Genomic DNA, 57,389 nt, shown 5'->3' with positions numbered 1-57,389 from the left:
TCGTTGTCTTTTTGCAGAATCACTTTGTTCTAATTCAGCAGCTTTTTGGGCTGCATTTTTTTCCTGTAACGTCTGGAACGCTCCATAAGCCCCACCAATTGCTGCGCAAATCAATGTTGAGTATAAAATGCAGTTTCGTACAATTGGGTCACTCGTAAATTCTTGACATCCACTTGCACAGGTGGCGTTACCGCAACCAAAGAATGCTTCGATCCATTCTCCGGTACAGCTACAAGCAGCTTCGTATCCGACAAAAAAACTCAGAACTAAGCCGATACATAGTCCGATTAAAGCTCCATACGCTGTGTATTTAACAATTTTCATTTTTGAACCTCCTCACATTCCTTGTATTGTGAATTATTGTTAACAACAATAATATGGTTAGTATTAAGAGCGATATATATTGGCTAAAAGAAAGTTGTCCGAAAAGACCTCTTATGGTATCGCCCCTCATGAATTCTAAGGCGAAACGAAAAACTGCGTAAGTTGCTAGATATATCTTTAGAAGATTTTTTTCCTTATTCTTTTTGTGCACTATAAATAATGTAATAAAAATAGCAAACTCGAAAATAGATTCTACTAGTTGTGTTGGAAAGCATGATCTAATTTCCTGGGTACTGTGTATGTAAGTAACTGATAAAAAATCAGTGTATTCTGCTCCGAAGCAACATCCAGCGAATAGGCAACCGATTCTTCCAAAGCCGTGAAATAAAGGTATCGTAATGACTATGAGATTTATAAGCGCCATGTCGAATCTTCGATACATCCCAAATATTGCAATGGAGGTGCACAGTAAAAATCCCAATAAACCACCATAGAATACAAGGCCTGCACTACCTAATATTTCTACAGTAAGTGGCTCTTGATTATAAAGCGTAAGCAGAAAATTTTTAATGACTCCAAATAGTTTGGCACCCACTATAACACCGACAATACCGCAAACATAGATCAAAGGCTGTTTGTCAATTTTGATTTCATTGTCATATAGCAAATAGAAAAACAAAATTACTGAACATGACAGACCGATGCCAATCCAAAAAGCATAGGGTGGAATTCCCCATATATAATTATTTTGTAGGTCAATGGTCATTTTTCAGGCCTACTTTCATGTTCCATATAGGAATTAGGGAAAATACCTAAAACTTTTAGCAACTCTTTTGTATCCGCTCTGGACGAAAACAGAAAAACAATCGACAGATATAAGCTCCAAGCCATAGGCGTTTTTTGGCACTCTATCATGCTATAGGTTTGCCGGGAAATACCGATAGCATTTGCAATGTCTTCTTGCGTTAAGTTTCCTTTTGCTCGTAAAGTTTTTAGATTGGATGTTAAGTGAGCAATCAACTCTTTCTTTTCTGTATCGGAAATATTGCTCCATTTCAAAGTGGGTTCCTCCATATACTCGGTCCCCTTTCTTGGCATATTGTTTTATTGAAGTATCTTACTCCACTAATGTGTTTTTCCTATATTACAACATAATTCTTGTTAATTTTACAGAATGTCAGCTTACTTGTCAATCCGTCAAGGTCAACTTATGCCGATTTTTTGTGCTTTTTTTAATATATGATGTAAAAATCTATCATAACACACAAGGCGATGGATGATGTAGTTTATCATCATTGTGAGAAAAAAGTATCCCACAAAATGCAATACTTCTCTTGCTATGTACGAAATTCAGAGTTAATATCATCACTACAAACCTCAAAAGTATTATGCACCCACAGTGGTGGAGTGTGAGTACGAGAAAAGATGTAATCCAGAATATAATGTACCCACAGCAGTGGATACATAGAAAAAGCAAGAAGGAGTGGTGGCAATGGAAAGAGTATGGGGAATCCGAACCGGACGGGCAGCAGAAATCCTCAATAAGTTGAAGCAGCATATGCAGGAACACCCGGATAATTTTTACGGAGACGTGGATACACTTCTGGAGTTGATTTATTTCCACTATATAATGGCCTCATAAATTAAGACACTTTGTGGGACAGATTTTAATGAATCTGATATACTAAAATAGAACGAAAGAGAGGATCCATTATTATGTCCAGACAAAGAAGAAATTTTAGCGCCAAATTTAAATCAGAGCTTGTAATAGAACTGCTGAAGGGAGAGAAGGATCTCAATGCCCTGGCAGCTGAGAATAGCATCCAACCAAATTTGCTGCGTAATTGGAAAAAGGAATTCCTGAATAATGCGTCTGTTGTATTCGACGATAAGCGTGATGAAAATCTCAAAGCAAAGCTTGCCGAAGAACGCAAAGAAAAAGCGGAGTATGCCAAAAAGGTTGGTCAGTTTATAATGGCCTCATAAATTAAGACACTTTGTGGGACAGATTTTAATGAATCTGATATACTAAAATAGAACGAAAGAGAGGATCCATTATTATGTCCAGACAAAGAAGAAATTTTAGCGCCAAATTTAAATCAGAGCTTGTAATAGAACTGCTGAAGGGAGAGAAGGATCTCAATGCCCTGGCAGCTGAGAATAGCATCCAACCAAATTTGCTGCGTAATTGGAAAAAGGAATTCCTGAATAATGCGTCTGTTGTATTCGACGATAAGCGTGATGAAAATCTCAAAGCAAAGCTTGCCGAAGAACGCAAAGAAAAAGCGGAGTATGCCAAAAAGGTTGGTCAGTTAACTATGCAGGTTGACTGGCTCAAAAAAAAATCTGAAGAAATTTGCGGATCTGACTACGAGAGTAAGTTTAGTCCAAAGCCTTTTGACGACTAAGGAATTATCAGTTTCTGTAGGGGCACGACTTCTTGATATCAACCGTACAAGCATTTATTACAAGAGCAATCCGGCATCGGAGGAAGAACTGGCTTGCAAGGAGATCATTGACCATCTTCATACAGATAATCCAAGCTGGGGAGCCAGACAGATGTCTGCACAGTTGAAATCTCGTGGTTATCGTATTGGCAGACGCAAAGCACGCCGTTACATGAATGAAATGGATATTTATCCGATTTATCCCAAGATGAATCTTTCTAAGCGGATGCAGCAGGCTAAGGTATGTCCGTATCTTCTGCGTAATGCAGTGATAGATGCTCCAAATCAGGCTTGGTCTATTGATATTACCTACATTCCAATCAAGCACGGATTTCTGTATCTGACCGCTGTGATCGACTGGTATAGTCGCTGTATTGTCGGCTGGGAAGTCGATGATACACTTGATACAAGAATGGTGATCAACGCTTTGAAAAGGGCTTTCAAAATAGCGAAACCGCAAATTCTGAATTCTGATCAGGGCTGTCAGTTTACAAGTCAGCAGTATATTGACTTTGTAAAGAAAAACGGCATCCGCCAAAGTATGGATGGAAAAAGCCGATGGGCTGATAATATCATGATTGAGCGCTGGTTCCGCAGCTTCAAATATGAAGAAGCCTATCTGACGCAATACAACAACATCAAGGAAGCACGAGCTGCGATCGGAAAATATATTCACACTTACAACTTTCAGCGGCTCCATTCTGCACTTGGTTATCAAACACCGGCTGAATGCTACTATCCGGCATTGTTGTTGCCATATGTAGCTTAAGGCATATATTGCGCTCTGGGGAAGATTCCATTATCTTCCTCATGCTCCCTGGCATTTATTAACCATATCAGTTCATTATAAAAATCTTAGATTTTTGTCTTGACAACTGAGCCACTATAAACGCTCCATCGGTGCATTATCATACGGACAACCGGCATGACTCATACTCTGAGTGATGCCATGATCCTGACAGAATAAAATAAATTCCAGAGATGTAAACTGACTCCCCTGGTCAAAATGCAATATTAAATTCTGAGCGATACAACCGGTTGCTTTTAAAGCGAGCCTGTGAAAAAATCTCTGTAAAAGTCGCCAAAGATAGTCTTTTATGATAAGATCAATTCACAGGAGGTCGATTTTATGCCTAGAGGAAAGAAGAAACCAGCACATCGTGTCGAGATGACCGATGGTAAGCGTGCTATCATCCAGGGACTACTTCGGGAATACGATATTCAGACCGCTGAAGATATTCAGGACGCACTCAAGGATCTGCTTGGTGGCACAATCAAAGAAATGATGGAATCAGAAATGGATGCGCATCTCGGCTACTCGAAATCTGAACGCACGCATGATGAAGAGAGTGATCGAAACTATCACAACGGATACAAGTCCAAAGAAGTAAATTCCAGGTACGGCAGCTTTGATATTGATGTGCCGCAGGATCGTAAATCAACTTTCCAGCCTAAGGTAGTCAAAAACGTCAGAAGGATATTTCTTCGATTGATCAGAAGATTATCTCCATGTATGCAAAGGAAATGACTACGCGCCAGATATCTGAAACTTTGGAAGAAATCTACGGCTTTGGAGCCTCTGAGGGATTTATTTCAGACGTTACGGATAAGATCCTGCCGCAGATTGAAGATTGGCAGAATCGCCCTCTCGACGAGGTTTATCCGATACTGTTCATTGATGCAATCTATTACTCCGTCCGTGACAATGGTATCATCAGGAAACTTGCCGCATATGTCATTCTTGGTATCAACTCTGAAGGTAAGAAAGAAGTGTTGACGATTGAAGTCGGTGACAACGAAAGCGCCAAGTACTGCCTTTCTGTCATGAATGGCTTTAAAAGCCGCGGTGTGAAGGACGTCCTTATTATCTGTCGTGACGGTCTGACCGGCATCAAGGAAGCCATTGGAACGGCCTTTCCCGAGACAGATTACCAGTGTTGCATCGTCCACCAGGTCCGAAATACACTTAAGTATGTGGCAGACAAGGATAGAAAAGCCGTTCGCGGCTGATCTGAAGAAGATTTATTCTGCACAGACTGAGGCCAAAGCTCAGGAAATTCGCGATCATGTCGCAGAAAATGGGATAAGAATATCCTCGTGCTATGAAATCCTGGTTCACGAATCCGGATGCCCTGACGCTGATTTTTAAGTTCTTTGCGGATGTCTGAACCGTCATTTACACAATGAATACCATTGAGGGCCTGAATGCTACTTACCGCAAGTTGAATCGTCAGCGGAGCGCATTTCCGAGTGATCAGGCGCTGTTAAAAGCTCTTTATCTGGCGACATTCAAAGCCACTAAAAAGTGGACGATGCCGATCCGAAACTGGAGCAAAGTCTATGGCGAATCGGCCATCATGTGCGAAGGTCGTTTGCCCGAATGACAAAAGCCTTTATATCAACGGAAATATATGCCTGCTATCGCAGTCACCGAGACCTGCGTACACCCTTTTGTTAATAATTAAGCATGAGCTGACAGCAGTTTCTGCTGTCAACCACAACTAATATTTAGCATAGAAGGTTATTTACAGAAAATTTTGGACCTGTTGACAAATGCATATTTTGAAAAATCAGCTAACTATTACTTGTAGAATATCATTGGCAGAAAAGCATATTCAAGTATTTTCTGAACATTTCAAGAGGATATATATTAAGAAATCCACTTTGTCAACAGATCCAAATTTTCACACTCCCCGGTATTCCCCTGTCGGGTCTCGCTGCGTTCGTAGAGGGCAGCTTAAGCCAGCCTTTCTGCCTCGGCCTCCAGCAGCTCGTTGAGCGTTTCTTCAACGATGCCTCGAACCAATTCTTTGATTTGTCTCTTGATTACTTCCTCATTCAGTTGTGCAATTTTCTCGGACATGGTTTGCTGTCTCTTTTCAGAATGGTGCGTGGTAACTTCATTCTACCAGAGTTCTGCAAACCGTGTCTCTTTTTATCTCTTTTTCTTTTTGCGCAATTTATTGTACCCTATCCAAAAACAGTATGGTATAATTTAAAAAGAAATAAAAATTTGTTGTTTTATGTCCAAAAAAGGGGGACGATGCATATATTATAGAAGAGGATGTAGTTCGGATTGTCACGAACAACATCAATAAACAAATCTAATGGGATGCTTGAAATAGGGGAATAGAAATGTACAAAGTGGATGAAGAATGCAAAGCAATGATCGACCGACTGAAAGGAATCTGCGAGATCAAAGGGATTAAGCCTAATGCATTAGCGAAAAAGGCTGGAATCGCCAGTTCTACTCTCAGTTATATACTGAATGGCAAAACCCAGCCACAAGTTTATACATTGCTTCAACTCTGTAATGCGCTTGAAATAACAATTGAAGAATTGTTTAGAGAAACAAAGAGCAATACATTTGAAGTAACACAAGGAGTCGTGATTACGAAGAGATCCGATAGTCATGTATCTGAAGCCTTGATAGAAGTACTACCAAAAGTAGAATTGTCTTATGATGAACTTGAGCTATTGGCTCATTATCGATATTTTTCTAAGAAAAAGAAAGGGCTATTAAGGATGTATGTAGACATGCTTCTACAGTATAGAAAGTTCGAAAATACTTCACTGGATTGAAATGCGAATTCAATACATCGAATAAAACGGATAGCACGAATATGGTAAAATATTGTAGAAATATATCGAAATTTTCAATGTGGAATGATTAAAAACTATTTATTTGTTGAATATAATGGTTACAAAAAAAATACTTTTTTTGTGAATCCCCCATTAAGAAAAAGTTGAATATAGCTTGCGTTATCTTCCAAATGATTGATTACTGATTTAGCACGTCAAGGGCATTCTGCGTATCACGCAATTCGTGTTTTAACGGGCTATTGCTTTTGCTTTTCCTAAAGCGTAATTATCAGGAATCTTGGCATTTTATATTTTCACATTCGCAATGCAATAAGGAGAAAAATTATGGTTAAATATATGGGTGATTTATTGGCTCAAATGCAAATTATCATCACAACTGTTCTTGAACATCTTGCGGGGCATCCTTTGAGTACGTTTTTTTTGATTTTTATCGTTATTACTATTATTTCCAATGTAATTAAAAGAATTTTTATAAGTCAGGAAAAGAAATATAGATCTCCATATCAAACATGTGAGTACCTCATTACAGGAAGCAATGGACAAGACTGTGATCATCTGTCGCACAGAAAGACATTTAAAATGAATCAAAACAGTTGCACAGGTTGTCGGGGAAAATCCTTAAAAATGACAGATGCCGAAGCAGAAAATCGAATTATTAAAGGAGTTGCTTGGAAGTGTGCGATAGTCTTATTTGCTAATTCTGCTAGAAATATCTTACCATATCTTTCTTTTATCTATACCTTGACGGTTACTATATTTAACAAAAGATGAGGAGTGACGGGTTGTGCGAAGAAAAAGAAACAAGAAAAATAAACCAGTTGAAACAGACGGGTATATTAAAAAATATTTTGGTGTAGATATCGGAAGAATATTAATGCCGAGTAATCGTAGTTTGCAAAATTGTGAGATACCATATGTATCTCATCAAGAAGCAGAGGAGACTTTAAGCGACTGTCTACAAGGGGATGGTTTGATGGACAAATCTCTCGTATTTACTGGATTGACAGGCTCAGGAAAATCTACAATTTTACGTCATGTATTTGGACTTGAATTAAATGCAAATAAAACCTACATTAGTGAAGATACTGTAATTATTTCGGTTGATTTTAATCGATCTCAAAAATCAGCACAAGATGCAATTCTTAGCAGTTTAAGAGCTGCTGTTCAAACTATAGTTGATACGTATGATATTACTTACCCTGATATTGATAATGAAGAGTTTTATCAATATATATTTAGTCGGAGAAACGATTTTTTATTGTTAAATTCAAAACATAGTCCGTCAACTCCTCATAGAGAGAAAATGATTCAATTACTTGAGGATCTGCCGACGGCGTATGCATCTTGTCAATTACAATATGTAATGGATCATGAGTCGTGCAGTCTTGAGTTGGTTGTTTTTGTGGTTGACAATATAGAAGCATTTAGAGATCCAAATGCTAAAAACGCTAAGAAAAAGTATTTAGACCCTGTTATAGAAGCCTTTAAATTGGCTGAATGTATTGATCAAAGAGGTGGTTCTACAAAATGGTGTTTTAATATGGTTATCGCTTGCAGACATCATATTTGGCGCATTATGAAGGGTGAATTCACAGATAACAGTCAAGAAAATGTACTATTACAAAGCTATGTAACAACGGAAAAGCCATATGATTTAAGTGATCCAGTCAGGGTAAACGCTATAATCCAAAAGCGGGAAGAGATTTTTGCTCGGAAGAATCGCGATTTAAATAAATGGAATGAAGCTGTTGGGGTTGTCAATACTGTTCTCCAAACGATGGAAAACAGCATTGGTGATTTTGTCATGCAACTGGAGTTAAAGGATCTCCGGAAAAGCATGTCGAGAATGCAAGAAATAATTTTGAATAAAAGACTACAGAAGAAGACTGATGAAGAGATTGCAGCAGGTGCATTTCAAATAGACTCTGTTGATCAATTTGACTTGACGAGAGTTAATCTAATTAGAACGATTGGGTTGGGAAACTGGAAATATTATTCGGACTCAAATAGTGTAATTCCTAATTTGTTGGTTAATGATCACAGGGAGGGTTTTGAACTTTACACATTGCTTACACTAAATTATTTTTTAATTCAATGTGGATATTCGGAACCTGCTTGGGATAACCCAATTTCTATTCCTAACTTCTATGATGAATTAAAAGATATTTTTGGTTATTCTGAAAATGAGTTAACGAATTTGTTTGGACGATCTATCCATTTCTTAATTCAACATCGTCTTCTTTTGAGAAGCGCAGACCAACCACAGGATGAAGTTCCTGGCTTATCTTTGAGAGACGTAGACAAGATTGAACATGTGTATGTTTCTGGCGCAGCAGTTAAACTGTGGGAAGAATTGGGGAAATCAAGCGCTTTATTTCAATTATATATAGATGATATTTGGTTAGATGAAGAGTGGGATTATTTTGACGATGATGGAAATGATATCGAACACTGTGTTAATTATTTAATTGAATTACAGATAAAAGAGAAAAAAATATTCAACATAGCACACAACAAATCTATTAGGGCGGCGGAAGAGTATATTAACGCCTTTGGTGTAGTCCCTGTTTGTGTACAATTAGCAGAGGGCTTGATTAACAGTTTAAAAACAATAAGTACGTCAGATGATTCACGAGCACAGAGTAGGATAGTTACGGCAAAAAAAACATTACTTAAGGCAAAGCGATTGCATGACGAACTATTTGAATGGGAGAGAAGTCGACAGAAAATAAAGGATGGGAGAATCCCAAATCTGTGAAAACGCTGTATAGCAGTGTAGAAAAGAATGATATTTTATGATGAGTATAGTGGCTCAGTTGTCAAGACAAAAATCTAAGATTTTTATAATGAACTGATATGGTTAATAAATGCCAGGGAGCATGAGGAAGATAATGGAATCTTCCCCAGAGCGCAATATATGCCTTAAGCTACATATGGCAACAACAATGCCGGATAGTAGCATTCAGCCGGTGTTTGATAACCAAGTGCAGAATGGAGCCGCTGAAAGTTGTAAGTGTGAATATATTTTCCGATCGCAGCTCGTGCTTCCTTGATGTTGTTGTATTGCGTCAGATAGGCTTCTTCATATTTGAAGCTGCGGAACCAGCGCTCAATCATGATATTATCAGCCCATCGGCTTTTTCCATCCATACTTTGGCGGATGCCGTTTTTCTTTACAAAGTCAATATACTGCTGACTTGTAAACTGACAGCCCTGATCAGAATTCAGAATTTGCGGTTTCGCTATTTTGAAAGCCCTTTTCAAAGCGTTGATCACCATTCTTGTATCAAGTGTATCATCGACTTCCCAGCCGACAATACAGCGACTATACCAGTCGATCACAGCGGTCAGATACAGAAATCCGTGCTTGATTGGAATGTAGGTAATATCAATAGACCAAGCCTGATTTGGAGCATCTATCACTGCATTACGCAGAAGATACGGACATACCTTAGCCTGCTGCATCCGCTTAGAAAGATTCATCTTGGGATAAATCGGATAAATATCCATTTCATTCATGTAACGGCGTGCTTTGCGTCTGCCAATACGATAACCACGAGATTTCAACTGTGCAGACATCTGTCTGGCTCCCCAGCTTGGATTATCTGTATGAAGATGGTCAATGATCTCCTTGCAAGCCAGTTCTTCCTCCGATGCCGGATTGCTCTTGTAATAAATGCTTGTACGGTTGATATCAAGAAGTCGTGCCCCTACAGAAACTGATAATTCCTTAGTCGTCAAAAGGCTTTGGACTAAACTTACTCTCGTAGTCAGATCCGCAAATTTCTTCAGATTTTTTTTTGAGCCAGTCAACCTGCATAGTTAACTGACCAACCTTTTTGGCATACTCCGCTTTTTCTTTGCGTTCTTCGGCAAGCTTTGCTTTGAGATTTTCATCACGCTTATCGTCGAATACAACAGACGCATTATTCAGGAATTCCTTTTTCCAATTACGCAGCAAATTTGGTTGGATGCTATTCTCAGCTGCCAGGGCATTGAGATCCTTCTCTCCCTTCAGCAGTTCTATTACAAGCTCTGATTTAAATTTGGCGCTAAAATTTCTTCTTTGTCTGGACATAATAATGGATCCTCTCTTTCGTTCTATTTTAGTATATCAGATTCATTAAAATCTGTCCCACAAAGTGTCTTAATTTATGAGGCCATTATAGAGGGAACGGCATATCCGCCGTTCCCTTGCTCACACTATAACGGCAATACCGTTCTGGTGTTAAGGGCAGCGGCGAAAGCCGCTGTTTATTTATCTTTGACGCCGGGGCGGTTTGCTGTTAGTCGGGCATTCTATCCTCAAAAGATGCTTGTCAAGGGAGTGTGAAAACTTTTCTGTAAATAGCCTTCTATGCTAAAGATTGGTTGTGGCTGACAGCAGAAACTGCTGTCAGCTCATACTTAATGATTAACAAAAGGGTGTACGTAGATCTCGGTGCCTGCGATAGCAGGAAAATATTTCCGTTGGCATAAAGGCTTTTGTTATTCGGGCAGACGACCTTCGTACATGATGGCCAGTTCTCCATAGACTTTTCCCCAGTTTCGAATCGGCATCTTCCACTTTTTAGTGGCTTCGAATGTTGCCAGATAAAGGGCTTTCAGCAGCGCCTGATCGCTCGGAAATACACTTCTCTGGCGATTCAGCTTGCGGTAAGTAGAATTCAGGCTCTCAATAGCATTCGTTGTGTAAATGATGGTTCTGACGTCCGCAGAGAACTTGAAAATTGGCGTCAGGGCATCCGGATTCGTGAACCAGGATTTCATAGCACGAGGATATTCTTATCCCATTTTCTGCGACATGATCGCGAATTTCCTGAGCTTTGGCCTCAGTCTGTGCAGAATAAATCTTCTTCAGATCAGCCGCGAACGGCTTTTCTATCCTTGTCTGCCACATACTTAAGTGTATTTCGGACCTGGTGGACGATGCAACACTGGTAATCTGTCTCGGGAAAGGCCGTTCCAATGGTGGAGTGGTATCATTTAAGTAGAGTCGGAAAACTCACCAAACTATGATAGAATAAGAACAAAGTGATGTTGTATAATTTTAGTTGACAACTGATTCTCAAGGATTAAAAATATAATCAAGAGAAAAAGGAGACAACAACGATGCCACAAAACAGAACCTATGATATGGAATATAAAGTACAAGCAGTTAAACTGGCGTTGGAAATTGGTACAACGAAGGCAGCCAAAGAACTTGGTATTCCAGCGAACACCCTGCATACATGGATGCGTCAGTACCGTCTGGGCAACTTGAGCCTGGGAGCCGGCACACAGACACCGCAAAGAGCCATGACTCTGAGTGAAGAAATTCAGCTGCTTCGCAAACAGGTTAAAGAGCAGAACAAGGAAATCAAACGGCTCAGAGAAGAAAATGAATTTCTGGAGGAAGCCAGCGCTTTTTTCGCCGCGAGCCGTCGGAGGTCTGCAAGAACGAAAGAATGAAATTCATTGCCTTGAAAACCAACGATGGCCAGAACACGAGGAAAATCGCATTCTACTGTAAGTTGCTCCATGTCAGCAGGCAGGGGTTCTACAAATATCTGAAGGCCCAGACTCGCCCATGGAAGTATCAGGATTTGGCTGATGCCATGCTGGAGATCCTTGCAGAAGACGAATGCAACGATACTTACGGTCGAATCCGCATGTATCAGGCTTTACGTCTGAAACAGCCACAGGGCGTGCAAATTCCAAGTGAACGGACGGTATACCGGATCATGGAGGAACTGGGTATCAGCCACACACCAAGGCGCAAGCCCAATGGCATTACCAGAGCAGATAAGGAAACTCGTAAATCCGATGATCTGCTAAGACGCAATTTTGACGCAGACAAACCACTAACGAAGTGCGTTACGGATATTACTGAAGTCAAAGGAAAAGATGGAAAGCTATATGTATCCGCTGTCTTTGACTGCTACGATTCCTGTGTTCTGGGGCTTGCAATGGATACCAACATGAGAGCATCCCTGTGTGTTCAGACGCTGAAGAATGCCCATGATGCCTGCCACGATCTGCGTGGCGTTATCATTCACAGTGACAGAGGAGCACAATATACCAGTCAGGAGTATCGGGCAGCCATCGGCCGATATGGAATCCTTCAGAGTATGAACAGTGCTGGTGGAAGATGCCATGATAATGCACGCTGCGAAAGCATGTGGGCCAGAATGAAGGTTGAACTACTTTATGGACGTTACAACACCGAAAAGATGACCATTGATGAACTCAAGACGCTGATTTGGAGATTCTTTATCGGGTATTGGAATAACCGCCGTATCTGTTCCAGAAATGGCGGGCTGCCTCCGATGGTAAAACGCCAGAGATACTATCATTCCCTAAAGAAAGCTGCTTAGCAAATCCTTGAGCAAAATGTGTCAACTGATCTTGACAACTTCATTTTGCCAAACAAAATCAGAAACAAAATAGCTGTATGGCAAATAATCTATGTGGCAATAAAATACAAATTCGATATCGGATTGAAAAAATTTCTGACTTCAGTCGAGAAAATCGAAAAACTGTACTGCGTGGTGCATGTATCATTCTTATGATTTCTCTTTTATCTGTCTTGCAGTTACCAGTGTTAGCTTTTTTTGCAAATAACACAAATATTTATATGCCTGATGCATCTATAAATATAGATGCAGTGGATTACAGTGATATATTCGGTGATAATAACGGAAGCGTTGTAATTTATGATCAAAAAGCAGATTCTTACATGGTTTATCATCTGAATAAAGCAGAAGAACAAATTGCACCCTGTTCTACTTTTAAAATATTCAGTGCGTTGAATGCTTTGGAACAGGGCATTATAACCCCAGAGGACAGCGTGCTCTCTTGGAATGGCAGTGATTATGAATTCCAGGCATGGAATCAAGATCATAATCTTAATTCCGCAATGCAGAATTCCGTAAACTGGTATTTTCAATATTTGGATACGACTGTAGGAGCAAGAGAACTGTCCGCATTTTATAAGAAAATTGGTTATGGGAATGGCTGTATTGGAAGAGATACAGAACAATACTGGAATGGTTCATCGTTAAAGATTTCGCCGTTGGAACAGGTTGAGCTGTTACAAAAATTTTATAACAACTCTTTTGATTTTGATGAAGCCAATATTAAAACGGTAAAACAAGCAATGCTTTGTTCTGAAAATTCTGATAATAAATTATATGGGAAAACAGGAACTGGAAAAGTAAATGAGGTGGAGGTGATAGGCTGGTTTATAGGTTTTGTTGAAACCTCTGATAATACTTATTTCTTTGCTGTTAATCTACAAAATGCTTCCGGCACAAATGGAAAGGAAGCAACGCAAATAACATATTCCATTTTTCATGCGATGGGAATCAGGATGGGTTAAAAAAACAAGATAAGCTGTTAGAAGCTGACACCCGGCTGCTGACAGCTTACCTTTAAAAAAGAAATCTTACATTTGTAAGAAATGATATACAAGGAGATAAACATGAATAACAATGATGTCATCTTTCCGATCATAAATAATAAAAGTTTACAGAGAGAAGATTTTGTTGAATGGGCAAACGAAATTTTTTATACACGGATAAAAATCCCATTTATTATTGTGATAAGCTTTTCGATCTTATTTTATGCAATCGTTTTGGTGTCATTGGTTCTGGGTATGAGGATCGTATCATTTTTTTATATTGCCGAAGTGTCTGTTTGTTTGATTATTGCCTTGTGCTTTCGATTTCTTATACCGAAAGCATTCGGGCAATGGCGCTATAGCCAATCCTGTTTAGCGAATCAAGACAGCAGCAGTCATCGAGAGGTTTTCTTTTATGAAGATCATCTGGAGCTTAGGGCAGGAGCGGAAACGCTTACGAGACTTTCCTATGCACTCATCAAAAAAATCTCTTTGTCAGAACATCTTTTTATTATCGTTTTTCCTAAACGGGTAAACTGTATTGTTCGTCTTGATGGGTTTTCTGAAACTGATTTTAAAATAATACAAGCGCAGATTCACAGAGAAATAGAAAAATAGAGGGAAACCGGGATGCCAATACCGGTCACGCAAAACGATTTAAAAGAATTTACCTCGAAAGGGAGAAGTTTATGAGATTTCGCAGTTATACAAATAAAAGAGGAACAATAATAAAATGTTTCATGAATGGAACGCTGTTGTTGTTGATGCTTGCAGGGTGCGGCACAGTTTCTGAATTAGAGACAGAAACAGAGACAGGGAGTTCGGATGTAAATGCTGCTGCAGAGCAACAGATTGTGGAAAAGGAAGATGCAGACATTGAACAATTGAAGGGAAGATGTCAGGAGATTGCTTTAACCTGTCAGGGATTATTTTTTGATGCAGAGACAGAAGAAGCAGATAATTTTTCAAATAGTACATTGCTTACGCAAGCTGCTGTTGACAGCATTGAAGATAAGCTTGCAAATGCGGGTTATCCAATTATGAACTCTGATAGTAAATATCCAAGTTATCTGGAAAATGCAGAGGGCTTATCAGAATTTTGGAATTTTGTCAATCATGATGAAAATGCACAGCAGGAAATTATTACAGTATCATCCTATGGGCGTCTTTACTACTATATTTTTCAATACATAAATGGAGAAAAGAAGTATATTAGTGCAACAATATCATGGAATGAGAACGATGAGCTTGTTATAGATGAAATTACAAAACAATCTGTTCTGGATTGGGGAATTACAAATGAAGGAGATTTCTATTATCAGATTATAGAACTGGACAGACATTGGGATGCATATAATTTAATACGGCTGAAACCGGTTGATCATACGTTATATGATCTCAATGCCGAATATATAATCCCTATTGGGTATATCAACAAAAATTTGTTTTTGGTTAATTGGAGTGATACAGATTTTAGTAATCTTTGCTTCAATGACTTGTTTGAATATCTATATAAGAAAAAGACAGGCGACTATTTTTATCCTGAAGGATTTGAATTTCATGAGGATGCTTACTGGATTTCAGCAGATTTGTTTGAAGATACCATTTTATCCTATTTTAATATTTCACTTAATGAATTTAGAGCAAAGACGTTATATGATGATGAAAGTGAAACTTATCCATGGCAGGAAGTAAATGTTGACAATGTCTCATATTTTCCAACTCTTACGCCAGAAGTAACAGAATGCAGAGAAAATGAAGATGGCACATTTACATTGGTTGTAAATGTCATGTGCTTGGATATGAAAGCAGATCCATTATTTACGCATGAAGTAACGATCCGTACTGATGGAAATAAAGATTTTCAGTATATTGCAAATGAAATCACATATACAGGTGATTATGAATTGCCAGACAGCAAACCCAGAATGTCTGTACAGTGGGAGAGATGAATGAAAGACTAGACTTTAACAGCATAATATCACTTGAAGTCAGATACAAGTGCAACGACTGTTTCCAACGGCAAGATAACCGCGGTAGAAACAGACATAGCAACGATTACCGCAAAAATTAGCAATATGACCTTCTCCACGGCGCACCTTATCTTTTCTGATCTCACTAAGGAGCTTTTGCAACTCGGGCCTGTCGGTATTCTTTCCAGAATAGCCCTTGTTCTTGAAAATCCGGCAACTGATATCTGATGATTTTCTTAAATACGATTTTAAAGCTGACAATTCTTTGGAAAATGCGTTACAGACATGTTTTTTTCTCTCTAAAATACTTGAATTATAAAGTCTGTGATACAATACTCCTGCAGAATAAAAAAACAGGAGGCGTACATATGAAATGCAAAATTTGTGGAAAAAACGCAGAGAAAAGAATACAAATTCGAAGAGGATATCTTTGTCAGAGCTGTTTTGATAAACTACCAGACAGTGTAAAGGCGAATGCAAAGAATGTTACAACGAAACAACTCAAGAAATTGCTTAGGATTGTTCATGAACCTTCTGAACCAGCAAAATTGCAGATCGGTTTTATGTACCTTGGCATGTCATCATTGTGGCTGCACGGCAGAGCAATCAGAATAGAGGATATCAGGAATATCTCATGGCATTTTCATCCGATCAGGGCGGAGGAAAAAGGAAATATATGCTATGGAGTTGTTGGTATTGTGATAGAAACAAGACAGCCCTATTTTGTACTGGAGGAGCCGTTATATGATCATGAGATCAGGGCTGAATATCATATCAGCGGACATACGATTACATATTCGCTGCCATTGATGCTTGAAATCATAATAATGGATATCCGGAAGGCGATTGAAACAAAACAAAATGATTTTTCAGCAGTCATTCATAAATGCAGCAAAAGAGAATATTCATATCATCATCACAAGAATCAAAGCAGATCGAATTCACATTCAGACAGATCAAGACATAATCAGACTGGCTCTGGAAAACCGGATGTATTACGAAACGCAAGAAATCTATATGGATTGCAAGATGTGTTTACCAGAGAGCAATTAAATCGAGAAAAACGAAAATTAACGAAGAAGTATCATCCGGATATCTGTCATGATGAGAACGCAAAAGAAATGATGCAGATGGTGCTGACATACTACAAATTATTGCTGCCATAAGCTGTACCAACGAAGGTTGATTCTGATGCATTGCCGCCTCGCGAAGCTTTCTCAACCAGTAATAATAACTCTTTATCGATACTCCGTTTTGCTCACAAAATTCCTTATTGCTTAAACCGCTCGCTTCACATTCCTGAATAATCTTTGCCCATTCCCGCATTCGATACTGACTGCGTACCTGTATCACTTCTGACATGTTGATCCCTCCATACTTTAATTACTCGAAAAACTCACCTGGAGTTTTTCGACTTTTTAAAGTATTATCCCACGATTTAGAGTCTGGGAATAGGCGTACGATTATTTTGCACTTACGTTTTGTCTGTGTATTCTGTTTACGCTTCAACTTCTATCTGAAGACCGGATTTCATCTCCACCACGATCTTTTCATCGAAAATCGTAATCTTCTCAACCAGTCTCCTTGTAATGGTGTCGCTGTACTCTGTTAACATTGTCGGCATCTCATCCAGAAAGGAGATCATGTCGTTCATTCGCTCCTGCAGGTCGCTGCGTTCTGCTGCCTCGGTAAGGATGTTCTGGCGTTCTGCCCTTAATCCATCAATCTGGTCTCCCAGTGCTTCTATTGCCGCCTCATCACCGGACACCGCAATCATCTGTGCCTGCAGCTCGGCAAGTTCCTTATCTGTCATTGTCAATCGATCTTCCAGGTCTCCGAACACCGTGGACTCAATGTTCTGCTTCAGAAGTGCCGTTACAATGTTCCTTCTTGCGTAGGCATCATTGACCGCCGTGACGATTGCACCTTGCAGAACGTCCTCTTTTATTGTTCTTGCGGGGCAGTCAAAGTCCACATCTTTCTTGAGAACTCTGCTGACGCATCGCCAGACCGTAAATTTGCAGCCTCGGTTGTTCCATTTCACCCGGCGGTAGATGTCTCCGCAGTGTCCGCAGAACACCATGCCGGAAAGTGCGTACTTGCTGCTGTAAACTCTCCGTTTGCCGTCAGGATTGAGATTGGCGCGGCGGGCAATCTCCGACTGCACCCTCATGAACACATCCTTATCGATGATGGCTTCATGGCTGCCTTCCACATAGTACTTCGGTCGCTGTCCATTGTTGATACTGCGCTTCTTGTCCAGAACACTGACCGTGTATGTCTTTTGCAGAAGGGCATCGCCTGTGTGTTAACCGCCAAAAATTATGTGGTTATTTGTACGGAGCGGTTAGTCACTCTGTTATCGAAAATTGTGAACCGATTACTATTGAAAAACAGAGTTTAAGTGCCGAATATATGTTAATTACCTATTCTGAAGCAAAAGTTACTCTTTAACTAAAAAATATATTGACAAGCGAAGTGGGCGGTGATATAGTATTATCGAAAGGAGGGGGATCGTGGTGAATTCTACCGAAAAGCGCCTTGGCGATGTGGCGGAGATTATGGCTGGCTTGACCGGCTTTGCGGATAAGGGTAAGTACAGGTACCGCGTAGTTCAGCCTAACAGCTTCACGGATACAGGGCTGATGAATGAAGTGGACATGCAGAGGCGAAGCGATGAAATTGCGGACAAACAGTTGCTGTCCGTAGGCGATATTCTGGTCAAGCGTCTGAATCCCTCGTTTGTGCATGTGGTTACGCTGGAATCCGTGGGCATGGTTGCATCGCAGAACATTCTTGTTGTTCGACCCAGTTACGAGATCGATCCCGACTATCTGGGTTGCCTGCTGGAACAGAAAGACATCCTTGGCCAGGTAGAACACGTGACCGGTAGTGCGGCGGCGATCAAAGCGGTGTCCGTCAAAAAGTTGGCAGGTATCACAATCCCGGTTATCCCTTTGCCGGAGCAGCGCAAGGTTGGTGCTATCTGGAAACTCAGCCGAAAGCGTAAGCAGCTTCTGAATGAATATATGACCGAAAACGACAGACTGGTGTCGTTGCTGGCTTCCCAAATTATTAATGGTGGAGGAAATGGAAGATGAGCAAGACTACTTCTCAGGATATTAAGGCGACGCTGTGGAAAGCGGCGGGAACCTTCCGTGGCACGATTGATGCCGCAAACTATAAGGATTTTGTCCTGTCCATGTTGTTTCTGAAATATCTGGATGACACCTATAAGGAATTCCTCAGAGATCTGGAAGAGCGGTACAAGGGCAACCAGATCCGCATTGAGCGTGCCAAAAAGAATCTGCCCTTCGTCCTAGGCGAGAAGGAACGGTTTGATTACCTCTATGAGAATCGCTTTGATCCCAAGATTGGCGAGATGATCAACACCGCACTGCAGGGCATCCAGGACAGCAATACTGAACTGCGCGGTGTGTTCCGCAGCATCAATTTCAACAGCGAATCCATGCTGGGCAATCCGCAGCAGAAGGTTACCAAGCTTCGCACCCTTCTGGAAGATTTCAAGCCTCTGTGCCTGGAGCCTTCTCAAATTGAAGTTGGCCCTGGCGAAGACCCTGCGTATGTGATCGGCGATGCCTATGAATATATGGTCGGCGAATTCGCTGCTGAAGCAGGCAAGAAAGCGGGCAGCTTCTTTACTCCGAGCATGGTCTCTGAACTTATGGGCATGATTACTGCTCCCCGGGCCGGTGACTCTATTTACGACCCCACTTGTGGTTCTGCTTCTCTGCTGATCCGTACCGCCCGTCAGGCTGGCAATCTGGATCAGGTAGCGATCTACGGTCAGGAAATGAATGGTTCTTCCTGGTCTATGGCCAGAATGAACCTGTTTATCCACGGTATCCATGTCAACCCCAACGATATTGCCTGGGGTGACACTCTGGCAAACCCTCAGCATCTGGATTCCGATGGCAATCTGAAGCAGTTTGATGTGATCGTGGCAAACATGCCATTCTCGCTGAATAAGTGGGCAGAAGGCTTCAATCCCGGTGGTCAGGAGGATGGCGGCAGCAATAAGGAAAAGAAGTTCAAGATGACTGCCAACCTGGATCGCTTCCACCGTTTTGACTGGGGTGTGCCTCCTGCAAGTAAGGGCGACTGGGCATTCTTGCTGCACATGCTCCATTCTCTGCGGAGCAATGGCCGCATGGCTGCGGTTGTACCTCACGGCGTTCTGTTCAGAGGATCTGCCGAAGGCCGTATCCGCCAGACTGTCATTGAGAAGAATCTGCTGGATGCTGTTATTGGCCTGCCTGCCAATCTGTTCTATGGTACTTCAATTCCTGCCTGCATCCTGGTATTTAAGAAAAATCGTGCCACAAGCGACGTGCTGTTCATCGATGCTTCAGGCAAGGATGCAGAAGGCAAGCTGAGATACCGCAAGGATAAGAACCAGAACAAGTTGGATCAGTGTCATATTGATGAAATCTTCCGTGCATATACCGACCGTGTGGATGTGGAGCGATTCGCCCATGTGGCTTCTTTTGAAGAAATCAAGGCCAATGAGTTCAACCTGAACATCCCCCGCTATGTGGACACCTTCGAGGAAGAAGAACTGATCGACATCGAAGAAGTACAGGGTAACATCGAGCGTATCAAGGCTGAGATCGCTGTGGTAGAAGCCCAGATGGCGCAATACCTGAAGGAACTCGGTTTATAAGCATTCACAAAACTACTACTTATTTGTGGAGACGGTAGGGGCTTGCATCCCACTCGCATTAACTTATATTAGAGCAAAGGAGATGATGCCAATGGCACAGTTTATGAATACCCATCTTATCCCCGCAATTACCAAGGCGGCATCATTTGCCGCATACTCTGTCGCGCTATTTACCACCGGCGATGCAAGCTTCGCTACCGCGCTACACAATTTACAGATAGAGGATTGAGTTATGGAAGAATCAATCAAAAAACGAATAGAGGCGGTTCGCCGTGGCGAGGTGCCGAAGGGATATGTCAAAACCGAGGCAGGAACGCTTCCCTCCGATTGGAGCAGCGCATTCTTATCGGCAATTTCGGATGTCTTGTCTGAACAAGCGGGGGATCGAGAATTTGAAACGCTGAGCATCTCGGCAGGTGTTGGATTTGTAAACCAAGCTGAAAAGTTTGGCAAGGAACTGTCTGGCAAGCAATATACAAAATACACAGTGCTTCGTAGAGGAGATTTTGCCTATAATAAGGGCAATTCGAAGCGATATCCGCAAGGCTGCACATATATGCTCAGAGAACGAGAGGAAGCGGCAGTTCCAAATGTCTTTGAATGCTTCAGAATTACTCAGGGACGCCCTGAATATTATGAGCAGCTTTTCATCAATGGTTTTATGAATAAGCAACTAACAAGGAAGATCAACCACGGTGTTCGGGATGACGGTCTACTGAATTTGACGGACGATGATTTTTACAGCACAGTACTTCCTGTTCCCTCTCTTGTCGAGCAGCAGAAGATTGCTGAGATTCTGGCAACCTGCGACCGAGTGATTGAATTGAAGCAGCAGTTGCTGGAGGAAAAACGCCGACAGAAAAAATGGCTGATGCAGACCTTGCTAGATCCCGATAGCACAGCTGTTGTTGAGAAACGTTTAGGCGATGTGTGTTCTATTAACGATTGCGGTATAGACGGGATCTCGGACGATAGCGAGATTTTCTACATTGATATCGCATCTGTAGATAATGGAAAGGTTCTGTTTCCCGAATTTACAGTTAAGCTACAGGATGCGCCGGTTCGGGCAAGACGTACGTTTAAACGCGGCGATATTTTAATGAGCACAGTTCGTCCATATCTTCACGCATTTGCGTTCGTCAATTTCGATGCAGATAATTACATTGCTTCTACTGGTTTTTCAATTCTGCGGGCAAAGAATGGCTTTTCATCGCGTTTGGTTTATCAGCTCCTCTTTACCAACGAAATGGACAAACAGTATAGTTCTGTATTAGTAGGCAGCAATTATCCAGCACTAAACACCAGTGATGTCGAGAACTTGATGGTGTGTATCCCTGCAAACTACGAAAAGCAAGAGGCTGTAGCTAATGCTTTGGAGGCTGCAGACCGACAAATAAGTCTGCTAAATTCCGAGATAGAAGCATGGCAACAAAAGAAAAAAGCCCTGATGCAGCTTCTGCTGACTGGACTTGTGAGGGTGTGAATATGACAGAGGAAGAGAAGAAGATATTCTTAGAGTGGGAGTTGTTTTTGAGAGATATTTCTCAATTTGTACAACTCGCCAAGACAAACGGTATTAAATATGAAGTCCGGACAGATGAGCAGAGCGGCCATCATAGGCCCCATCTGCACGTCTCCACATCAAGTGCATCCATGTCCGTGGCTATCGACAATGGAGATATTTTGGCCTGCAGTGGAAAGATTTCCCCTGCACAAAAGAAAATGGCACGAGAATGGATGGCGAAGAACAAGGACTTGGTCATAGAAAAGTGGAATACCTTTTCAAATGGACTCAAGATACCTGTTTCCTGATCTGGACTGCGTGTGAACACTTAATGGATCGCCGGTGTGGCGGCAACCGCACCGCTACCCATGAAATATAGCGAATCTAATGAAAGGTGGTGAGGCCTATGAGGGCGCAAAAAAGAACACTTAGATTGCGGCAACAATCCAAGTGTTCAGTATGGAATATAAGCAGACGACAATCAACTTATATGTGCTATTATAGCGCGCGGGCTTGACGAAAGTCAAGAGAAAGGCATTCAATGGCAAGAAAAGAACATCATATTGTCCCTAATTCCAACGGAGGTTGGGATGTGAAGCGTGAAAACGCAAAGCGCAGCAGTGGTCATTACGACACGAAGAAAGAGGCTATGGAAGCTGGCAGGAGGATGAGTATCAACCAAGGTACGGAACTGATTCCTCACCGCAAGGATGGTACCATCCAGAATCCCAACAGCCACGGAAATGACCCCTGTCCGCCGAGGGACAAGAAATAATCGGTACCAGGCCGGCAGGGCCTTAGCGCCCTGCTGTGCCTCTTTATCATATAGGTCGGAGGTATTCACTATGCCGAGTCATCATATTTTTAACGAGCGCCCAGAATCCCAGGACAGAGCATTGCGGGAACTGCAAGCCATGGGCTATCAATATATTCCCAGAGCGGAGGCCGAGCAGAAGCGCGGCCATTTGTCGCATGTACTGTTCCCGGATGTAATGCGGGAATTTTTGGCATCTCAGTCCTTTGTTTATCGGGGTAAGCAGACTCCGTTTCCGGATGATGCTATCGGTGAAGCGATCCGTGAATTGGATGCTCCCCTGGAGCGCGGTCTGATGTTCTCCAGCAAGGCAATCTATGACCGGCTAATTTACGGCAAGAGCTGCGATGTGCATCTGTATGACGGCAATACCCAGTCCTTCGACATTTCCTACATTGATTGGGAACACCCTGAGAATAATATCTGGCAGGTTACGGACGAATTTTCTGTGGAGCGTACCAACGGTAAATACGCTCGACCTGACATTGTTCTGCTGGTAAACGGTATTCCTCTGGTTGTGATCGAATGCAAGAAATCCAGTGTGGACGTGGAAGAAGGCGTAAAGCAAAACGTCCGCAACTGGCAACCTGACTATATCCCCCAGCTGTTCAAATTTACGCAGTTAGCAATCGCCATGAATCCGGAGTCCGTGAAATACGGTACAGCCGGAACGAAGCAGGAGTTTTACTGCAAGTGGCACGAAGAAGATGTGCAGTGGCAGGAAGAAGCAGCGAAACGCTATGTGGATGATGGCCACATCACTGAGCAGGACAAGGTGATCGTATCCATGCTGTCAAAAAAGCGGCTGCTGAATATTATTCGTTTCTTCATTCTGTATGATAGCGGCATTAAGAAGGTTGCCCGTTATCAGCAGTTCTTTGGTGTTGAAAATACGATGCGCCGTATCCACGGTGAGGATGGATGCAACAGCCGTGGCGGTGTCATTTGGCATACACAGGGTAGTGGCAAGTCCCTGACAATGGTCATGCTCGTGAAACGTATTATTGCAGACAGAACCATTGTAAACCCGAGATTTGTTCTGGTCTGTGATCGACTGAATCTGATCAAACAGTTACGGGATAACTTTGTCCACACTGGCATGGACCCCGTGGAAGCTACCACCGGACGTGGCCTGGTTTCTCTGCTGAAAGATAGCGGTAACACGCTGATCGCCACAACAATCAACAAGTTTGAAGCGGCTGCAAAATCCAGAACCAAGATCAAAGACGAGAATATTTTCCTTTTGATTGACGAAAGCCACCGTTCCCACACCGGTGAATTCCATAACATGATGAATGAGGTACTTCCAAATGCCTTCAAGATCGGTTTTACCGGTACACCTCTGCTCAGGAAGAATAAGAGCAACACATATCTGAAGTTTGGTAAGCAGATCGGACATTCCTATCGGTTTGAAGACGGTATTCGTGATGGTGTTATTGTTCCTCTGGTTTATGACGGACGTGTTATTCCTCAGGAGGTAACCAGTGATAGAATCGATGATTATCTGAAGAGCATTCTGGCACCGCTGACAGAACCTCAGAAGGAAGATATGCGCAGAAAGTGGAGTTCCTTCATGCATTTGGCGCAGACAGAACAGCGTCTTTCTATGATTGCCTTTGACATCCATGAGCATTTCCTCAACTACTGCAAACCCCGGGGATTCAAAGCAATGGCGGCAGTTTCAACTCGTGCGCTGGCTGTTCAGCTGGAGCATGCCATTAACGGTCTGGGTGGAGTGAAAGCGGCGGCGCTGATCTGTGATGATTCAGTTTCCACCGAGGGTGATGAGGGTGTCATCGGTAAAAATGACAAAGCGATTATCCGGGATTTCTTCAAAAAGGAAGTCGAACCCCGGTTCGGAACCAAGTATGATGATTACGAAGAATACGTAAAGAATAACATCATCGGCGGCGAAGATGTTGACATTGTGATCGTTCAGAGCATGCTGCTAACCGGCTTTGACGCACCGTCCCTGGGCGTGCTGTATGTAGATAAGCCGATGAAGGAGCATTCTCTGTTGCAGGCCATTGCCCGCGTTAACCGTATTGCGGCAGGAAAAGATTTCGGCCTGATTGTTGACTATTGGGGTCTGTTTGGCAATCTAAATAATGCGATGGAAATGTATAGTGACGATCAGTCTGGTTTGTCCGGATATGATCTCGCTGACATTGCAGAGTCCATTGCAACAGCAGCAGAGAGCCAGGAAAAACTGAAGCAAGCACACAAGGCGCTGTGGGACTTCTTTGGTAATGTATCCTTTGATCAGGATAATCCCAGAGCTTGGGTGGCATTCTTTGAGAGAGAAGAAACAGCAGATAGCGAGGCACTCAGAAAAGAGTTCTATGAGAAGCTGGCAGCATTCTCCAAGATGATGACTATGGCTGTAGGCAACTACTCCCTGTACCAGAGCATCGGTTTTGATCAGATGCAAAAATACAAGACAGATTTGCTGTTTTTCCAGAAGCTGCGTTCTGCGCTGATGATGGTATATGCAGAAAAAGTGGATTTCAGTAAATATGAGGATGGAATCAGAAGCCTGCTGAATACATTTGTTACATCTGAACCCGTTGAAATTGTTGTGGAGCCAGTCGCTATCCATGACAAAGCTGCTATGGACAAGCAGTTGGAAGAAGTGGAGGGCCAAAAAGCGAAGGCTGCATACATCCATACCCGTATTGTTTCGGAGTTGGAATCCAGGAGATACGAAGATCCTATGATGTTCAAGAAATTCTCTGAAAGAATCCGGGACACGATTGCAGAATACAGAAAGTCCAGAGATGAAAATGTGTATCTGGTCAGCATGAAGAAAATGGCCGATGATCTGCGGCAGGGTTTTACCGGACATTCTTACCCGTCTGCAATTGTGAATGATAGTGATGCAAAGGCTTTTTATGGTGTTGTGGCAGATACGCTGAAGCAGCATGGTAGAGAGGAACTGGAATTCGATGATGCTGTTGGCAAATTGGCTTTGGGCATGAAGCAGGCAGTGCAGGCTCTGGCTCGTGTCGATTGGAGAACCAGTACGCCAATCCACAAGAAGATGAACCAGGCTGTCGAGGATTTGCTGTGGGACTTCTGTGACGAGTTCGGCATTGATTTGCCAATCGATAAGATGGACCTTCTGATTGAGAATGCTATTAAGACAGCAATGAGCAGGTATTGATATGGAGTACTCAGTAACAGTAAAGGGAATAGAACTTCCTGTGGCGGTTTCCTTAAAGAAAATGAAACAGGTGCGGTTGAAAGTTTTTCCTTCCGGAGAAATAAAACTATCTGCACCGGATGGAACGCCAGAGTCCTGGATTAAGGAGTATCTTATAAGTAAAACACCCTGGATTGAAGAAAAACTGGACCTTTTTGTTCAAACAAAAGCAGTTGAAAAAGAGGAACACTTTGTTTCTGGAGCGTCCACTCGTATCTTGGGTAGACAACTGACAGTCCAGGTGCATGAGGCTAAGCGCAAACAAATTATTCGTGAAGATGGTGTGCTTCATATTTTTACCACCGAAACAGAGCAACACAAAATCGATAAACAGGTAAATAACTGGTGGCAGCAGGCATCCAAACGGTATTATCAGGATATCGTAGATCAGCTGTACCCAATCATCGAAAAGCATGGTGTTGAAAGACCTACGGTATGCGTGAAAAAGATGAGTACCTTGTGGGGTAGCTGTAGCAGAAAGAATCAGAAAGTGAATCTGAATTATTACCTGTATAAAGCAAGTGTTCCTTGTGTGGAATATGTGATTTTGCATGAACTGGCACATTTCCTGTATCCGTACCATAATAAGGATTTCTACGATTTCATTACGATCCACATGCCGGACTGGCAGGAGCGAAAAAAACAGCTTGATTACGAATTTGTATTAGGTATTTAGTATTCATCAGCTTGTATTATAGCAATCCAAATAAATAGTGCACTCTCTTGACAAAGGTATTATGATTAAATCAAGAGGTGATTATTATGTTGCACAACGAAGCCAGAAAATTGCTGATTGAGGCATGGAATAAAACACACAATGCAAAAGAAGTAGCCGAATGTTTTGGTGTAAATACAAGCACGGTCTACCGTTTGGTAAAGCGGATGAGAGAGACCGGTTCTGTTGAAACGAGGACTTCCCCTGCGTGGACGCAAACCTTCTCTGAGCCAGAAAGATATTCAGAATATTGACTGTTCGATCCAGCAACAGCCGGATATTACAATTAATAAGATTATTGATACACTCCAACTCCATGTAAGTGATGAAACGGTACGTAAAACAATTTTGAAGCTTGGATATGTCTATAAAAAGAAGTCTCTGCATGCTTCGGAACAGGAGCGTCCCCGATGTACAGCAAACCGGAAATTTGGGAGCAGCTTATACCGGAGAACGCCGCAAACAGCCTGATATTTCTTGATGAAAGCGGAGTCAACACAAATATGACAAGGCATTATGCCCGTGCCCGGAAAGAAAAACGAGCAATTGACAGCACTCCTGTCAATACGCCGTCCAATACTACCATTTTGTCTTCTGTCCGCATTACCGGAGAGACTGCATATACAATCTATCAAGGTGGAACGACAGCAGAACGTTTTGCGGAATATCTGAGTTCTACGCTTCTGCCAACGCTGTCTGAAACAGATATCATTGTAATGGATAATATGCGTTCTCATCATGCAAAGATTGTAAAAGAGCTATTGGATAAGGCCGGCATCCGGTATCTGTATCTGCCGCCATACAGTCCCGATCTGAATCCAATTGAGAATATATGGTCAAAACTCAAGGCCAATCTCAGAAAGCAAAAGATACGCCACATGAACGAAACCAACCAAAGCAATCGGATTGGCGAATGGTAGAAAATGCCCGCTTAATAGCTTCAGGAAGTTGTGCTGCAATACGTAGTGCAGTAATTTGTTGGATTGCTATAATTTGTTCTAAATCTTGACATAGGATCAAATTATTTTATTGCTGCGTTAGAGCCACCGCGTTTCATACCCTTTGGTGCCTTGGAGCGCAGTGGAAAGCAATGGTCATACATTATGGGCAGACCAAAGAAGCAAAAAGTTGAGATTTATGAGGGTTATATGCAAAAGGCCCGTCATCTGGCTGACGTTTATCCTGATTTGCTGCAACAGCGGGAAGAATACCGGCAGGCATTTCTGGACAGGCCAGTTTGTACATGGGACGATGCATTCACGATTTTGACCAGTACTGAAAACAATGATGCCGGACGGGTTCAGACCAGCGGTATATCTGACCATACGGCGCGCATTGCCCTGAACATTGATTCGGTCATGGAGCGGGAGAACCGAAACATCGTTCAGGCATATATGACGCCCTATCAGAAGGTGTCAGATGAAATTGAGATGTTCGAGCTGGGCATGAATCGGCTGAACGGGCGAACGCTGTGTGTCGCCCGTCAGCTTTTTGTGGAACGAAAACGCTGGAATGATATTACAGATGAGGAAGGCTATCCGCTGGGGCGTTCCTCTGTGCAGTTCGAACGAAATCGGGCGCTGGAGACCATCGCCGCTGCGATTGCCGACTGGACGGAACGCAGGCTGTATGCCATATACGGGTAAAAACAACTATACTATAAGGCATTTTACTGTACTAAAACTGTGGTGGAAGTGTACGGAAATGTGTGCTATGATTATCATGCGAAAAACAGATAAAAACAGCTGTGAGAAACGGAGCAGGAGCAATCCTGACTCCGTTTTTTCATGCAAGAAAATATCCGAAGGGAGGAAACAGCTCGTGGGCAGAAAGAACAGGGCAAGGAGAAAGCCCAATGGAAAGAGACATAAGCGGATACATCACATTCCGTATCTGGAAGGTGCGGCGTGTGGGCGCTGGCTCGACCGGAGACAGCACAAAGCAAACAGCTATGAAGAGGAACAGATTGTTTTTCGCGGCGAAGTATGGTATGCGGATTTGGGCGCGCATCCGGATACCAGCATTCAGGAGGGCTGCCGCCCGGTACTGGTCGTCAGCAACAACGCGAACAACAGCAACGCGCGCACGCTGACGATGATTCCGCTCACTGCCAGACTGAAAAAATTGTCTCTGGTAACGCATGTCATGGTGAAACCGACAAAAGCGTGCCCGCTGGAGTATGATTCGATGGCGCTGACAGAACAGATTACGATTATTGACAAATCCATGCTCCGCGAAAAAATCGGTCGGCTGGATCGCAGGATCATGCAGCAGGTTGACCGCGCCCTCTGTGTGCAGTTGGCTCTGAGGATGCCGGATTCTCCGAGGGGAGGCGGTACAGCGTGAAGTACGCCAATCTTGCTTCATTGGAGCATATCCCTTCGGAACTGCGGGAAACCGGGCAGTTTTGCGTGTGGAAATACGAGCAGCGTGACGGGAAAATGACGAAAGTCCCGTACAATCCCAAAACCGGAACCTATGCGATGGTCAATCGTCCGCGCACCTTTTCTTCCTATGAGCAGGCAGTGCAGGCGCTGAAGACCGAAGCGGACGGCGCTCCCATGTATAACGGCCTGGGCTTTCGCGTGTCCGGCATGGTCGGTGCGCTCGATCTGGATCACTGTTTTGCAGAAATAGAACAGAGCGGCATGGATACGGAATTTCGGGAGCTGTTCGGCGATGATGCGCTTTTTGATGCGTGCCGGCAGGAAGCTGAGCTCAAGCCTTGGGCAGCGCAGATTGTCCAAACACTGGATGGCTGCTATATGGAGAAATCTCCGTCGGGTACAGGGCTGCGCATTCTGCTGTCGGTACCCGGATTTTCCTTTGATAAGGAACGGTATTATATCAATAATCGCAGGCTCGGACTGGAGGTTTATGTTCCGGGCGCGACCAAACGGTTTGTGACGCTGACCGGCGATGTGTTCCGGGAAGGCGGTCTGCCGGACAAAAGCCGCGAACTGCAAACAATTCTGGATCAATATATGAAGCGTCCCACGGTGGAAACCGAACACGAACCAATCGAACCGCATTCCTATTTGCAGGATGATGAGGTGATTGCGAAAGCATCGGCATGCGCCAGTGGCGCGAAGTTCCGCGCGTTATACGCCGGAGATTTGACGGGTTACGATTCGCCCAGCAATGCGGATATGGCGCTATGTGCCTACCTTGCATTCTGGTGCGGCTGCGATGAGGAACAGATGGACCGTCTGTTTCGTTCCTCCGGTTTGTACCGGGAAAAGTGGGACAGGCCGCAGTCCGGCTCGACATATGGCGCACTGACGATTCAAAAGGTCATCCGGCATTGCCATGACTGCTACAATCCGGTCGGGCATCTGGTGCCGCCGGAGGATGAATTTGAAAAACTGTTGGATGACGGTCATCCGGCGCACGACGAGGATGCTTCCCTGACGGAGGAGGAAAAGCGCTCACTGGCACAGATGATCCGCCTTGTTGACATGGATTTGCAGCAGATGAAGCCGCATTCCAATCCCAGATATTCGTGGAGTGAGATGGGCATGGGCAGGCTGTTCGCGGATTACTACCGCAGAGTGATACGGTTTGTCCCGGAACGCAGGCACTGGTATGTATTCAACGGAAAGGTCTGGAAGCACGATCAGGGCGGCCTGTTGGTCATGCAGCTCGCCAAGCATCTGGTCGATGAACTGCTCCGGTATTCGCTCACAATTGAGCGCGATGTGGAGCGCGCGGATTATATCGCGTTCATCAGCAAGATGCAGACCCGCCGGAAGCGGCAAATCATGGTGGATGATGCGCAGGATGAGAATTTTGCTTCGATGCAGGTGTTTGACCGGAATCGCTATCTGTTCAACTGCCAGAATGGGACACTGGATCTCGGCACGATGGAATTTCATGCGCACAGACCGGAGGACATGCTGACCATGCTGGCGGGTGTTACCTATTCGCCGGATGCGGTCTGTGAGCGGTGGAACACCTTCATCACAGAAGTCATGGTAGGAGATGCCGAGCTGGCAGACTTTCTCCAGCGCGCGCTCGGCTATACCCTGACCGGAGATACCAGTCTGGAATGTCTGTTTATCCTGTACGGCGCGACCTCCAGAAACGGGAAGGGCACGACGATGGAGACCTTTTTGAAGATCATGGGCGATTACGGAAAGACCTCGAACCCGGAAATGCTGTCCACAAAGTTCGGTTCCAGCAACAATGGTGGGCCATCGGAGGAGGTGGCACGGCTGGCAGGCGCACGCTTTGTCAACATTTCCGAGCCGGAGAAGCGGATTTCCTTTCATGCCGCGCTGGTCAAGCGGCTTACGGGCAATGACACGATCAATGCGCGGTATCTGCATGAAAACAGCTTTGATTTCAGCCCGATGTTCAAGATTTTCATCAATACCAATTATCTGCCGAATGTGAGCGACATGACGCTGTTTGATTCCGGGCGCTTAAAAATTATCCCGTTCAAACGGCATTTCTCCGAAGAAGAACAGGACAAGGGCTTAAAGCAACTGTTTGCTGAGCCGGAATCACTGTCCGGCATCCTGAACTGGTGTTTGGAAGGCTATGGGAAATTCAAAAAACAGGGTCTGGAAGCCCCGCCTGCCGTGCTGGAAGCGACAGGCGCTTACCGCAGGGAATCCGACCGCATTGGGCAGTTCATAGAAGCATGGCTGGAACCGGGTGAAGGCTATGAAGTGCGTTCTGCTGCGGCATACCGGGTGTACTGCCGCTGGTGTGCGGAAAATGGCTTCAACCCGGAGAATGCAAAGAACTTCAACCGCGCTATGGCAACACATTTCGAACTGATGAAGAAGCGCCCGAAGGATGGCGGCGGCGCTACCACAATGCTTGTCGGATGCAGGCTCCGCGCGGAAGAGGACGGCATCATTCTCGAGGACTGACAGAGTATGGGGAGAACTGCCTGTTGTAGCGGCTGGTTGCCGGTGCAAACCGTAATTTTCTTATATTCTTCTTACGTGAGAAAGAATAGAAAAAACCTGCTACGTATTGCTACACTTAGCGGAAGAGGACGGTATCATTCCGGAGGACTGACAGAGCATAGGGGAGAACTGCCGTTGTAGCGGCTGGTTGCCGGTGCAAACCGTAATTTTCTTATGTTCTTCTCACGTGAGCAAGAATAGAAAAAACCTGCTACGTATTGCTACACTTAGCGGAAGAGGACGGTATCATTCCGGAGGACTGACAGAGCATAGGGGAGAACTGCCGTTGTAGCGGCTGGTTGCCGGTGCAAACCGTAATTTTCTTATGTTCTTCTCACGTGAGCAAGAATAGAAAAAACCTGCTACGTGTTGCTACGCATGGCGGAAGAAGACGGCATCATTCCGGAGGATTGACAGGGCATAGGGGGAGAAACCGCCGTTGTAGCGGCTGGTTGCCGGTGCAAACCGTAATTTTCTTATATTCTTCTCACGTGAGAAAGAATAGAAAAAACCTGCTACGTATTGCTACACTTAGTGGAAGAGGAGAAAACAGATGCCATACAGACCAGATATACCCTGCAAACATCCCGGCTGTCCGGCCTTGGTTCCGTACGGACAGAAATACTGTGCAAAACACCGGGCACTGCATCCGGAAGAGGTGCGGTCAGCATCCAAACGCGGCTATGGCAGCCGGTGGCAGAAGGCGAGCAGGGCATATTTGCAGGCGCATCCACTGTGTGTTATCTGCATGAAACAGGGGAGATACACCAGAGCCACTGTGGTTGACCACATCGTGCCACACCGCGGTGATCCAAAGCTGTTTTGGGATCGGACGAACTGGCAAAGCCTCTGCAAGCAATGTCACGACAGAAAAACGATGACAGAGGACAGATATCCGGTTTACCACTATTGAATTTTTGTATCCCGGGGGAGGTCTGAATCTCTGTGGCATGCAAACAGCAAGACCGGCGCCCCCTCAAACGTGCAAAACCGCGAATTTGACAGCCCGGGGGTCTGACAATCCCAGCGCAGAAGGAAAGCAGCAAATCGGGAGCATGCGGGAAGCATTTGTATTTCGACTGAAACAGGACGAAACAGGAAATAAAATCAGGCATTCCTTCTGAAATTGCAGACATTCCATGTGATTTTGTTTGGAATGAAAGAAGAAAACAACAAACGGAGGATTCTTTTCCCAACAGATACGCCCGATGAAAGTGATGCGTGAAAATCCCGTCATTTTCAGGACGTTTTTTCCAGATTTTCGCAAAAAGCACAGGGGTTTCGCTGCAAGATGAAGCATCAAGGGGAAACACGATGGAACAAAACAAACAGAAATTTCTGGATGGCGTGGTGCATCAGTTCTGCCCGCAGTGTGGCAGAGCCATTGTGCAGAACCGGACAGGCAGGCACAGAAAATTCTGCTCCGACACATGCCGGAGGCTGTGGTGGAATCACCACCCGATGCCGGAGCATTGGAAGTCCGTGCGAAAAGCCGTGTGCCCGGTCTGCGGGAAGGAATTTCTCGCCAGCCGGGAATACGGCAAATTGCGAATCTATTGCAGCCATGCCTGCGCAAACTGTGGCCGGTCTGCACGCCGCCCAACAGAAAACAAGAAGGAGAACATCAATGCGCAAAACAGCTGAACTGAAAATCCTGCCGGTTCATGTACTCAAACCGGCGGCATACAATCCCCGGAAAAAGCTGAAGCCGGGGGATAAAGAGTACGAAAAAATCAGGCAGTCCATCGAAGAATTTGGGTTTGCCGACCCGCTTGTGGTCAATGCGGATATGACAATTATCGGCGGGCATCAGCGGCTGACGGTTGCCGTTGACCTGGGCTATACCGAAGTGCCCTGCGCGGTAGTGGATGTTGACAAGGTGAGGGAAAAGGCGCTGAACATCGCGCTCAACAAAATCACCGGCGCATGGGATGACAATCTGCTGGCAGAGTTGTTGCAGGACATTGAAAACAGTGACTTTGATGTCGGCAAGACAGGCTTTGACCCACCGGAGATTGAGACGCTGTTCAACAGGGTGCACAGCCGGGAGGTTGAAGAGGACAACTTCGATGTGGAATCCGAGCTGAAACAGCCGGTGTTCTCCAAACCGGGCGACCTGTGGACACTCGGGCGGCATCGCGTGCTCTGCGGCGATGCCATGCTTCCGGAGAGCTATGCTGTCCTGATGGATGGAGTGAAGGCAAATCTCGTACTTTCCGACCCGCCGTACAACGTGGATGTGGAGGAAACTGCCGGGAAGATTCTGAATGACAACATGGGAGACACGGAGTTTTATGAATTCCTGTTTGCCGCCTTTCGGCAAATGCATGAATACCTCGCCAATGACGGCTCGATTTATCTGTTCCATGCAGATACTGAGGGGCTGAACTTCCGCAGGGCGTTCAAAGATGCGGGCTTTTATCTGTCCGGGTGTTGTATCTGGAAGAAAAACTCGCTGGTGCTCGGGCGGTCACCGTATCAGTGGCAGCATGAGCCCTGTCTCTATGGCTGGAAGCAGGGCGGAAAACATCAGTGGTATTCCGACCGGAAGCAGACAACCATCTGGGAGTACGACCGGCCGAAGTCCAATAAAGATCATCCCACCATGAAGCCTGTGGGACTGATGAGCTATCCCATCCGCAACAGCACCATGACCAATGGCATTGTGCTTGACCCGTTCCTTGGCTCCGGCTCTACACTGATCGCCTGTGAGGAAACCGACCGTGTGTGCAGGGGCATGGAGCTTGACCCGAAATTTATGGATGTCATCGTCAAACGATATTATCAGTATTTTCAAGAATACCGAAAAAACGAAACACCAGATGAGAATATTTTTGTCATTCGAGATGGGCAGAAGCTGCGGTTTGATGAGCTTGCAACCGTGGAAGCCGGAACAGAGTGAGAAAAGCTGTCCGGTATGGCACAACTGTGTAGAGTACACAACACAAAACGCACATATTTGGCGGAAATTCGGACAGAAACAGCTGGCAGACTGTCCGAAAACTAGAGGAAAGAATGGTATAGAACTACAAGATATGGTATAATAATTGCAATAAAACCACAACGGAGGGCGCGGTTATGGGATATATTCAGGGAGCTGATCGCAATCAGATAGTGCTTCTGCCTGACACCCTCGATGACTATGTCAGCGCGGATAATGAAGTGCGTGCAATAGACGTATTTATTGATTCTCTTGATATAGGAACTATGGGATTCAAGGCAGAACCGGCCAAGGAAGGTCGGCCTGGATATGATCCCCGCGATATGCTGAAGCTGTATATGTATGGCTATCTGAATCACATTCGTTCATCCCGTCGGCTGCAGAAGGAAGCCGGAAGAAATGTGGAACTTATGTGGCTGTTGAAGAAGATTGTTCCGGATTTTCGCTGTATAGCGGATTTTAGAAAAGACAACGCGAAAGCAATTAGGGAAGTATTCAAAGCTTTCGTGAAGCTGTGCAACAAAGCAGGGCTGCTTTCGCATGAATCTGTAGTAATTGATGGGTCAAAATTCCGTGCCGTAAATGCTGATAATAAAAGTTATGTCAGCAGCAATGCGAAGAAGGTTCTTCTGGATGTTGAAGAAAAGATCAGCCGGTACATGAAAGAGCTGGATGAAATAGACGCTGCCGAATCCAAGCCGGGTGCATTGAAAAAAGAAGATATCACAAGGGTTCTGGATTATTTGGAACGACGGAAAATCCAGCTCACCGAAGCACTGGTGCAAATGGAAAACAGCGGAGAAAATCACATCTGTACCACCGATCCGGAAAGCCGCCTGATGAAAACGAGAGATGGTATTCGTCCCAGCTTCAATGTGCAGACCGCAGTAGAATCGGATAATCATCTGATTGTCCATTATGATGTAACAAGCGAATGCACAGATTGGAATCTTCTTGAAGATGGCATCAATGGATCCAAAGCCGCGCTTGGGGTAGAAAACCTTGAAGGTATCGCAGATAGGGGATATAGCAATGATAAAGAAATCCTGCAATGCCTGTTGAATGGAGATACGCCTACAACGCATCCCAACAAGGGCGAGAAAAGCAGGCTGTTCCGATTCAAGAAAACCGACGCAGAAGTAACCGAAGAAATACTTTCTTCAAAAGACAAGGACACACTTCTTCAGTGCATATCTGACGGTGTGTTGCCTGAGGTTCTGCATCGGGATGATGTAGAACTGGAAGTCGTGAAACGCAGGGAAAAAGGAAGCAGTTTGTATCTTGATAAAGAAACCGGAGAATTGGTTTCATACGCAGAAATGAAAGCAATGGGCGGATTAGAAACGGTGCCTGTAGAAGTAAAACGGGATTCGCCGTTACAGGCGTATTTTAAACGCGATATTGAAAAGGATATCGTAATCTGCCCGATGGGGCAGACCCTGTTTTATGCCGGCCCCGGACAACCAAACGGTAAAAAGGATCCAACCATCCGTAGGTATCACAGGCTCTCGGCCTGCTCCAAATGCCCCAACAAATGCACACTGGGTAAAAGGCGAATCATCTCGTTCAAAGAGGGCGAAACACGGAAAGACGAAAACTTTTATGCCAAAGCCAGAGAAAACAAGATCGTTCGAAAAACAAATCATCGGTTCAAAGCGATCACGTTATCCGAGGAAGAAAGCTCGTGGGACGAATGGGTGATTCTACGATTCTATCCTAACCAGCAGCACTTACGAAAGCGAAACACCATAGTTGAACATCCATATGGAACTGTGAAGAGATGGCACGGTGCCGGTTACCTTCTTACAAAGGGGAAAGTGAAGGTGGCTGCTGAAACCGCGCTTTCTTTCCTTGCCTATAATTTCCGAAGGGTGGTAAATCTCCTCGGTGTAAACGGGGTCATGGATATGGTTATGGCCTGATAGAGGCCTTTTCCTTTTGAAATTGGCCCACCTACAGGCCAAATAAGCAAATAATCGCTGTCGCCGCCGGTTTGTCAGTTGTAGACAATACCCTGGCGGTATTTTCTACGCCATTTTTCTTCGTTTTCGGACGATCTCCTTGCTATCGTGTGCCTTTAGAGCGAATATGTGACTACCCCAAAGGGGAAAACACAAAGGAGGATTTCACTATGGAAATCAGATTTAACGTTACTGGCAGCGATCGCAAGAATATGGTCGGAATCATTTCCAACATCATTGGTATGAAAGCAGTGTACAAATTCATGCCCACCTGCGCATATGTCATCGATAATCTGACTGTAAGTAAGGATGGAACTTTGATTGCCGATGAACGTACTGACATCGAAACCATTCGTAGGGTTCTGGAGGCTCTGGAGAGCGCCGGCTTTACTGCCGAGGCCCTTCCCGAAGAACTGACCGCAGACACCGAAGAAGTTGCTCAGGAGACCGACACTGCTGCTGAGAAGAGCGACAGCCTTGTGGTTTCCATGCCGTTGGACGGCTTCACAGAAAACAGCCTTGCAAACCTGAGGAAGCTAATCGACAGCAAGCAGGGCCTTATTAAGAAAGCTCTGGGAACCGACAACTTAGCGATCGAAGTGACCGATACCCGTGTTTCCTTCCCTTGGTTTCAGGGAACCTTTGATGAAGACACCACGCAGGCATATATGCACTTTATTGTCAACCTGTGCGCGATGGCAAAGAACGCCAAACGTGTCACCGCTACGGAGAAGCCTGCCGATAATGAAAAGTATGCTTTCCGCTGCTTTCTTCTGCGATTGGGCTTTATTGGTAACGAGTATAAGGTCTACCGTAAAATTCTGCTCAAGAACCTGACCGGCAGTTCCGCATTTCGGAGCGGTGCTCCTGCTGCAAAGGAGGCATCTGAACATGCAATTTCCCAATAAGGCTATTGTTGAGTACCTGCGTCAGATCTATCCGTCTGGCACACGGGTGGAGCTGATCCGGCTGGAGGATGCTCAGGCTCCTCCAGTTGGTACGATGGGCACCGTATACGGTGTAGATGATAGTGGCAGCCTTATGGTGCACTGGGATAACGGCTCTGGATTGAATGTCATCTATGGTGTTGACCGCTGTCGGAAGGTCGGTGATTTGGATGAAGCATAAGATTCTGGAGGACTTCTTCTACGGCAATATACATCCAAACGAGGAAAGCTTTCAACGCAGCGCAGAGTATGGAAAAGCAGCGGAATGCTTGGTTAACGAAGAAGCACAGCTTCGTGCTATGCTCAGCCAGAAGGGGATGGATTCTCTCGAAAGACTTATTTCTGCACAGATTACGGTTACTGCGCTTACCTCCGAGGGCTATTATATCGATGGCCTGAAAACGGGATTTCGACTCGCTCTCGCCCTTCTGGATGACGAAACAGACTTTTCTGTTCCATGACTCCAAGACATAGAAAATCGCTTATAACTACCAAAAATGAATTTTCCCGGATACGGAGCCGATTGGCTCTGTATCTCGTCACAGAAGTCGCTGAAAAGCGGCTGCTTTTTGTGCCATTCGGAGGTGAGAAATGTGCGAAAACTGAAAAAATACAAGCCGACGAAGTTCAAAGCAAAGGACTCCGTGTATAGCAAGGAGACGGCGGATTATGCTGTTTCCTTCATTGAATGTCTCTGTCACACAAAAGGAACCTGGGCAGGAAAGCCCTTCGAACTGATTGACTGGCAGGAACAGATTATCCGCGACATTTTCGGTATACTCAAGCCGAATGGATACCGCCAGTTTAATACCGCCTATATTGAAATTCCAAAGAAGCAGGGAAAATCGGAGCTTGCAGCTGCGGTTGCCCTGCTTTTATGCTGCGGGGACGGCGAGGAACGTGCCGAGGTATATGGCTGCGCAGCTGACCGCCAGCAGGCCACCATCGTTTTTGACGTAGCGGCAGATATGGTGCGGATGTGTCCAGCGCTGAATAAGAGGGTCAAAATATTGGCATCTCAGAAGCGGATCATTTACACGCCGACCAACTCCTTCTATCAGGTGTTATCTGCGGAGGCGTATTCCAAGCACGGATTCAACATTCACGGCGTGGTGTTTGATGAACTGCATACCCAGCCGAATCGGAAGCTGTTTGATGTTATGACCAAAGGCTCCGGCGATGCCCGGATGCAGCCGCTTTACTTTCTGATTACTACAGCGGGGACGGATACCAACTCCATCTGTTATGAAACACATCAGAAGGCCAAGGATATTCTGGAGGGCAGGAAGATTGACCCAACTTTTTATCCCGTAATTTACGGTGCGGAGGAATCGGATGACTGGACGGATCCGAAGGTTTGGAAGAAAGCAAATCCATCCCTCGACATTACAGTGGGAATTGACAAGGTAAAGGCTGCCTGTGAATCGGCGAAGCAGAATCCCGGTGAAGAGAACTCTTTCCGTCAGCTCCGTTTGAACCAATGGGTGAAGCAGGCTGTCCGCTGGATGCCGATGGAGAAATGGGATGCCTGCTCCTTCAAAGTCAATGAGGATGACTTGGAGGGCCGCGTCTGCTATGGCGGTCTCGACCTATCTTCCACTACAGACATTACGGCTTTTGTGTTGGTATTTCCACCGCAGGATGAGGACGACAAGTATGTCATTCTCCCATATTTCTGGATACCGGAGGAAACTCTCGACCTGCGTGTCCGGCGCGATCATGTTCCATACGATGTATGGGAAAGACAAGGATTTCTTCAAACCACTGAGGGCAATGTCGTACATTACGGCTATATCGAAAAATTCATCGAGCAACTGGGGGAACGGTTTAATATTCGTGAAATTGCCTTTGACCGCTGGGGTGCTGTCCAGATGGTGCAAAATCTGGAGGGCATGGGCTTTACGGTCGTGCCCTTCGGCCAGGGCTTCAAGGATATGTCGCCTCCGACCAAAGAACTGATGAAGCTGACACTAGAGCAAAAATTGGCTCATGGTGGACATCCGGTGCTGCGCTGGATGATGGATAATATTTTTATCCGCACCGACCCGGCCGGGAATATCAAAGCAGATAAAGAAAAATCCACGGAAAAGATTGACGGTGCCATTGCCACCATCATGGGGCTGGACAGAGCGATTCGCTGTGGCAACGATGCGGGGGCCTCTGTTTATGATGAGAGAGGCATCCTATTTCTTTGAAGTCATTCACACTTGTATTGTTCCGATAATCTGGTTAGCATCGTTCCGATTCGCTTGATATTATTCCGACAACAGGGTATAATATCGGTAGATTGGAGGGTTATTTATGTTCATGTCCGTAAATGAAGCTGCAAAAAAATGGGGCATTTCAGACAGACGTGTTAGGATTCTGTGCTCTGAGGGAAAAATCTCCGGAGCCTATCGGCAAGGCCGCGCATGGAAGATCCCGGTGGATGCAGTGAAGCCAGCCGATGGCAGGTATAAATCCAGCGAAAGCCTGCTGGAAATGATTGACCGCAAGAAAATCGAACTGGATTCCAGACGCCCTCTGACAGAAGGCGAAGTTGCACGGCTCAATGAGGAGTTTACGGTAGAATTTACCTACAACTCCAATGCTATCGAGGGGAACACGCTGACGCTTCGTGAAACCGACTTGGTTTTGCGCGGCCTGACCATTGACCAGAAACCGTTGAAAGATCATATGGAGGCGGTCGGCCATAAAGAGGCCTTTGACTATGTTCGCGAGCTGGTAAAAGAACAAGTACCCATGAGCGAGAGCATCATTAAACAGATTCATTATCTGGTGCTTGCGGACAAAAAGGATGACCGTGGCGTTTATCGCCGCGTTCCAGTTCATATCATGGGCGCTCAACATGAGCCAGTTCAGCCCTATCTGATACAGCCAAAGATGGAGCAGTTAATGATTGACTACGGAAGCAGCACGGAGCATATCATTACTAAGCTGGCTCGATTCCATATTGAATTTGAGGGCATCCATCCTTTTATCGACGGTAACGGCAGAACCGGGCGATTGCTGGTCAACCTGGAACTGATGAAGGCCGGATATCCGCCGATTGACATCAAGTTCACCGACCGCATCGCCTACTACAATGCGTTTGATGAATACCATGTGAAGCATGACCTCTCCGCAATGGAGAAGCTCTTTGCAGGATATGTGAACGAACGACTGGACACCTATTTACAAATGCTACAGGATTAAAATTGATACACCAACACAAAAGCGTCTATCGAAAGGTAGGCGCTTTTCTTATGCCATTTGGGAGGGAGTAATTTTTATATGGGAATCTTTTCTGGCCTGTTCCGCTCACGGGATAAGCCCACTAACAGCACCAACGGCAGTTCCTACCGCTTCTTTCTCGGTCAGTCGACCTCAGGCAAACCAGTAAATGAACGATCTGCCATGCAGATGACCGCTGTCTACGCCTGCGTGCGTATCCTGTCTGAAGCCATTGCCGGTCTGCCTGTGCATCTGTATCAGTACCGGGATGATGGCAGCAAAGAAAAGGCGCTGAAGCATCCACTGTACCGCATTCTCCATGATGAGCCGAACCCAGAAATGACCAGCTTTGTGTTCCGGGAAACTTTAATGACACATCTTCTTCTGTGGGGAAATGCTTACGCACAGATCATTCGCAATGGAAAAGGAGAAGTCGTCGCTCTATATCCGTTGATGCCAAACCGCATGACCGTTGACCGGGACGATATGGGCCATCTCTACTACCAGTACCAGGTACAGGATTCTGACGCGCAGACCATGAAGGATGGAATGGTGATTTTGAAGCCGTCCGATGTGCTGCATATTCCAGGGCTGGGCTTTGACGGATTGGTTGGTTATTCGCCAATCGCCATGGCCAAGAATGCCATCGGTATGGCAATCGCTTGTGAGGAATACGGAGCGAAGTTCTTCGCTAACGGCGCGACTCCCGGCGGCCTGTTGGAATATCCCGGCACAGTCAAAAACCCGGATGCTATCCGTGAGAGCTGGAACAAAGGATTTTCCGGCAATAACTCTCACAAGATTGCTGTGCTGGAAGACGGAGTGCGCCCAGAGGGGCGTCATTGATAGTAGAGTTTGGTACTACCACCCACAATCATGGGTGAGTTGACCTGTCTTACCGCAAGGTGAAAGCCAATACGGGAACATAGCACGACAGGAAAGCGGTAAGTTACCCAAAGGCTAAAGGGTACGACTGAACCGCCACAACAATCGGATATGAGGTTTAAGTTATCTACTGAACGCGAGACTTGAGTGTCCATTTCCGAGGGGGATTGGGAAATTAGCCTGTTACCCATTCCGTGACTGGCTGTCTTTACGTCCTTCAAAGGCAGCATGATTGCAAATGTCACGGCACGAGCAGGAGAACCTGTGTTAAAGGGTCTAAAGCGGAACCGACAATCCGAATATACCAAGCAATGACGCTAACTGGGGATACCCTAAAGGCGGATGCCGCAAGGCTATAGTCTACAGGACTTGAATACCGCCCATGGGTACGGAGCGTTCGTAGTAGTCCGAGAGAGTTAATGGCTCTTACATGGCGAAGGAACGCAGTTTATGCAACTTCAAAAGGAAAGATGAAAGGGAGGAGAAGCCTCAATGAAACCAACATCTGAAGTTGTCAAGATCAGTTGACACATTTTGCTCAAGGATTTGCTAAGCAGCTTTCTTTAGGGAATGATAGTATCTCTGGCGCTTTACCATCGGAGGCAGCCCGCCATTTCTGGAACAGATACGGCGGTTATTCCAATACCCGATAAAGAATCTCCAAATCATCGTCTTGAGTTCATCAATGGTCATCTTTTCGGTGTTGTAACGTCCATAAAGTAGTTCAACCTTCATTCTGGCCCACATGCTTTCGCAGCGTGCATTATCATGGCATCTTCCACCAGCACTGTTCATACTCTGAAGGATTCCATATCGGCCGATGGCTGCCCGATACTCCTGACTGGTATATTGTGCTCCTCTGTCACTGTGAATGATAACGCCACGCAGATCGTGGCAGGCATCATGGGCATTCTTCAGCGTCTGAACACACAGGGATGCTCTCATGTTGGTATCCATTGCAAGCCCCAGAACACAGGAATCGTAGCAGTCAAAGACAGCGGATACATATAGCTTTCCATCTTTTCCTTTGACTTCAGTAATATCCGTAACGCACTTCGTTAGTGGTTTGTCTGCGTCAAAATTGCGTCTTAGCAGATCATCGGATTTACGAGTTTCCTTATCTGCTCTGGTAATGCCATTGGGCTTGCGCCTTGGTGTGTGGCTGATACCCAGTTCCTCCATGATCCGGTATACCGTCCGTTCACTTGGAATTTGCACGCCCTGTGGCTGTTTCAGACGTAAAGCCTGATACATGCGGATTCGACCGTAAGTATCGTTGCATTCGTCTTCTGCAAGGATCTCCAGCATGGCATCAGCCAAATCCTGATACTTCCATGGGCGAGTCTGGGCCTTCAGATATTTGTAGAACCCCTGCCTGCTGACATGGAGCGACTTACAGTAGAATGCGATTTTCCCCGTGTTCTGGCCATCGTTGGTTTTCAAGGCAATGAATTTCATTCTTTCGTTCTTGCAGACCTCCGACGGCTCGCGGCAAAAAAGCGCTGGCTTCCTCCAGAAATTCATTTTCTTCTCTGAGGCGTTTGATTTCCTTGTTCTGCTCTTTCACCTGTTTGCGAAGCAGCTGAATTTCTTCACTCAGAGTCATGGCTCTTTGCGGTGTCTGTGTGCCGGCTCCCAGGCTCAAGTTGCCCAGACGGTACTGACGCATCCATGTATGCAGGGTGTTCGCTGGAATACCAAGTTCTTTGGCTGCCTTCGTTGTACCAATTTCCAACGCCAGTTTAACTGCTTGTACTTTATATTCCATATCATAGGTTCTGTTTTGTGGCATCGTTGTTGTCTCCTTTTTCTCTTGATTATATTTTTAATCCTTGAGAATCAGTTGTCAACTAAAATTATACAACATCAATCTGAAATTTTGGAACGAATGTACAGAAATTCTGAAGAGCATTCAGATGGTATCTACACGCGGCTCTACAGGTATCTTTTGCGAGAGGATATCTATATGACCGCATACAAGAACCTTTATGCAAACAAGGGCGCAGGTACTGAGGGCGTAGATAACGATACAGCCGACGGTTTTGGGAAGGAATATGTGAATCAGATTATTGAGGAATTGAAAAACCTGACCTACGAGCCTAAAGCAGTAAAACGTATTTACATTCCCAAGCGCAACGGTAAAATGCGTCCGTTGGGCATTCCGTCATTCAGAGACAAACTGGTACAGGATGCAGTAAGGCAGATTTTGGAAGCAATCTATGAGCCTGTTTTCAGTGCCCATTCGCACGGATTCAGACCGAATAGAAGCTGTCATACAGCGCTGAAAGAAATAAGCCGGTCATTCCGTAGTACAAAATGGTTTGTTGAAGGCGATATTAAGGGGTGCTTTGACAATATCAACCATACAGTTCTGTTGAGTCTAATTTCCGAAAAGATTAAGGACAGCAAGTTCATAAATCTGATAGGAAAGTTTCTGAAAGCAGGCTACATGGAAAATTGGGAGTATCACAAGACATACAGCGGAACTCCGCAGGGTGGCATACTTTCCCCCATTCTTGCCAACATTTATCTGCATGAATTGGATAAAAAAATTGAAGCCATGCAGAACGAGTTCAACACTCCTGCCAGATATGCCTATACGCCAGCATACGGCAAAAAGGTCAGGGAGATTGTCAAATTGAGAAAGCGTTACGGCGAATGTGCTGATGAAACGGAAAAGAAGGAACTGCTGAAGCAGATTCATAAACTTGAAGTAGAAAAGCGCAGATTGCCTTACAAGGACGCTTCTGACAAGAAAATTGCCTATGTACGCTATGCCGATGACTTTATTATCGGTGTCAGCGGAAGCCGTGAAGATGCGGAGCGTATAAAGCAGGCACTTACGCAATTTGTAGCAACAAAATTGAAACTGGAACTGTCTGATGAGAAAACAAAAATCACACACAGTTCCGAGAATGCTCATTTTCTGGGATATGACATCAATGTGCGCAGGTGTCAGGAATCCAAAAGAAAAGCCAATGGAGTTGTGCAGAGGACACTCAATAATTCAGTGGAATTGCTTATTCCTATGGAGAGGATTGAGAAGTTTATGTACGACCGTGAGATTGTAATTCAGAGCAAGGACAGCAGTCTCATTCCGTGGCAACGAAACTCGATGGCAGGTCTTACAGACCTTGAAATTGTAGATACCTATAACTCGCAGACCCGTGGAATCTGTAATTATTACAGTATTGCCAGCAATTTTTCAAAGCTGACGTATTTTGTCTATCTGATGGAATATAGTTGCCTGAAAACACTTGCCAAGAAACACAAAACCCGTATATCTGCTGTAAAGAAAATGTTCAAGTGCGGCAAATCATGGGGCATACCTTATGAAACGAAGAAAGAGAAAAAGCGCATGATGATTGTGAAATTCTCTGATTTCAAAAAGGGTGCTGTATATGACAAGCCCAGTGTTGATACTGTTAAAAACCATATACATTTCAACACGAGAAATTCTCTTGAAGCACGGTTGAAGGCTTGCAAATGTGAATTATGCGGTGCGGAAGGCGATGGAATTAACTTTGAGATTCATCATGTCAATAAGATGAAAAATCTCAAAGGAAAAGAGCAATGGGAAATGGCGATGATTGCAAGAAAGCGGAAAACATTGGTCGTATGTAAAGAATGCCATAAGAAAATCCATCATTCGTCATAGCATAAATGGAAAGCCGTGTACATCGAGAGGTGTAAGCACGGTTTGGAGAGAGGCTTGTGCAAACCTACACTGGAAACAGTGCAAGGCGGCACTTGCCTACTCTACATGAAGTACACACCCATCTCCATTTCACCGGAACAGGCGCAGTTTTTGGAGACCCGAAAATTTCAGATTGATGAAATTGCTCGAATCTTCCGAGTACCGCCCCACATGGTCGGCGACTTGGAGAAGTCGAGCTTTTCTAATATTGAGCAGCAATCGCTGGAATTCGTGAAGTACACGCTGGAACCGTGGATCGTCCGCTGGGAACAGTCCATCAACCGGGCATTGCTTTCGGATACAGAAAAGGCTGATTATTTTGTGAAATTTAACGTGGATGGACTGCTGCGCGGAGACTACCAGAGCCGGATGAACGGCTACGCCACCGCCAGGCAGAATGGCTGGATGTCCGCCAACGACATCCGGGAACTGGAAAACCTGGACCGCATTCCTGCCGAACTTGGTGGAGACCTATATCTCATCAACGGGAACATGACCAAGCTGCAGGATGCGGGAATCTTTGCGGGAAAGGAGGAAAACGTAAATGAAGAAGTTTTGGAACTGGATGAATCAGGCTCAGACGGAAACGGAACCGGAGCAGCGGGTTCTCACGCTGAACGGCACCATCGCCGAGGAAAGCTGGTTTGACGATGATATCACGCCCCAACTGTTCCGGGAGGAACTGAATGCCGGGAGCGGTGACATCACGGTCTGGATCAACAGCCCCGGCGGCGACTGTGTGGCTGCGGCCCAAATCTACAATATGCTCATGGATTACAGAGGCAGCGTGACCGTAAAGATTGACGGCATCGCAGCTTCAGCAGCTTCGGTTATCGCAATGGCAGGTAGCAAGGTTCTGGTATCTCCGGTCTCTATGATGATGGTTCATAATGTGCGTCCAGATAGGGCGTTTCTGATAGCAGGTTAATGGTACCTGTTCCCCACAGTTACGGGGAAGTCAACCCACCTAACCGAAAGGCGAAAGCTGACACGGGAACATAGCACGGTGGGAAAGCGGTAAGTTGCCAAAGATTCCAAGGCACTACTGAACTGCAATGACAAGAGGATATGAGGATGAACTTGTAATAGTGAATGCGAGATACAGTGTCCATTATCATTGGAACGGGAAACGGAATCTAATATCCCGTGGACAGCGCCAGCCGATAGGGTTGTGGTCGGCGTGGGTAACTGTAATGCTGTCCCACAAGCTGGAGAACCAGCCGAAAGGTCTAAAGCACATCCGACAATCCTTATACCAAGCAGAAACGTTAACTGGAGATTGCCTAAGTCAGAATGCTTATAAAGCTATGTACACAGGTACTGAATATCTGATATGGCAACGGAGTCCCCATAGTAGTCTGAGGTGGGAACACCCACTACACGGCGAAGGGGGACAGTTCTAACGATTCAAAATAAGAAGATGAAAGGGAGGAGAAGCCTCAATGAATCCAACATCGGATATTTTGGAACGAATAGCAGAAAGTTCTAAGTCGCATACTGACGGCGTGTTTACGAGGTTGTACAGATATCTTCTCAGAGAGGATATTTATTTCACTGCCTATAAAAACTTATACGCTAACGCAGGAGCGTCAACAAAAGGTACAGATGACGATACAGCGGACGGATTCGGTGCTAAATATGTTTCAGATATTATCGAGTCATTGAGAAATCTGGAATATAGCCCGAAACCAGTGCGGAGAATCTACATTCCGAAGCACAACGGAAAACTGCGTCCTCTGGGAATACCATCATTTCGAGACAAGCTTATACAGGATGCCATAAGGCAGATACTGGAAGCGATTTATGAGCCTATATTCAGTGACGATTCGCACGGATTCAGACCTGGCAGGAGCTGTCACACAGCATTTGACAGGATAAAGTACGGATTTAACGGAACAAAATGGTTCATAGAAGGCGATATCAAAGGGTGTTTTGACAATATCGACCATAAGGTGTTGCTGAATATTCTCTCGAAAAAAGTCAAGGACTCAAAGCTGATTAACCTGATAGGTGCTTTCCTGAAAGCTGGCTATATGGAGGAATGGAAGTATTTCCAGACCTACAGCGGCACGCCACAGGGCGGCATACTTTCCCCAATTCTTGCAAATATATACTTGCACGAATTGGATAAGAAAGTTGCGGAGATAAAGCAACGGTTCGACAGCAATGAACCCAAGAAATATACCGAGGAATACGGCGGAATATGCCACAGAATCAGCACGCTGCATAGGAAGAGTAAGAATAACCCTGATTCCCCAGACCGTGAAAAGTGGATAGCCGAAGAGGTGGAACTGAAACGTCAGCGCGTCAAGATACCAGTATATCAGGACAATAACAAGCGTATCTGCTACGTCAGGTATGCGGATGATTTTCTGATAGGGGTGGTAGGCTCAAAAGAGGATTGTGTGGAAATCAAGGCTGAACTGAAGGATTTTTTGGCAGCTGAACTGAAGCTGGAACTTTCGGATGAAAAAACCAAGATAACACACAGTTCAGAGTCAGCAAGATTTCTGGGATATGACGTAAGTGTCCGAAGGTCGCAGGAACTGAAGCGCAGGAGTGACGGGGTCAAGCAGAGGACGTTAAATGGGACGGTCATGCTGAATGCTCCGTTGAAGGATAAAATTGAAGAATTTCTGATTAGCAACGGGTACGGGGTCAGGACTGCCGATGGCAGGATTGTTCCGATAGCCACGAAAGGATTGCGAAACAGAAGCGACTTTGAAATTGTCTCAACCTACAATTCACAGATGCGGGGAATCTGCAACTACTATCGGATGGCAAGCAACTTCCCGAAGCTGGATTATTTCGTTTATATCATGGAATACAGTTGTCTGAAAACCTTGGCAAGCAAGCACCAAACAACTATGGCAAAAGCAAGAGGCGACAGGCGGACGGGCAAACGATGGGGTGTCCCGTATGAGACTAAGACAGGCACAAAAACGCTTATCTTTCTCAACATGACGGATATCCGAAAGAGCCGTAAAGCCAAGCTGGATAATGTCGATGCCGTTCCTAAGAGTGTATCGAAGCAAAACGAGATAAAGAACAGGCTGAATGCTGGAATTTGCGAGTTATGCGGATGCGACAGCGAACCAGTTGTAGTGCATCACGTTCAAAGCCTTAAGGCACTCAAGGGGAAATCTGCGTGGGAGCGGAAAATGCGTTCTATCCGCAGGAAAACTTTAATCGTGTGCGAAACTTGCCATAACAAGATACACAATAAGACTTTTTGTTAATCGTCAGTAATTAGAATGGAAAGCCGGATACTCGGAGACGGGTACGTCCGGTTTGGAAGGGGGACTGTGCAAACCTACTACAGAAATGTAGCAAGGCGGCACTTTCCTACCTTACCCTTCCACGGCAGCGTTTGGTGATTCGACAGAAATGCAGAAAGCCATCGCCATGCTGGACGAGGTCAAGGAATCCATCATCAATGCCTATGAAATCAAGACAGGGATGAGCCGCACCAAGCTGTCGCACCTCATGGATTCGGAAACCTGGATGGATGCCCACACCGCTGTGGATCTTGGTTTTGCCGATGAGATTATGACCCGTCCGGCAGACACTGGCACAGAGAATTACGCTACCGGACCGATGCTGTTCTCACGGGCGGCGGTTACCAATCACCTGATGGACAAGCTGGCGGCAAAGTGCCGCATCGAAAAGAAACTCATCAAACCGGAACGCTTCGTGGATGACCTCATGGAGCGGCTCAACCTAATGAAACCTTAAGGAGGATTTTACTATGACGATTCAGGAACTGCGCGAGAAGCGCAACACCACATGGAATGCCGCCAAGGCGTTTCTGGAATCCCACCGCACTGAAAAGGGTACCCTGACCGCCGAGGATGATGCGACCTACACACGCATGGAGCAGGACATCGTTGACCTAGGCAAGGAGATCGCACGATTGGAACGTCAGGAGGCGATGGAGGCTGAGCTCAACAAGCCCGTAAACACACCGCTTATTTCCAAGCCTGCATGCAGCAAGCAACCGGAAGCAAAGACTGGGCGTGCATCCGATGAATACCGCAAGGGAATGCTGACTGCCCTGCGCACCAACTTTCGTCAGGTCAGCAATGTCCTGCAGGAAGGTGTGGACGCGGACGGCGGCTACCTCGTTCCCGAAGAGTATGACCGCAGACTGATTCAGACCCTGTCCGAGGAGAACATCATGCGCCGCCTTGGCCATGTGATCACCACTTCCGGTGAGCACAAGATCAACATCGCAGCAACCAAGCCCGCCGCCGCGTGGATCGAGGAAGGCGGTGCGCTCCAGTTCACTGATGCTACTTTCGCTCAGATTCTGCTGGATGCCCACAAACTGCACGTTGCCATTAAGGTGACCGAGGAACTTCTCTATGACAATGCCTTCAATCTGGAAAGCTACATCATCGAGCAGTTCGGCAAGGCGCTGGCCAATGCCGAGGAGGATGCCTTCCTCAACGGAAGCGGTGTTGGCCAGCCCTTGGGCCTGTTTGCGGAGGTCGGCGGCGGTCAGGTGGCCGGTACACTTTCTGCCGCGCTCAAGTGCGACGATGTGCTGTCACTGGTCTACGCTCTGAAGCGCCCCTACCGCAAGAACGCTTCTTTCATCATGAACGACAAGACCGTGTCTCAGATCCGCAAGTTCAAGGACAACAACGGAGCCTACCTCTGGCAGCCTTCCTACCAGGCGGGTGAACCTGACCGCATTCTGGGCTACAGCGTCCATACCTCCGAATATGTGCCGGAAAATGCCATTGCTTTCGGCGACTACAGTTATTACAACATTGGTGACCGTGGCACCCGCTCCTTCAAGCAGCTGACCGAACTCTTTGCCGGTAACGGCATGATTGGCTATGTTGCCAAGGAACGTGTGGATGGAAAGCTGATCCTGCCGGAAGCTGTTCAGATTCTCAAACTGAAATCTGAATAATCCAGAACAGCTCTGGTGTTACTCTGTAATTATGAGTAGCAATGTCTGCTTTGTAGAATTGAGGTGATAAGCAATGCTTGTAACGCTGGATGAAATAAAAAGCTATCTGCGTGTTGATTTTCCTGATGATGATATACTTCTGGAACATCTGATTTCCTCGTGTGAAAAGCTTTGCATGGATGTGGCCCGGATAACAGATATCGATGCCTTTGAAGCGGAACCGGATGCTCGGATTGCAGTCATGTATGCTGTGGCATATCTGTACGAACACCGGGAAGAGGCCGACCATCATCAGTTAACTCTTACACTTCGGGCATTGCTGTTTGGAATCCGACGGGAGGGATTCTGATGAAGATTGAATTGATGAATGTACGCATTCACATCAGCAAAAACACGGTGACAGTAGATGCTATCGGCAACCATAGAAGTGAATGGCAACCCTACTACACATGTTATGCCACAGTTAGTGCCGAGGGCGGCAAGGAAATGACCGATGCCGGGATGGTGGTGGACGATTCCACCATTGATTTCACTATCCGATGGTGCAGGCAGTCCGCTGTGATTACTTCCACGGGCTACCGGGTCCAGTTTCAGGACGAGCTGTACGATATTCTTTCAGTAGATCACATGAATTTCAAGCGCAAAAGCATCAAACTGCACTGCCGGAAAGTGAGACGGTAAGATGGCAAACGCGAGGATTTCCATTGACGCACTCTCCGAAACCGTTATGAAAGAGCTGAACCAGTATGCCGATGTGGTCTGTGACGATATGAAGGAAGCAGTGAACAGCGCCAGCACAATGGTCAGGGATCAGATCAAGGCAACCGCGCCAAAAGATACAGGGGCTTATGCCAAAAGCTGGTCTGTGAAAAAGACCAAAGAGACCGCCAATGCTTTGGAGGTTACAGTGTATTCCCGCAATCGCTATCAATTGGCGCATCTTTTGGAATTTGGTCATGCAAAGCGTGGAGGTGGGCGTGTTGCTGCTCAGCCACATCTTGCAAATGCAGAAGCTCATGGAATTGAAATACTGGAACACAAGATTATGAGGTGCATGACAGATGGATAAATTACTGACCGTCCTGCAAGAGACTGGCATTCCGTATGCTTATGACCACTTTAGCGAGGGCGAAGCTCCCGAACCTCCATTCGTATGCTACTTGTTTTTCGGAAGCAATAACTTTGCTGCTGACGGACATGTATATTATAAAATCAACGAGGTTCATGTGGAATTATACACTGATTGCAAAGACTTGTCAGTGGAACGGACATTAGAGGATGCGCTGGATCAGCACGGTATTTTTTATGAAAAGTCTGAAGTTTGGATTGAGAGCGAAAAGCTCTATGAAGTTCTGTATGTTTTTGATGAGGAGGCTGATTGAGTATGGGAAACAAAGTAAAATATAACCTGAAAAACGTCCATGCCGCCAAGCTGACGGAAACCGTCACGGAAGGTGTGCCATCGTTTGCGTATGCAAAACCGCAGGCCATCCCCGGCGCGGTCAGCATCAGTCTGGACGCAGAGGGCGAATCCAGCCCGTTTTACGCGGATGGCATTGTGTATTTCCGTTCGGCAACCAACAACGGATATTCCGGCGATCTGGAAATCGCCTTGATTCCGGAGTGGTTCCGCACGGACATTTTACAGGAAAAACTGGACAAAAATGGCGTGCTGGTGGAAAACAGTACAGTCGCGGAGAGCGTGAAATTTGCCCTGCTGTTCGAGTTCGACGGCGACATCAACGCTATCCGGCATGTGCTGTACAATTGCAGTGCATCGCGCCCGTCGATTGAATCGGAAACGAAGGAGGATACCATTGAACCGGGTACAGAAAAGCTGTCCATTACGGCAGACCCGCGCTCGGATGGCCTGGTCAAAGCCCGCACAGGAGACACAACCGACCAGACGGTGTATGACGGCTGGTACCAGTCGGTCTATCTGCCGACAGAGGAGGAAGATGGATGATCAAGAGAGAAATCGAAATCTGCGGCAAGCTGGTGCCGTTTCGTTCGTCTGCTACGGTGCCGCGCCTGTATCGCGCCAAATTCAAGCGCGATATTTTTAAGGACCTCAGCAAGCTGGAAAGCTCGTATAAAGGGAATACCGAAAACGGAGATGTATTTCAGATTGAAGATTTGGAAATCTTCGAGAACGTCGCGTATATCATGGCATATCACGCGGACAATTCGATTCCGCAGGACATCAACGACTGGCTTGACCAGTTCGACATGTTTTCGATTTACGAGGTATTACCGCAGATTCTGGAACTCTGGGGCGATAACATGCTGACAGATGTGACGGCAAAAAAAGAATTGGCAGAAGTGAACGGGAAATGACCACGCCGCTGTTCCTTCTGCGCTGTGTGGAGCTCGGTATTTCCGTCCGCGATCTGGATTTGTTGACCATCGGGTTGGTGCTGGATATGTGGACGGAAAAAACCAATGACGGCGTGAAATATAATCGCATTGCGACGCAGGAAGATTTTGATAAGTTCTGATGTTCTATCTTTGGCATCGACCAGCAATGGTTGGTGCTTTCTCTATGCCCGGAGCAATCCGGGCTATTCTTTTGCCCATTTGGGGAGGTGATTGACACATGGCGAGCAGAATCAAGGGTATCACAATCGAAATCGGCGGCGACACCACCGGGCTGGACAAGGCACTGCGGTCAGTCAACTCCTCGATTCGCACAACACAGTCAGCCTTAAAGGATGTCAATCGCCTCCTGAAGCTCGACCCATCCAACACACAGCTGCTCACGCAGAAGCAGAAGCTGTTGAAGGATGCCATCAGCGCCACGAAAGAGAAGCTGGATTCTCTGAAGGAAGCACAGATTCAGGCGAAGCAGCAGCTGGAAAACGGCACGCTCGGTCAGGACAAGTATGACGCGCTGGAACGTGAAATCATCGAGACCGAGCAGGAGCTGCAGCGATTGCAGCAGCAGGCAGTTACGACCAATGCGACGCTGGAAAAGATCGATGTGGTGGGCGGAAAAATGGAAAGCGCCGGCAATGCCATTGCGGGTGTCGGAAAGAAGCTGTCAGTTGCATCGACTGCGGTTGCCGGTCTGGGCGTGGCGGCAGTTAAGACAACAGCGGACTTTGATTCTGCTATGAGTCAGGTTGCCGCTGTGTCCGGCGCAACTGGGGATGACCTGCAGGCGCTTCGGGACAAAGCACGCGAAATGGGAGAAAAAACGAAGTTCTCCGCATCCGAAGCCGCAGAAGCTATGAATTACATGGCAATGGCAGGCTGGAAAACCAGGGATATGCTGAACGGCATTGACGGCATTATGAATCTGGCGGCGGCTTCCGGCGAGGATTTGGCGACAACCTCGGATATCGTCACAGATGCGCTGACTGCGTTTGGATTGTCCGCCAAAGATTCCGGCCATTTTGCGGATATTCTCGCCGCGGCGTCATCCAATGCGAATACGAATGTCAGCATGATGGGCGAGACCTTTAAATACTGTGCTCCGGTTGCCGGTGCGCTGGGCTACAGCGCAGAGGATACGGCGGAAGCAATCGGCCTGATGGCGAATGCAGGCATCAAATCTACGCAGGCAGGTACGGCACTGCGCTCCATTCTGACCAAGCTGCAGGGCGATATCAAACTGACGGGAGCAAATTTCGGAGAGGTCACCGTGGCGACCACCAACGCAGACGGCAGCATGCGCTCGCTGGGCGATATCCTCGGAGATTTGCGCGGTTATTTCGCTCAAATGACGGAATCCGAAGCGGCAGCGACCGCGGAAACGCTTGTTGGACGGGAAGCCATGTCTGGTTTTCTCGCCATCATGCAGGCAGCCCCGGCTGATATCAAGAAGCTGAACTCTGCCATTTCAAACTGTGACGGTGTCGCGGAGAAAATGGCAAATACCATGCAGGACAATCTGTCCGGGCAGATCACAATCCTGAAAAGCCAGCTGCAGGAGCTGGCAATTTCTTTTGGCGAAATGCTGATGCCTGCAATTCGCGCCGCTGTCACAGCGGTTCAGGGCTTTGTGGACAGGCTGAATAATATGGATGAAGGCACGCGAAAGGCTGTGCTCGCTGTCCTGATGATTGTCGCCGCCATTGGGCCGTTTCTGGTGATTCTGGGAACGGCGATATCCAAAATCGGCGTGGCAATGCAGGGCTTTGTCAAACTGGAAAAGGGCTTTAGCAAGCTCCAGCTTGCGATTCAAAACGGGACAGGCCTGATTGGAAAACTGGCATCTGCACTCGGCGGTATCACAGCTCCGATTGCTGCAATTATCGCGGTGATTGGGGTGTTGGTTGCCGCTTTCGTGCATCTGTGGAACACAAATGAAGGCTTTCGCAGTTCGATCATCAACACATGGAATCAGATAAAGTCGGCGTTTCAGACCTGCTGCACGGCAATTGTCGGGATGCTGAACAGCCTGGGTTTCAACTTCACCGACATTACGGACATGCTGCGTTCCGTCTGGAACGGATTCTGCTCGCTATTGGCTCCCGTGTTTGAAGGTGCATTTCAAGCAATTGCGGCGGTTCTCACAACCGTACTCGGCGTGATTACCGGTATTGTCCAGACATTTACCGCAGTCTTTCAGGGCAACTGGAGCGGCGCATGGCAGGGTGTCAAAACCATATTTTCGTCCATCTGGAATGGCATGTCATCCATTGTCAGCACGGTACTGCAAACCATTCAGGGCATTGCGGATGCCATGCTCGGCTGGTTCGGTACGAACTGGCAGGCCGTGTGGACGGGGATCAAGACCTTTTTTGAAGGTATCTGGAACGGCATGGCCACATTTCTATCCACGGTCTGGACAACCATCTGCAATGTCGTGCAGACGGCGGTCATGCTGTTGGGCTCGATCCTGCAAGCGGCATTTGATGTCATCACGCTCCCATTTCAGCTCATCTGGCAGAACTGCCAGGATACGATTGTTTCCGTATGGGATGCCATCAAAAGCAGGGTTTCCTCGGCTCTTAACGCGGTAGCAGGTGTCATTTCCTCCGTTATGTCCGCGATTCTGGCTGTCATCAGCAGTATCTGGTCCGCAATTCTGGCGAAGATCAGCACGGTTTTGAATGCGGTCAAAGGCGTGGTCACTACAGTGTTCAACGCGATCAAAAGTGTTGCGTCTACCGTCTGGAATGGGATTAAATCCGTGATTGCTTCTGTCGTGGACGCCATTCGGGGTAAGGTTTCCGTCGTATTTGATGGGATGAAATCCTCGGTATCAGCGGTGTTCAACTCCATCAAATCCACGGCAACGTCGGTCTGGAACAGCATCAAAACAGCGATCACCAAGCCGGTGGAGGAAGCAAAGTCCAAGGTAAAGGCCTGCGTTGACGCGATCAAGGGCTTTTTCTCCGGCATGAAGCTGTCCCTGCCGCATATCAAACTGCCGCATTTCCATGTTTCCGGCAAGCTGTCCATCGATCCGCCGAGTGTCCCGCACCTGTCCATCGACTGGTACAAAGAAGGCGGCATTCTGGCAAAGCCTACCATATTCGGCATGAACGGCAGTTCCCTGATGGCAGGCGGGGAAGCCGGAGCGGAGGCGATTCTGCCGCTGTCGGCATTCTATAAGCATCTGGAATCCATCCTCGCATCCAAGCTGGACATGACGCGCATGGAACAGTATCTTGCTATTATCGCAGACAACAGCGGAAAGGGGATTTATCTGGATGACGGCACACTCATCGGCAGGCTGTTGCCCGGCATTGATGCCGGACTGGGCAAACTGCAAAAGCAGAAAAGGAGGGCAACGATATGATTCCTGACATTTATCTCAATGACAGTTCCATGCTGTTGTGCGGCTGGCTGCGGGAATCGGTCGACTTTCCTGCGCCGCAGCCACAAAACGACATTCTCACAGTGCCGGGACGGAATTCCCCTATCCGCTATGCCGAAGCACTTGGCAGAATTTCATACCAGCCGCGGGAATTTACCGTGGTTCTGTCGATGCTCGGAACACACGCTGGTTTTATCGAACGAAGTTCTGACATGATAAACCGGTTCAATGGGCGGCTGGTGAACGTGACGAAAAGTGAAGCCCCGGAGGTCTATGCGGTTGGCACGCTCCTGATACAGCCGTCCTATGACGCACTCACCGGAAAAGGGATTGTGACCATCTCCTGTACGGATGCGGACGCCTATCTGTATCATGTTAATGAGACCGTGCAGTCCGTGACCGGAAGCGCCGCAATTGTCCTGGACAATGATTTCATGCCGGTTGTTCCGACAGTCACGACCACAGCCCAGACAACGCTGTCGTGGTCGGTTTCAGGGGATTCATTCACAAAGACACTGAGTGCGGGCACATGGACGATTCCGGAACTGGAGCTTCAGGCCGGAAGCAACACGATTACTGTTTCCGGCGCAGGCACGACCACCTTCCGCTATCGGGAGGGACGGTTATGAAGCTGTTCCGTGTCTATGTGGACGGCGCGTTGTTTTATCATCCGCACCTGTCGAAACTGTCAATCACAGAAGCAAAGCTGACAGAGGACGCGGAGGGCGTGGACAGCTTCACACTTTCTGCGCCGCACGACCATCCCTATTTGTCGCGGATTCAGCCGATGGCGTCCGAAATTATGTGCAAATATGGCGATGCCATTGTATTTAAGGGCAGGGCGTTGGACATCGGCACGGACTTTTACAACACGCATTCATGGCAGTGTGAAGCGGCGCTGGCGTATCTGCGCGACAGTCAACAGCCGCCGTTTTCATATACCGGAAGCCTGCGCGGACTGCTGGAGCTGTTCCTCAACAACCACAATTCCTCAGTCGAAAGCCGGAAACAATTTATTCTGGGTGATGTCACCGTCACGGATTCCAATGATTATATCAACCGCAGTTCGTCGGAGTATCTGGACACCATGAGCGCGGTCAAGTCCAAACTGCTGGATACGCATGGCGGCTATCTGCGGGTACGGTATGAAAACGACGGGAATTATCTCGACTGGCTGGCGGATTTTGATGTGCGTTCCGCGCAGACAGTGGAGTTCGGAAAGAACCTGCTGGATGTGAAAATAGAAGAATCCCACGAAGACCGTGTGACGGCGCTCATCCCGTTCGGCGCAAAGATCACGGAAACCGACGAAGACGGCAACAAAACCGAAACGGATCAGCGTGTGACCATAGACTCTGTCAACGATGGCAAACATTACGTCTGTGATGAAGCGGCAGTGGAGAAGATCGGCTGGATCTGGACAACGGAAATCTGGGAGGATGTCACACTTCCGCAGAATCTGCTGGCCAAGGCGAAGGCGAGGGTGAAAAT

58 protein-coding genes and 9 pseudogenes (2 of these 67 cut by a window edge) are annotated in these 57,389 nt (G+C 46.1%); 55 read left to right on the top strand and 12 right to left on the bottom strand.

The window, feature by feature from the left end; all coding sequences use genetic code 11:
* The 3 genes in view from ACLM7Z_RS12260 to ACLM7Z_RS12250 are tightly spaced (each overlapping or abutting the next) and all read right to left on the bottom strand, a layout consistent with a single transcriptional unit that may run on beyond the window.
* Window positions 1-324: the 5' portion of a hypothetical protein gene (locus ACLM7Z_RS12260; RefSeq protein WP_435645222.1), read on the bottom strand. It extends 216 nt beyond the left edge of the window; the window shows 324 of its 540 coding nt (coding positions 1-324); it begins with the start codon at window positions 322-324; its stop codon lies off the left edge, out of view.
* The gene (locus ACLM7Z_RS12255; protein WP_435645221.1) at window positions 311-1,090 is read right to left on the bottom strand and encodes a prolipoprotein diacylglyceryl transferase; all 780 of its coding nucleotides are present in this window, start codon (window positions 1,088-1,090) and stop codon (window positions 311-313) included. The genes ACLM7Z_RS12260 and ACLM7Z_RS12255 overlap by 14 nt, the downstream gene beginning before the upstream one ends.
* On the bottom strand, window positions 1,087-1,383 hold the full coding sequence (locus tag ACLM7Z_RS12250) for a helix-turn-helix transcriptional regulator (RefSeq protein ID WP_435645220.1): 297 nt from the start codon (window positions 1,381-1,383) through the stop codon (window positions 1,087-1,089). Before ACLM7Z_RS12250 ends, ACLM7Z_RS12255 begins: the two co-directional genes overlap by 4 nt.
* A 433-nt stretch (window positions 1,384-1,816) precedes the next feature.
* Between ACLM7Z_RS12250 and ACLM7Z_RS12245 the strand changes: the two genes are divergently transcribed.
* From ACLM7Z_RS12245 to ACLM7Z_RS12230, 4 genes are all read left to right on the top strand, one after another.
* Window positions 1,817-1,966, top strand: coding sequence for a hypothetical protein (locus ACLM7Z_RS12245; RefSeq protein ID WP_435645219.1), 150 nt, complete (start codon window positions 1,817-1,819; stop codon window positions 1,964-1,966).
* A gap of 74 nt (window positions 1,967-2,040) precedes the next feature.
* Window positions 2,041-2,310 (top strand): transposase, encoded by a 270-nt coding sequence (locus ACLM7Z_RS12240; RefSeq protein WP_435645218.1) that lies wholly within the window; start codon window positions 2,041-2,043, stop codon window positions 2,308-2,310.
* Between the two features lie 74 nt (window positions 2,311-2,384).
* Complete coding sequence (locus tag ACLM7Z_RS12235; protein WP_435645212.1) at window positions 2,385-2,732, top strand: transposase; 348 nt, start codon at window positions 2,385-2,387, stop codon at window positions 2,730-2,732.
* Window positions 2,650-3,540 carry an IS3 family transposase gene (locus ACLM7Z_RS12230; RefSeq protein ID WP_435645213.1) on the top strand — a complete coding sequence of 297 codons (891 nt, stop codon included), beginning with the start codon at window positions 2,650-2,652 and terminating at the stop codon, window positions 3,538-3,540. Before ACLM7Z_RS12235 ends, ACLM7Z_RS12230 begins: the two co-directional genes overlap by 83 nt.
* Window positions 3,541-3,660: 120 nt before the next feature.
* Here the strand turns inward: ACLM7Z_RS12230 and ACLM7Z_RS12225 are convergent.
* Window positions 3,661-3,870: pseudogene (locus ACLM7Z_RS12225) on the bottom strand (DDE-type integrase/transposase/recombinase); the annotation flags it as partial.
* A 30-nt stretch (window positions 3,871-3,900) separates the two neighbouring features.
* Here ACLM7Z_RS12225 and ACLM7Z_RS12220 point away from each other — a divergent pair.
* Both ACLM7Z_RS12220 and ACLM7Z_RS12215 read left to right on the top strand, forming a co-directional pair.
* Window positions 3,901-4,781: pseudogene (locus ACLM7Z_RS12220) on the top strand (IS256 family transposase).
* Between the two features lie 173 nt (window positions 4,782-4,954).
* The gene (locus ACLM7Z_RS12215) at window positions 4,955-5,155 is read left to right on the top strand and encodes a hypothetical protein (RefSeq protein WP_435645217.1); all 201 of its coding nucleotides are present in this window, start codon (window positions 4,955-4,957) and stop codon (window positions 5,153-5,155) included.
* Window positions 5,156-5,511: 356 nt separating this feature from the next.
* Here ACLM7Z_RS12215 and ACLM7Z_RS12210 read toward each other — a convergent pair.
* Window positions 5,512-5,634, bottom strand: a pseudogene (locus ACLM7Z_RS12210) (IS256 family transposase); the annotation flags it as partial.
* Window positions 5,635-5,906: 272 nt separating this feature from the next.
* Here ACLM7Z_RS12210 and ACLM7Z_RS12205 point away from each other — a divergent pair.
* The 3 genes from ACLM7Z_RS12205 (at window position 5,907) to ACLM7Z_RS12195 (ending at window position 9,132) form a co-directional block, all read left to right on the top strand.
* Window positions 5,907-6,353, top strand: coding sequence for a helix-turn-helix domain-containing protein (locus tag ACLM7Z_RS12205; RefSeq protein WP_435645216.1), 447 nt, complete (start codon window positions 5,907-5,909; stop codon window positions 6,351-6,353).
* A gap of 345 nt (window positions 6,354-6,698) precedes the next feature.
* The gene (locus ACLM7Z_RS12200) at window positions 6,699-7,145 is read left to right on the top strand and encodes a hypothetical protein (RefSeq protein ID WP_435645215.1); all 447 of its coding nucleotides are present in this window, start codon (window positions 6,699-6,701) and stop codon (window positions 7,143-7,145) included.
* Window positions 7,146-7,158: 13 nt separating this feature from the next.
* Complete coding sequence (locus tag ACLM7Z_RS12195; RefSeq protein ID WP_435645214.1) at window positions 7,159-9,132, top strand: hypothetical protein; 1,974 nt, start codon at window positions 7,159-7,161, stop codon at window positions 9,130-9,132.
* A 164-nt stretch (window positions 9,133-9,296) separates the two neighbouring features.
* Here ACLM7Z_RS12195 and ACLM7Z_RS12190 read toward each other — a convergent pair whose 3' ends face one another.
* From ACLM7Z_RS12190 to ACLM7Z_RS12180, 3 genes and pseudogenes are all read right to left on the bottom strand, one after another.
* On the bottom strand, window positions 9,297-10,187 hold the full coding sequence (locus tag ACLM7Z_RS12190; protein ID WP_435645213.1) for an IS3 family transposase: 891 nt from the start codon (window positions 10,185-10,187) through the stop codon (window positions 9,297-9,299).
* On the bottom strand, window positions 10,105-10,452 hold the full coding sequence (locus ACLM7Z_RS12185; RefSeq protein WP_435645212.1) for a transposase: 348 nt from the start codon (window positions 10,450-10,452) through the stop codon (window positions 10,105-10,107). The genes ACLM7Z_RS12190 and ACLM7Z_RS12185 overlap by 83 nt, the downstream gene beginning before the upstream one ends.
* Window positions 10,453-10,862: 410 nt before the next feature.
* Window positions 10,863-11,347, bottom strand: a pseudogene (locus tag ACLM7Z_RS12180) (transposase); the annotation flags it as partial.
* Window positions 11,348-11,486: 139 nt separating this feature from the next.
* Here ACLM7Z_RS12180 and ACLM7Z_RS12175 point away from each other — a divergent pair.
* The 7 genes from ACLM7Z_RS12175 to ACLM7Z_RS12145 all read left to right on the top strand — a co-directional run bounded on the left by ACLM7Z_RS12175 (window position 11,487) and on the right by ACLM7Z_RS12145 (window position 16,894).
* A complete protein-coding gene (locus tag ACLM7Z_RS12175; RefSeq protein ID WP_087021933.1) occupies window positions 11,487-11,825 on the top strand; it encodes a transposase in 339 nt (112 codons plus the stop codon).
* The gene (locus tag ACLM7Z_RS12170; protein WP_435645211.1) at window positions 11,822-12,730 is read left to right on the top strand and encodes an IS3 family transposase; all 909 of its coding nucleotides are present in this window, start codon (window positions 11,822-11,824) and stop codon (window positions 12,728-12,730) included. Before ACLM7Z_RS12175 ends, ACLM7Z_RS12170 begins: the two co-directional genes overlap by 4 nt.
* A 77-nt stretch (window positions 12,731-12,807) precedes the next feature.
* The gene (locus ACLM7Z_RS12165) at window positions 12,808-13,734 is read left to right on the top strand and encodes a penicillin-binding transpeptidase domain-containing protein (protein ID WP_435645210.1); all 927 of its coding nucleotides are present in this window, start codon (window positions 12,808-12,810) and stop codon (window positions 13,732-13,734) included.
* Window positions 13,735-13,836: 102 nt separating this feature from the next.
* Window positions 13,837-14,373: a hypothetical protein gene (locus ACLM7Z_RS12160; RefSeq protein ID WP_435645209.1), complete on the top strand. Its 537-nt coding sequence runs from the start codon at window positions 13,837-13,839 to the stop codon at window positions 14,371-14,373.
* Between the two features lie 71 nt (window positions 14,374-14,444).
* Entirely contained in the window at window positions 14,445-15,707 is a 1,263-nt protein-coding gene (locus ACLM7Z_RS12155) for a DUF6070 family protein (protein ID WP_435645208.1), read from the top strand.
* Window positions 15,708-15,740: 33 nt separating this feature from the next.
* Entirely contained in the window at window positions 15,741-15,956 is a 216-nt protein-coding gene (locus tag ACLM7Z_RS12150) for a hypothetical protein (RefSeq protein ID WP_435645207.1), read from the top strand.
* Between the two features lie 140 nt (window positions 15,957-16,096).
* Window positions 16,097-16,894 carry a hypothetical protein gene (locus ACLM7Z_RS12145; protein ID WP_435645787.1) on the top strand — a complete coding sequence of 266 codons (798 nt, stop codon included), beginning with the start codon at window positions 16,097-16,099 and terminating at the stop codon, window positions 16,892-16,894.
* A gap of 37 nt (window positions 16,895-16,931) precedes the next feature.
* Here ACLM7Z_RS12145 and tnpA read toward each other — a convergent pair.
* Both tnpA and ACLM7Z_RS12135 read right to left on the bottom strand, forming a co-directional pair.
* Window positions 16,932-17,054, bottom strand: a pseudogene (tnpA, locus tag ACLM7Z_RS12140) (IS66 family insertion sequence element accessory protein TnpA); the annotation flags it as partial.
* 172 nt (window positions 17,055-17,226) lie between these two features.
* A complete protein-coding gene (locus tag ACLM7Z_RS12135) occupies window positions 17,227-18,018 on the bottom strand; it encodes a recombinase zinc beta ribbon domain-containing protein (protein WP_435645776.1) in 792 nt (263 codons plus the stop codon).
* A gap of 229 nt (window positions 18,019-18,247) precedes the next feature.
* Here ACLM7Z_RS12135 and ACLM7Z_RS12130 point away from each other — a divergent pair, with 229 nt between their 5' ends.
* From ACLM7Z_RS12130 to ACLM7Z_RS12020, 23 genes and pseudogenes are all read left to right on the top strand, one after another.
* Window positions 18,248-18,829: a restriction endonuclease subunit S gene (locus tag ACLM7Z_RS12130; RefSeq protein WP_435645206.1), complete on the top strand. Its 582-nt coding sequence runs from the start codon at window positions 18,248-18,250 to the stop codon at window positions 18,827-18,829.
* Complete coding sequence (locus ACLM7Z_RS12125; RefSeq protein ID WP_435645205.1) at window positions 18,826-20,412, top strand: type I restriction-modification system subunit M; 1,587 nt, start codon at window positions 18,826-18,828, stop codon at window positions 20,410-20,412. The genes ACLM7Z_RS12130 and ACLM7Z_RS12125 overlap by 4 nt, the downstream gene beginning before the upstream one ends.
* 91 nt (window positions 20,413-20,503) lie before the next feature.
* Window positions 20,504-20,641, top strand: coding sequence for a hypothetical protein (locus ACLM7Z_RS12120; RefSeq protein ID WP_435645204.1), 138 nt, complete (start codon window positions 20,504-20,506; stop codon window positions 20,639-20,641).
* Window positions 20,642-20,644: 3 nt separating this feature from the next.
* Complete coding sequence (locus ACLM7Z_RS12115) at window positions 20,645-21,895, top strand: restriction endonuclease subunit S (RefSeq protein ID WP_435645203.1); 1,251 nt, start codon at window positions 20,645-20,647, stop codon at window positions 21,893-21,895.
* On the top strand, window positions 21,835-22,224 hold the full coding sequence (locus ACLM7Z_RS12110; RefSeq protein WP_435645202.1) for a DUF4160 domain-containing protein: 390 nt from the start codon (window positions 21,835-21,837) through the stop codon (window positions 22,222-22,224). Before ACLM7Z_RS12115 ends, ACLM7Z_RS12110 begins: the two co-directional genes overlap by 61 nt.
* 233 nt (window positions 22,225-22,457) lie before the next feature.
* Window positions 22,458-22,691: a DUF2188 domain-containing protein gene (locus ACLM7Z_RS12105; protein WP_435645201.1), complete on the top strand. Its 234-nt coding sequence runs from the start codon at window positions 22,458-22,460 to the stop codon at window positions 22,689-22,691.
* Between the two features lie 70 nt (window positions 22,692-22,761).
* Entirely contained in the window at window positions 22,762-25,893 is a 3,132-nt protein-coding gene (locus ACLM7Z_RS12100; RefSeq protein WP_435645200.1) for a type I restriction endonuclease subunit R, read from the top strand.
* Between the two features lies 1 nt (window position 25,894).
* Window positions 25,895-26,608, top strand: coding sequence for a M48 family metallopeptidase (locus tag ACLM7Z_RS12095; protein ID WP_435645199.1), 714 nt, complete (start codon window positions 25,895-25,897; stop codon window positions 26,606-26,608).
* Window positions 26,609-26,694: 86 nt separating this feature from the next.
* Complete coding sequence (locus tag ACLM7Z_RS12090; protein WP_435645198.1) at window positions 26,695-26,901, top strand: winged helix-turn-helix domain-containing protein; 207 nt, start codon at window positions 26,695-26,697, stop codon at window positions 26,899-26,901.
* A gap of 156 nt (window positions 26,902-27,057) precedes the next feature.
* Window positions 27,058-27,567 (top strand): IS630 family transposase, encoded by a 510-nt coding sequence (locus tag ACLM7Z_RS12085; protein ID WP_435645197.1) that lies wholly within the window; start codon window positions 27,058-27,060, stop codon window positions 27,565-27,567.
* Window positions 27,568-27,795: 228 nt separating this feature from the next.
* Complete coding sequence (locus ACLM7Z_RS12080; protein ID WP_435645196.1) at window positions 27,796-28,293, top strand: hypothetical protein; 498 nt, start codon at window positions 27,796-27,798, stop codon at window positions 28,291-28,293.
* Window positions 28,294-28,468: 175 nt separating this feature from the next.
* On the top strand, window positions 28,469-28,993 hold the full coding sequence (locus ACLM7Z_RS12075) for a type II toxin-antitoxin system PemK/MazF family toxin (RefSeq protein ID WP_435645195.1): 525 nt from the start codon (window positions 28,469-28,471) through the stop codon (window positions 28,991-28,993).
* Window positions 28,990-31,527 (top strand): phage/plasmid primase, P4 family, encoded by a 2,538-nt coding sequence (locus ACLM7Z_RS12070; protein WP_435645194.1) that lies wholly within the window; start codon window positions 28,990-28,992, stop codon window positions 31,525-31,527. The genes ACLM7Z_RS12075 and ACLM7Z_RS12070 overlap by 4 nt, the downstream gene beginning before the upstream one ends.
* 592 nt (window positions 31,528-32,119) lie before the next feature.
* Window positions 32,120-32,479: an HNH endonuclease gene (locus ACLM7Z_RS12065; RefSeq protein WP_435645193.1), complete on the top strand. Its 360-nt coding sequence runs from the start codon at window positions 32,120-32,122 to the stop codon at window positions 32,477-32,479.
* 401 nt (window positions 32,480-32,880) lie between these two features.
* Window positions 32,881-33,210 carry a hypothetical protein gene (locus tag ACLM7Z_RS12060; RefSeq protein WP_435645192.1) on the top strand — a complete coding sequence of 110 codons (330 nt, stop codon included), beginning with the start codon at window positions 32,881-32,883 and terminating at the stop codon, window positions 33,208-33,210.
* The gene (locus ACLM7Z_RS12055; protein ID WP_435645191.1) at window positions 33,194-34,468 is read left to right on the top strand and encodes a site-specific DNA-methyltransferase; all 1,275 of its coding nucleotides are present in this window, start codon (window positions 33,194-33,196) and stop codon (window positions 34,466-34,468) included. Before ACLM7Z_RS12060 ends, ACLM7Z_RS12055 begins: the two co-directional genes overlap by 17 nt.
* 176 nt (window positions 34,469-34,644) lie before the next feature.
* Entirely contained in the window at window positions 34,645-36,429 is a 1,785-nt protein-coding gene (locus tag ACLM7Z_RS12050; RefSeq protein ID WP_435645190.1) for a transposase, read from the top strand.
* A 209-nt stretch (window positions 36,430-36,638) separates the two neighbouring features.
* Entirely contained in the window at window positions 36,639-37,376 is a 738-nt protein-coding gene (locus ACLM7Z_RS12045) for a virulence protein (protein ID WP_435645189.1), read from the top strand.
* Complete coding sequence (locus ACLM7Z_RS12040; protein ID WP_435645188.1) at window positions 37,360-37,596, top strand: DUF4314 domain-containing protein; 237 nt, start codon at window positions 37,360-37,362, stop codon at window positions 37,594-37,596. Before ACLM7Z_RS12045 ends, ACLM7Z_RS12040 begins: the two co-directional genes overlap by 17 nt.
* Entirely contained in the window at window positions 37,586-37,876 is a 291-nt protein-coding gene (locus ACLM7Z_RS12035) for a DUF6809 family protein (RefSeq protein ID WP_435645187.1), read from the top strand. The genes ACLM7Z_RS12040 and ACLM7Z_RS12035 overlap by 11 nt, the downstream gene beginning before the upstream one ends.
* A 132-nt stretch (window positions 37,877-38,008) precedes the next feature.
* The gene (locus tag ACLM7Z_RS12030) at window positions 38,009-39,610 is read left to right on the top strand and encodes a terminase large subunit (RefSeq protein ID WP_435645186.1); all 1,602 of its coding nucleotides are present in this window, start codon (window positions 38,009-38,011) and stop codon (window positions 39,608-39,610) included.
* A gap of 112 nt (window positions 39,611-39,722) precedes the next feature.
* Window positions 39,723-40,610 (top strand): Fic family protein, encoded by an 888-nt coding sequence (locus tag ACLM7Z_RS12025; RefSeq protein WP_435645185.1) that lies wholly within the window; start codon window positions 39,723-39,725, stop codon window positions 40,608-40,610.
* Between the two features lie 78 nt (window positions 40,611-40,688).
* Window positions 40,689-41,456 (top strand): annotated as a pseudogene (locus ACLM7Z_RS12020) (phage portal protein); the annotation flags it as partial.
* Window positions 41,457-42,062: 606 nt separating this feature from the next.
* Here ACLM7Z_RS12020 and ACLM7Z_RS12015 read toward each other — a convergent pair.
* Window positions 42,063-42,971, bottom strand: a complete 909-nt coding sequence (locus ACLM7Z_RS12015) for an IS3 family transposase (RefSeq protein WP_435644970.1) — start codon at window positions 42,969-42,971, stop codon at window positions 42,063-42,065.
* Window positions 42,907-43,305, bottom strand: coding sequence for a transposase (locus tag ACLM7Z_RS12010; protein WP_435645184.1), 399 nt, complete (start codon window positions 43,303-43,305; stop codon window positions 42,907-42,909). The genes ACLM7Z_RS12015 and ACLM7Z_RS12010 overlap by 65 nt, the downstream gene beginning before the upstream one ends.
* Before the next feature lie 174 nt (window positions 43,306-43,479).
* On the opposite strand from ACLM7Z_RS12010, the gene ltrA reads away from it, so the two are divergent.
* From ltrA to ACLM7Z_RS11930, 16 genes and pseudogenes are all read left to right on the top strand, one after another.
* The gene (gene ltrA / locus ACLM7Z_RS12005; RefSeq protein WP_435645183.1) at window positions 43,480-45,171 is read left to right on the top strand and encodes a group II intron reverse transcriptase/maturase; all 1,692 of its coding nucleotides are present in this window, start codon (window positions 43,480-43,482) and stop codon (window positions 45,169-45,171) included.
* Between the two features lie 105 nt (window positions 45,172-45,276).
* Window positions 45,277-45,858: pseudogene (locus ACLM7Z_RS12000) on the top strand (phage portal protein); the annotation flags it as partial.
* Window positions 45,755-46,102 (top strand): annotated as a pseudogene (locus ACLM7Z_RS11995) (ATP-dependent Clp protease proteolytic subunit); the annotation flags it as partial. The pseudogenes ACLM7Z_RS12000 and ACLM7Z_RS11995, both read left to right, overlap by 104 nt.
* Window positions 46,103-46,652: 550 nt before the next feature.
* A complete protein-coding gene (locus ACLM7Z_RS11990; protein WP_087017951.1) occupies window positions 46,653-48,449 on the top strand; it encodes a reverse transcriptase/maturase family protein in 1,797 nt (598 codons plus the stop codon).
* A 127-nt stretch (window positions 48,450-48,576) separates the two neighbouring features.
* Window positions 48,577-48,945, top strand: a pseudogene (locus ACLM7Z_RS11985) (ATP-dependent Clp protease proteolytic subunit); the annotation flags it as partial.
* Window positions 48,946-48,958: 13 nt separating this feature from the next.
* A complete protein-coding gene (locus tag ACLM7Z_RS11980) occupies window positions 48,959-50,131 on the top strand; it encodes a phage major capsid protein (RefSeq protein WP_435645182.1) in 1,173 nt (390 codons plus the stop codon).
* Window positions 50,132-50,204: 73 nt separating this feature from the next.
* Window positions 50,205-50,480 (top strand): head-tail connector protein, encoded by a 276-nt coding sequence (locus ACLM7Z_RS11975; protein ID WP_435645181.1) that lies wholly within the window; start codon window positions 50,205-50,207, stop codon window positions 50,478-50,480.
* Window positions 50,480-50,812, top strand: a complete 333-nt coding sequence (locus ACLM7Z_RS11970; RefSeq protein WP_435645180.1) for a phage head closure protein — start codon at window positions 50,480-50,482, stop codon at window positions 50,810-50,812. Before ACLM7Z_RS11975 ends, ACLM7Z_RS11970 begins: the two co-directional genes overlap by 1 nt.
* Window position 50,813: 1 nt before the next feature.
* Window positions 50,814-51,200: an HK97 gp10 family phage protein gene (locus ACLM7Z_RS11965; protein ID WP_435645179.1), complete on the top strand. Its 387-nt coding sequence runs from the start codon at window positions 50,814-50,816 to the stop codon at window positions 51,198-51,200.
* Window positions 51,193-51,513 carry a hypothetical protein gene (locus tag ACLM7Z_RS11960; RefSeq protein ID WP_435645178.1) on the top strand — a complete coding sequence of 107 codons (321 nt, stop codon included), beginning with the start codon at window positions 51,193-51,195 and terminating at the stop codon, window positions 51,511-51,513. The genes ACLM7Z_RS11965 and ACLM7Z_RS11960 overlap by 8 nt, the downstream gene beginning before the upstream one ends.
* Window positions 51,514-51,515: 2 nt before the next feature.
* A complete protein-coding gene (locus ACLM7Z_RS11955) occupies window positions 51,516-52,097 on the top strand; it encodes a major tail protein (RefSeq protein ID WP_435645177.1) in 582 nt (193 codons plus the stop codon).
* Window positions 52,094-52,468 carry a hypothetical protein gene (locus tag ACLM7Z_RS11950; protein WP_435645176.1) on the top strand — a complete coding sequence of 125 codons (375 nt, stop codon included), beginning with the start codon at window positions 52,094-52,096 and terminating at the stop codon, window positions 52,466-52,468. The genes ACLM7Z_RS11955 and ACLM7Z_RS11950 overlap by 4 nt, the downstream gene beginning before the upstream one ends.
* Window positions 52,465-52,629 (top strand): hypothetical protein, encoded by a 165-nt coding sequence (locus tag ACLM7Z_RS11945; RefSeq protein ID WP_435645175.1) that lies wholly within the window; start codon window positions 52,465-52,467, stop codon window positions 52,627-52,629. Before ACLM7Z_RS11950 ends, ACLM7Z_RS11945 begins: the two co-directional genes overlap by 4 nt.
* 98 nt (window positions 52,630-52,727) lie before the next feature.
* A complete protein-coding gene (locus ACLM7Z_RS11940) occupies window positions 52,728-55,880 on the top strand; it encodes a phage tail tape measure protein (RefSeq protein WP_435645174.1) in 3,153 nt (1,050 codons plus the stop codon).
* Window positions 55,877-56,527: a hypothetical protein gene (locus ACLM7Z_RS11935; RefSeq protein ID WP_435645173.1), complete on the top strand. Its 651-nt coding sequence runs from the start codon at window positions 55,877-55,879 to the stop codon at window positions 56,525-56,527. The genes ACLM7Z_RS11940 and ACLM7Z_RS11935 overlap by 4 nt, the downstream gene beginning before the upstream one ends.
* On the top strand, window positions 56,524-57,389 hold the 5' portion of the coding sequence (locus tag ACLM7Z_RS11930; RefSeq protein ID WP_435645172.1) for a phage tail spike protein. It continues 574 nt past the right edge of the window; the window shows 866 of its 1,440 coding nt (coding positions 1-866); its start codon is at window positions 56,524-56,526; the stop codon falls past the right edge of the window. Before ACLM7Z_RS11935 ends, ACLM7Z_RS11930 begins: the two co-directional genes overlap by 4 nt.

This window comes from Butyricicoccus porcorum (genome assembly GCF_051246315.1).
Lineage (GTDB): Bacteria > Bacillota > Clostridia > Oscillospirales > Butyricicoccaceae > Butyricicoccus_A > Butyricicoccus_A porcorum.
The sequence above is the reverse complement of the archived record's forward strand: the minus strand, read 5'-3'. Positions and strand labels throughout refer to the sequence as shown.

Bases quoted from the DNA above. Each gene is read 5' to 3' on its own strand.
- ACLM7Z_RS12255 (WP_435645221.1), bottom strand. From the start codon at position 1,090: ATGACCATTGACCTACAAAATAATTATATATGGGGAATTCCACCCTAT.
- ACLM7Z_RS12245 (WP_435645219.1), top strand. From the start codon at position 1,817: ATGGAAAGAGTATGGGGAATCCGAACCGGACGGGCAGCAGAAATCCTC.
- ACLM7Z_RS12240 (WP_435645218.1), top strand. From the start codon at position 2,041: ATGTCCAGACAAAGAAGAAATTTTAGCGCCAAATTTAAATCAGAGCTT.
- ACLM7Z_RS12235 (WP_435645212.1), top strand. From the start codon at position 2,385: ATGTCCAGACAAAGAAGAAATTTTAGCGCCAAATTTAAATCAGAGCTT.
- ACLM7Z_RS12215 (WP_435645217.1), top strand. From the start codon at position 4,955: ATGAATACCATTGAGGGCCTGAATGCTACTTACCGCAAGTTGAATCGT.
- ACLM7Z_RS12205 (WP_435645216.1), top strand. From the start codon at position 5,907: ATGTACAAAGTGGATGAAGAATGCAAAGCAATGATCGACCGACTGAAA.
- ACLM7Z_RS12200 (WP_435645215.1), top strand. From the start codon at position 6,699: ATGGTTAAATATATGGGTGATTTATTGGCTCAAATGCAAATTATCATC.
- ACLM7Z_RS12185 (WP_435645212.1), bottom strand. From the start codon at position 10,452: ATGTCCAGACAAAGAAGAAATTTTAGCGCCAAATTTAAATCAGAGCTT.
- ACLM7Z_RS12175 (WP_087021933.1), top strand. From the start codon at position 11,487: ATGCCACAAAACAGAACCTATGATATGGAATATAAAGTACAAGCAGTT.
- ACLM7Z_RS12170 (WP_435645211.1), top strand. From the start codon at position 11,822: ATGAAATTCATTGCCTTGAAAACCAACGATGGCCAGAACACGAGGAAA.
- ACLM7Z_RS12165 (WP_435645210.1), top strand. From the start codon at position 12,808: ATGGCAAATAATCTATGTGGCAATAAAATACAAATTCGATATCGGATT.
- ACLM7Z_RS12160 (WP_435645209.1), top strand. From the start codon at position 13,837: ATGAATAACAATGATGTCATCTTTCCGATCATAAATAATAAAAGTTTA.
- ACLM7Z_RS12155 (WP_435645208.1), top strand. From the start codon at position 14,445: ATGAGATTTCGCAGTTATACAAATAAAAGAGGAACAATAATAAAATGT.
- ACLM7Z_RS12145 (WP_435645787.1), top strand. From the start codon at position 16,097: ATGAAATGCAAAATTTGTGGAAAAAACGCAGAGAAAAGAATACAAATT.
- ACLM7Z_RS12125 (WP_435645205.1), top strand. From the start codon at position 18,826: ATGAGCAAGACTACTTCTCAGGATATTAAGGCGACGCTGTGGAAAGCG.
- ACLM7Z_RS12120 (WP_435645204.1), top strand. From the start codon at position 20,504: ATGGCACAGTTTATGAATACCCATCTTATCCCCGCAATTACCAAGGCG.
- ACLM7Z_RS12115 (WP_435645203.1), top strand. From the start codon at position 20,645: ATGGAAGAATCAATCAAAAAACGAATAGAGGCGGTTCGCCGTGGCGAG.
- ACLM7Z_RS12110 (WP_435645202.1), top strand. From the start codon at position 21,835: ATGGCAACAAAAGAAAAAAGCCCTGATGCAGCTTCTGCTGACTGGACT.
- ACLM7Z_RS12105 (WP_435645201.1), top strand. From the start codon at position 22,458: ATGGCAAGAAAAGAACATCATATTGTCCCTAATTCCAACGGAGGTTGG.
- ACLM7Z_RS12100 (WP_435645200.1), top strand. From the start codon at position 22,762: ATGCCGAGTCATCATATTTTTAACGAGCGCCCAGAATCCCAGGACAGA.
- ACLM7Z_RS12095 (WP_435645199.1), top strand. From the start codon at position 25,895: ATGGAGTACTCAGTAACAGTAAAGGGAATAGAACTTCCTGTGGCGGTT.
- ACLM7Z_RS12090 (WP_435645198.1), top strand. From the start codon at position 26,695: ATGTTGCACAACGAAGCCAGAAAATTGCTGATTGAGGCATGGAATAAA.
- ACLM7Z_RS12085 (WP_435645197.1), top strand. From the start codon at position 27,058: ATGTACAGCAAACCGGAAATTTGGGAGCAGCTTATACCGGAGAACGCC.
- ACLM7Z_RS12080 (WP_435645196.1), top strand. From the start codon at position 27,796: ATGCAAAAGGCCCGTCATCTGGCTGACGTTTATCCTGATTTGCTGCAA.
- ACLM7Z_RS12065 (WP_435645193.1), top strand. From the start codon at position 32,120: ATGCCATACAGACCAGATATACCCTGCAAACATCCCGGCTGTCCGGCC.
- ACLM7Z_RS12060 (WP_435645192.1), top strand. From the start codon at position 32,881: ATGGAACAAAACAAACAGAAATTTCTGGATGGCGTGGTGCATCAGTTC.
- ACLM7Z_RS12055 (WP_435645191.1), top strand. From the start codon at position 33,194: ATGCGCAAAACAGCTGAACTGAAAATCCTGCCGGTTCATGTACTCAAA.
- ACLM7Z_RS12050 (WP_435645190.1), top strand. From the start codon at position 34,645: ATGGGATATATTCAGGGAGCTGATCGCAATCAGATAGTGCTTCTGCCT.
- ACLM7Z_RS12045 (WP_435645189.1), top strand. From the start codon at position 36,639: ATGGAAATCAGATTTAACGTTACTGGCAGCGATCGCAAGAATATGGTC.
- ACLM7Z_RS12040 (WP_435645188.1), top strand. From the start codon at position 37,360: ATGCAATTTCCCAATAAGGCTATTGTTGAGTACCTGCGTCAGATCTAT.
- ACLM7Z_RS12035 (WP_435645187.1), top strand. From the start codon at position 37,586: ATGAAGCATAAGATTCTGGAGGACTTCTTCTACGGCAATATACATCCA.
- ACLM7Z_RS12025 (WP_435645185.1), top strand. From the start codon at position 39,723: ATGTCCGTAAATGAAGCTGCAAAAAAATGGGGCATTTCAGACAGACGT.
- ACLM7Z_RS12015 (WP_435644970.1), bottom strand. From the start codon at position 42,971: ATGAAATTCATTGCCTTGAAAACCAACGATGGCCAGAACACGGGGAAA.
- ACLM7Z_RS12010 (WP_435645184.1), bottom strand. From the start codon at position 43,305: ATGCCACAAAACAGAACCTATGATATGGAATATAAAGTACAAGCAGTT.
- ltrA (WP_435645183.1), top strand. From the start codon at position 43,480: ATGACCGCATACAAGAACCTTTATGCAAACAAGGGCGCAGGTACTGAG.
- ACLM7Z_RS11990 (WP_087017951.1), top strand. From the start codon at position 46,653: ATGAATCCAACATCGGATATTTTGGAACGAATAGCAGAAAGTTCTAAG.
- ACLM7Z_RS11980 (WP_435645182.1), top strand. From the start codon at position 48,959: ATGACGATTCAGGAACTGCGCGAGAAGCGCAACACCACATGGAATGCC.
- ACLM7Z_RS11975 (WP_435645181.1), top strand. From the start codon at position 50,205: ATGCTTGTAACGCTGGATGAAATAAAAAGCTATCTGCGTGTTGATTTT.
- ACLM7Z_RS11970 (WP_435645180.1), top strand. From the start codon at position 50,480: ATGAAGATTGAATTGATGAATGTACGCATTCACATCAGCAAAAACACG.
- ACLM7Z_RS11965 (WP_435645179.1), top strand. From the start codon at position 50,814: ATGGCAAACGCGAGGATTTCCATTGACGCACTCTCCGAAACCGTTATG.
- ACLM7Z_RS11960 (WP_435645178.1), top strand. From the start codon at position 51,193: ATGGATAAATTACTGACCGTCCTGCAAGAGACTGGCATTCCGTATGCT.
- ACLM7Z_RS11955 (WP_435645177.1), top strand. From the start codon at position 51,516: ATGGGAAACAAAGTAAAATATAACCTGAAAAACGTCCATGCCGCCAAG.
- ACLM7Z_RS11950 (WP_435645176.1), top strand. From the start codon at position 52,094: ATGATCAAGAGAGAAATCGAAATCTGCGGCAAGCTGGTGCCGTTTCGT.
- ACLM7Z_RS11945 (WP_435645175.1), top strand. From the start codon at position 52,465: ATGACCACGCCGCTGTTCCTTCTGCGCTGTGTGGAGCTCGGTATTTCC.
- ACLM7Z_RS11940 (WP_435645174.1), top strand. From the start codon at position 52,728: ATGGCGAGCAGAATCAAGGGTATCACAATCGAAATCGGCGGCGACACC.
- ACLM7Z_RS11935 (WP_435645173.1), top strand. From the start codon at position 55,877: ATGATTCCTGACATTTATCTCAATGACAGTTCCATGCTGTTGTGCGGC.